The organism is Salinihabitans flavidus (assembly GCF_900110425.1).
In the GTDB taxonomy this organism is placed as follows: domain Bacteria; phylum Pseudomonadota; class Alphaproteobacteria; order Rhodobacterales; family Rhodobacteraceae; genus Salinihabitans; species Salinihabitans flavidus.
On record NZ_FODS01000006.1, the window covers coordinates 54,018 to 109,380 of the forward strand.

55 protein-coding genes and 1 pseudogene (2 of these 56 only partly in view) are annotated in these 55,363 nt (G+C 64.1%); 27 read left to right on the plus strand and 29 right to left on the minus strand.

What is annotated here, in order from left to right:
* From BMW66_RS07025 to BMW66_RS07055, 7 genes and pseudogenes are all read left to right on the plus strand, one after another.
* Positions 1-238 carry the 3' portion of a gene transfer agent family protein gene (locus BMW66_RS07025; RefSeq protein WP_093116876.1) on the plus strand. It extends 89 nt beyond the left edge of the window, so only the last 238 of its 327 coding nucleotides appear in the window; its start codon lies off the left edge, out of view; its stop codon occupies positions 236-238.
* The gene (locus BMW66_RS07030) at positions 235-444 is read left to right on the plus strand and encodes a rcc01693 family protein (RefSeq protein ID WP_093116878.1); all 210 of its coding nucleotides are present in this window, start codon (positions 235-237) and stop codon (positions 442-444) included. Before BMW66_RS07025 ends, BMW66_RS07030 begins: the two co-directional genes overlap by 4 nt.
* A complete protein-coding gene (locus BMW66_RS07035; protein ID WP_093116880.1) occupies positions 431-1,087 on the plus strand; it encodes a phage tail tape measure protein in 657 nt (218 codons plus the stop codon). Before BMW66_RS07030 ends, BMW66_RS07035 begins: the two co-directional genes overlap by 14 nt.
* A gap of 13 nt (positions 1,088-1,100) precedes the next feature.
* A complete protein-coding gene (locus BMW66_RS07040) occupies positions 1,101-1,733 on the plus strand; it encodes a DUF2460 domain-containing protein (protein WP_093116882.1) in 633 nt (210 codons plus the stop codon).
* Entirely contained in the window at positions 1,733-2,617 is an 885-nt protein-coding gene (locus BMW66_RS07045) for a DUF2163 domain-containing protein (RefSeq protein ID WP_093116884.1), read from the plus strand. The genes BMW66_RS07040 and BMW66_RS07045 overlap by 1 nt, the downstream gene beginning before the upstream one ends.
* Positions 2,614-3,063, plus strand: coding sequence for an NlpC/P60 family protein (locus BMW66_RS07050; RefSeq protein ID WP_093116886.1), 450 nt, complete (start codon positions 2,614-2,616; stop codon positions 3,061-3,063). The genes BMW66_RS07045 and BMW66_RS07050 overlap by 4 nt, the downstream gene beginning before the upstream one ends.
* A pseudogene (locus BMW66_RS07055) lies at positions 3,063-6,984 on the plus strand (baseplate multidomain protein megatron). Before BMW66_RS07050 ends, BMW66_RS07055 begins: the two are co-directional and overlap by 1 nt.
* Before the next feature lie 281 nt (positions 6,985-7,265).
* On the opposite strand, the gene BMW66_RS07060 reads toward BMW66_RS07055, so the two are convergent.
* Positions 7,266-7,604 carry a TraR/DksA family transcriptional regulator gene (locus tag BMW66_RS07060; RefSeq protein ID WP_093116888.1) on the minus strand — a complete coding sequence of 113 codons (339 nt, stop codon included), beginning with the start codon at positions 7,602-7,604 and terminating at the stop codon, positions 7,266-7,268.
* An 83-nt stretch (positions 7,605-7,687) separates the two neighbouring features.
* Here BMW66_RS07060 and cysE point away from each other — a divergent pair, with 83 nt between their 5' ends.
* A complete protein-coding gene (cysE, locus tag BMW66_RS07065) occupies positions 7,688-8,491 on the plus strand; it encodes a serine O-acetyltransferase (RefSeq protein ID WP_093116890.1) in 804 nt (267 codons plus the stop codon).
* 56 nt (positions 8,492-8,547) lie between these two features.
* On the opposite strand, the gene BMW66_RS07070 is transcribed toward cysE, so the two are convergent.
* The 6 genes from BMW66_RS07070 to BMW66_RS07095 all read right to left on the minus strand — a co-directional run bounded on the left by BMW66_RS07070 (position 8,548) and on the right by BMW66_RS07095 (position 13,314).
* Positions 8,548-9,873 carry a pyruvate dehydrogenase complex dihydrolipoamide acetyltransferase gene (locus BMW66_RS07070; RefSeq protein ID WP_093116892.1) on the minus strand — a complete coding sequence of 442 codons (1,326 nt, stop codon included), beginning with the start codon at positions 9,871-9,873 and terminating at the stop codon, positions 8,548-8,550.
* A 1-nt stretch (position 9,874) separates the two neighbouring features.
* Positions 9,875-10,135 (minus strand): hypothetical protein, encoded by a 261-nt coding sequence (locus BMW66_RS07075; RefSeq protein ID WP_093116894.1) that lies wholly within the window; start codon positions 10,133-10,135, stop codon positions 9,875-9,877.
* A gap of 4 nt (positions 10,136-10,139) precedes the next feature.
* A complete protein-coding gene (locus BMW66_RS07080) occupies positions 10,140-11,555 on the minus strand; it encodes a pyruvate dehydrogenase complex E1 component subunit beta (protein WP_093116896.1) in 1,416 nt (471 codons plus the stop codon).
* 1 nt (position 11,556) lies between these two features.
* On the minus strand, positions 11,557-11,871 hold the full coding sequence (locus BMW66_RS07085; protein ID WP_093116898.1) for a VOC family protein: 315 nt from the start codon (positions 11,869-11,871) through the stop codon (positions 11,557-11,559).
* Positions 11,868-12,887, minus strand: a complete 1,020-nt coding sequence (gene pdhA / locus BMW66_RS07090) for a pyruvate dehydrogenase (acetyl-transferring) E1 component subunit alpha (RefSeq protein ID WP_093116900.1) — start codon at positions 12,885-12,887, stop codon at positions 11,868-11,870. The genes BMW66_RS07085 and pdhA overlap by 4 nt, the downstream gene beginning before the upstream one ends.
* Positions 12,888-13,011: 124 nt before the next feature.
* Positions 13,012-13,314: an FtsB family cell division protein gene (locus BMW66_RS07095; protein ID WP_093116902.1), complete on the minus strand. Its 303-nt coding sequence runs from the start codon at positions 13,312-13,314 to the stop codon at positions 13,012-13,014.
* 165 nt (positions 13,315-13,479) lie between these two features.
* On the opposite strand from BMW66_RS07095, the gene BMW66_RS07100 reads away from it, so the two are divergent.
* Both BMW66_RS07100 and BMW66_RS07105 read left to right on the plus strand, forming a co-directional pair.
* Positions 13,480-15,096, plus strand: coding sequence for an acyl-CoA dehydrogenase family protein (locus BMW66_RS07100; RefSeq protein ID WP_093116904.1), 1,617 nt, complete (start codon positions 13,480-13,482; stop codon positions 15,094-15,096).
* 250 nt (positions 15,097-15,346) lie between these two features.
* Positions 15,347-15,829 (plus strand): bacterioferritin, encoded by a 483-nt coding sequence (locus tag BMW66_RS07105; RefSeq protein ID WP_093116906.1) that lies wholly within the window; start codon positions 15,347-15,349, stop codon positions 15,827-15,829.
* A gap of 85 nt (positions 15,830-15,914) precedes the next feature.
* On the opposite strand, the gene BMW66_RS07110 is transcribed toward BMW66_RS07105, so the two are convergent.
* Together BMW66_RS07110 and BMW66_RS07115 are read right to left on the minus strand one after the other, a co-directional pair.
* Entirely contained in the window at positions 15,915-16,808 is an 894-nt protein-coding gene (locus BMW66_RS07110; RefSeq protein ID WP_093116908.1) for a fructose bisphosphate aldolase, read from the minus strand.
* A 137-nt stretch (positions 16,809-16,945) separates the two neighbouring features.
* A complete protein-coding gene (locus BMW66_RS07115; RefSeq protein ID WP_093116910.1) occupies positions 16,946-18,142 on the minus strand; it encodes a phosphoglycerate kinase in 1,197 nt (398 codons plus the stop codon).
* A gap of 128 nt (positions 18,143-18,270) precedes the next feature.
* Between BMW66_RS07115 and BMW66_RS07120 the strand changes: the two genes are divergently transcribed.
* The 4 genes from BMW66_RS07120 (at position 18,271) to BMW66_RS07135 (ending at position 21,187) form a co-directional block, all read left to right on the plus strand.
* Entirely contained in the window at positions 18,271-18,783 is a 513-nt protein-coding gene (locus BMW66_RS07120) for a peptidylprolyl isomerase (RefSeq protein ID WP_093116912.1), read from the plus strand.
* On the plus strand, positions 18,776-19,324 hold the full coding sequence (locus tag BMW66_RS07125) for a peptidylprolyl isomerase (protein ID WP_093117131.1): 549 nt from the start codon (positions 18,776-18,778) through the stop codon (positions 19,322-19,324). The genes BMW66_RS07120 and BMW66_RS07125 overlap by 8 nt, the downstream gene beginning before the upstream one ends.
* Positions 19,325-19,329: 5 nt before the next feature.
* The gene (locus tag BMW66_RS07130; RefSeq protein WP_093116914.1) at positions 19,330-20,076 is read left to right on the plus strand and encodes a DUF4336 domain-containing protein; all 747 of its coding nucleotides are present in this window, start codon (positions 19,330-19,332) and stop codon (positions 20,074-20,076) included.
* A gap of 139 nt (positions 20,077-20,215) precedes the next feature.
* Positions 20,216-21,187, plus strand: a complete 972-nt coding sequence (locus tag BMW66_RS07135; protein ID WP_245729396.1) for a DUF3179 domain-containing protein — start codon at positions 20,216-20,218, stop codon at positions 21,185-21,187.
* A 143-nt stretch (positions 21,188-21,330) separates the two neighbouring features.
* Here the strand turns inward: BMW66_RS07135 and BMW66_RS07140 are convergent, their stop codons facing one another.
* The 5 genes from BMW66_RS07140 to BMW66_RS07160 form a co-directional block, all read right to left on the minus strand.
* Complete coding sequence (locus BMW66_RS07140; RefSeq protein ID WP_139196132.1) at positions 21,331-22,188, minus strand: GGDEF domain-containing protein; 858 nt, start codon at positions 22,186-22,188, stop codon at positions 21,331-21,333.
* 309 nt (positions 22,189-22,497) lie between these two features.
* Positions 22,498-23,070: a bactofilin family protein gene (locus tag BMW66_RS07145; protein WP_093116918.1), complete on the minus strand. Its 573-nt coding sequence runs from the start codon at positions 23,068-23,070 to the stop codon at positions 22,498-22,500.
* Positions 23,060-24,373, minus strand: a complete 1,314-nt coding sequence (locus tag BMW66_RS07150; protein WP_175483186.1) for a M23 family metallopeptidase — start codon at positions 24,371-24,373, stop codon at positions 23,060-23,062. Before BMW66_RS07150 ends, BMW66_RS07145 begins: the two co-directional genes overlap by 11 nt.
* Before the next feature lie 192 nt (positions 24,374-24,565).
* Positions 24,566-25,366, minus strand: a complete 801-nt coding sequence (locus tag BMW66_RS07155) for a ferritin-like domain-containing protein (RefSeq protein WP_093117137.1) — start codon at positions 25,364-25,366, stop codon at positions 24,566-24,568.
* 20 nt (positions 25,367-25,386) lie between these two features.
* Complete coding sequence (locus BMW66_RS07160) at positions 25,387-25,836, minus strand: peroxiredoxin (RefSeq protein ID WP_093116920.1); 450 nt, start codon at positions 25,834-25,836, stop codon at positions 25,387-25,389.
* A 95-nt stretch (positions 25,837-25,931) separates the two neighbouring features.
* On the opposite strand from BMW66_RS07160, the gene BMW66_RS07165 reads away from it, so the two are divergent.
* The 6 genes from BMW66_RS07165 (at position 25,932) to BMW66_RS07190 (ending at position 34,423) form a co-directional block, all read left to right on the plus strand.
* A complete protein-coding gene (locus tag BMW66_RS07165) occupies positions 25,932-29,243 on the plus strand; it encodes a YhdP family protein (protein WP_093116922.1) in 3,312 nt (1,103 codons plus the stop codon).
* Between the two features lie 4 nt (positions 29,244-29,247).
* The gene (gene queA / locus BMW66_RS07170; protein WP_093116924.1) at positions 29,248-30,285 is read left to right on the plus strand and encodes a tRNA preQ1(34) S-adenosylmethionine ribosyltransferase-isomerase QueA; all 1,038 of its coding nucleotides are present in this window, start codon (positions 29,248-29,250) and stop codon (positions 30,283-30,285) included.
* A 97-nt stretch (positions 30,286-30,382) separates the two neighbouring features.
* Positions 30,383-31,648, plus strand: coding sequence for an MFS transporter (locus BMW66_RS07175; protein ID WP_093116926.1), 1,266 nt, complete (start codon positions 30,383-30,385; stop codon positions 31,646-31,648).
* A gap of 103 nt (positions 31,649-31,751) precedes the next feature.
* Positions 31,752-32,339 (plus strand): DUF924 family protein, encoded by a 588-nt coding sequence (locus BMW66_RS07180; protein WP_093116928.1) that lies wholly within the window; start codon positions 31,752-31,754, stop codon positions 32,337-32,339.
* Positions 32,340-32,464: 125 nt separating this feature from the next.
* Complete coding sequence (gene lpdA / locus BMW66_RS07185) at positions 32,465-33,859, plus strand: dihydrolipoyl dehydrogenase (RefSeq protein ID WP_093116930.1); 1,395 nt, start codon at positions 32,465-32,467, stop codon at positions 33,857-33,859.
* Between the two features lie 3 nt (positions 33,860-33,862).
* Positions 33,863-34,423: a methyltransferase domain-containing protein gene (locus tag BMW66_RS07190; protein ID WP_093116932.1), complete on the plus strand. Its 561-nt coding sequence runs from the start codon at positions 33,863-33,865 to the stop codon at positions 34,421-34,423.
* A gap of 169 nt (positions 34,424-34,592) precedes the next feature.
* Here the strand turns inward: BMW66_RS07190 and BMW66_RS07195 are convergent, their stop codons facing one another.
* Complete coding sequence (locus BMW66_RS07195) at positions 34,593-34,952, minus strand: rhodanese-like domain-containing protein (protein ID WP_093116934.1); 360 nt, start codon at positions 34,950-34,952, stop codon at positions 34,593-34,595.
* A gap of 168 nt (positions 34,953-35,120) precedes the next feature.
* On the opposite strand from BMW66_RS07195, the gene uvrA reads away from it, so the two are divergent.
* Positions 35,121-37,985: an excinuclease ABC subunit UvrA gene (gene uvrA, locus BMW66_RS07200; RefSeq protein WP_093117139.1), complete on the plus strand. Its 2,865-nt coding sequence runs from the start codon at positions 35,121-35,123 to the stop codon at positions 37,983-37,985.
* Positions 37,982-38,845, plus strand: coding sequence for a patatin-like phospholipase family protein (locus BMW66_RS07205; RefSeq protein WP_093116936.1), 864 nt, complete (start codon positions 37,982-37,984; stop codon positions 38,843-38,845). Before uvrA ends, BMW66_RS07205 begins: the two co-directional genes overlap by 4 nt.
* A gap of 36 nt (positions 38,846-38,881) precedes the next feature.
* Here BMW66_RS07205 and mmsB read toward each other — a convergent pair whose 3' ends face one another.
* The 3 genes from mmsB to BMW66_RS07220 are packed head-to-tail and all read right to left on the minus strand — an operon-like array spanning position 38,882 to position 41,956.
* The gene (gene mmsB / locus BMW66_RS07210; RefSeq protein ID WP_093116938.1) at positions 38,882-39,754 is read right to left on the minus strand and encodes a 3-hydroxyisobutyrate dehydrogenase; all 873 of its coding nucleotides are present in this window, start codon (positions 39,752-39,754) and stop codon (positions 38,882-38,884) included.
* A gap of 2 nt (positions 39,755-39,756) precedes the next feature.
* A complete protein-coding gene (locus tag BMW66_RS07215) occupies positions 39,757-40,797 on the minus strand; it encodes an enoyl-CoA hydratase/isomerase family protein (protein WP_093116940.1) in 1,041 nt (346 codons plus the stop codon).
* A gap of 19 nt (positions 40,798-40,816) precedes the next feature.
* Positions 40,817-41,956, minus strand: coding sequence for an acyl-CoA dehydrogenase family protein (locus BMW66_RS07220; protein ID WP_093116942.1), 1,140 nt, complete (start codon positions 41,954-41,956; stop codon positions 40,817-40,819).
* Positions 41,957-42,203: 247 nt separating this feature from the next.
* Between BMW66_RS07220 and surE the strand changes: the two genes are divergently transcribed.
* The 3 genes from surE (at position 42,204) to BMW66_RS07235 (ending at position 44,961) form a co-directional block, all read left to right on the plus strand.
* A complete protein-coding gene (gene surE, locus BMW66_RS07225) occupies positions 42,204-42,986 on the plus strand; it encodes a 5'/3'-nucleotidase SurE (RefSeq protein ID WP_093117141.1) in 783 nt (260 codons plus the stop codon).
* Complete coding sequence (locus BMW66_RS07230; protein WP_093116944.1) at positions 42,983-43,627, plus strand: protein-L-isoaspartate(D-aspartate) O-methyltransferase; 645 nt, start codon at positions 42,983-42,985, stop codon at positions 43,625-43,627. The genes surE and BMW66_RS07230 overlap by 4 nt, the downstream gene beginning before the upstream one ends.
* A 125-nt stretch (positions 43,628-43,752) precedes the next feature.
* Positions 43,753-44,961, plus strand: a complete 1,209-nt coding sequence (locus BMW66_RS07235) for a peptidoglycan DD-metalloendopeptidase family protein (protein ID WP_093116946.1) — start codon at positions 43,753-43,755, stop codon at positions 44,959-44,961.
* 33 nt (positions 44,962-44,994) lie between these two features.
* Here the strand turns inward: BMW66_RS07235 and purF are convergent, their stop codons facing one another.
* The 11 genes from purF to BMW66_RS07290 form a co-directional block, all read right to left on the minus strand.
* Complete coding sequence (gene purF, locus BMW66_RS07240) at positions 44,995-46,485, minus strand: amidophosphoribosyltransferase (RefSeq protein WP_093116948.1); 1,491 nt, start codon at positions 46,483-46,485, stop codon at positions 44,995-44,997.
* Positions 46,486-46,598: 113 nt separating this feature from the next.
* The gene (locus BMW66_RS07245) at positions 46,599-47,153 is read right to left on the minus strand and encodes a CvpA family protein (protein WP_093116950.1); all 555 of its coding nucleotides are present in this window, start codon (positions 47,151-47,153) and stop codon (positions 46,599-46,601) included.
* Between the two features lie 40 nt (positions 47,154-47,193).
* Positions 47,194-48,561, minus strand: coding sequence for a DNA repair protein RadA (gene radA, locus BMW66_RS07250; RefSeq protein ID WP_093116952.1), 1,368 nt, complete (start codon positions 48,559-48,561; stop codon positions 47,194-47,196).
* Between the two features lie 2 nt (positions 48,562-48,563).
* Positions 48,564-49,004 (minus strand): paraquat-inducible protein A, encoded by a 441-nt coding sequence (locus BMW66_RS07255; protein ID WP_093116954.1) that lies wholly within the window; start codon positions 49,002-49,004, stop codon positions 48,564-48,566.
* Positions 49,005-49,061: 57 nt separating this feature from the next.
* Complete coding sequence (locus BMW66_RS07260) at positions 49,062-49,808, minus strand: ABC transporter ATP-binding protein (RefSeq protein ID WP_093116956.1); 747 nt, start codon at positions 49,806-49,808, stop codon at positions 49,062-49,064.
* On the minus strand, positions 49,805-50,587 hold the full coding sequence (locus BMW66_RS07265; protein WP_093116958.1) for an MlaE family ABC transporter permease: 783 nt from the start codon (positions 50,585-50,587) through the stop codon (positions 49,805-49,807). The genes BMW66_RS07260 and BMW66_RS07265 overlap by 4 nt, the downstream gene beginning before the upstream one ends.
* The gene (gene alr, locus BMW66_RS07270; RefSeq protein ID WP_093116960.1) at positions 50,584-51,618 is read right to left on the minus strand and encodes an alanine racemase; all 1,035 of its coding nucleotides are present in this window, start codon (positions 51,616-51,618) and stop codon (positions 50,584-50,586) included. The genes BMW66_RS07265 and alr overlap by 4 nt, the downstream gene beginning before the upstream one ends.
* A 76-nt stretch (positions 51,619-51,694) precedes the next feature.
* Positions 51,695-52,753 (minus strand): YeeE/YedE family protein, encoded by a 1,059-nt coding sequence (locus BMW66_RS07275; RefSeq protein WP_175483189.1) that lies wholly within the window; start codon positions 52,751-52,753, stop codon positions 51,695-51,697.
* A 59-nt stretch (positions 52,754-52,812) separates the two neighbouring features.
* A complete protein-coding gene (locus BMW66_RS07280) occupies positions 52,813-53,175 on the minus strand; it encodes an ArsR/SmtB family transcription factor (RefSeq protein WP_093116965.1) in 363 nt (120 codons plus the stop codon).
* 33 nt (positions 53,176-53,208) lie between these two features.
* Positions 53,209-53,712 (minus strand): GlcG/HbpS family heme-binding protein, encoded by a 504-nt coding sequence (locus BMW66_RS07285; protein ID WP_093116967.1) that lies wholly within the window; start codon positions 53,710-53,712, stop codon positions 53,209-53,211.
* Entirely contained in the window at positions 53,709-54,071 is a 363-nt protein-coding gene (locus tag BMW66_RS07290) for a thioredoxin domain-containing protein (RefSeq protein ID WP_093116969.1), read from the minus strand. The genes BMW66_RS07285 and BMW66_RS07290 overlap by 4 nt, the downstream gene beginning before the upstream one ends.
* 69 nt (positions 54,072-54,140) lie before the next feature.
* Between BMW66_RS07290 and BMW66_RS07295 the strand changes: the two genes are divergently transcribed.
* Both BMW66_RS07295 and BMW66_RS07300 read left to right on the plus strand, forming a co-directional pair.
* A complete protein-coding gene (locus tag BMW66_RS07295; protein ID WP_093116971.1) occupies positions 54,141-54,878 on the plus strand; it encodes a cytochrome c biogenesis CcdA family protein in 738 nt (245 codons plus the stop codon).
* Positions 54,879-55,066: 188 nt separating this feature from the next.
* On the plus strand, positions 55,067-55,363 hold the 5' portion of the coding sequence (locus BMW66_RS07300) for a thioredoxin family protein (protein WP_093116973.1). The gene runs 282 nt beyond the window's last position; the window shows 297 of its 579 coding nt (coding positions 1-297); its start codon is at positions 55,067-55,069; the stop codon falls past the right edge of the window.

The following is a 55,363-nucleotide window of genomic DNA, read 5'->3' on the forward strand; positions in this document are numbered from 1 at the left end:
TGAAGCCGGACTCGGGAGCGACACGCTTCTGGAACTGGTGGAGCGCTTTGAAAGCGGTGCGTTTTCCAGCCGCGACGTGCTGTCGCTCATCGTGACGGGGCTGCGTGGCGGAGGTTGGCAGGGGCGCGCCGAGGATCTGCTTTCGGCTGAGATCGAGGGCGGGCCGATGCAGGCCGCGAAGGTGGCGGCGCAGCTTCTGGCGCGGGCCTTTGCCGTGCCGGGTGAGGGCGCGCCATGAGCGGGTTCGACTGGCCCGCGCTACTGCGGGCCGGTCTTCACGGGCTGCGCCTGTCGCCGGAGGCGTTCTGGGCGCTGACCCCCGCGGAACTGCGCATGATGCTGGGCGAGAGAGAGAGCGGCCGACCGCTCAGCCGTGGGCGGCTTGAAGAGCTGCAGGCGGCCTATCCCGATGACACAGGAGGGACCGGAGATGACGGAGATTGAAGGGCTTGAGGCGCTGGATGCGCAGGTCGATGCGCTTGAGCAGAGCCTTGGGCAGACGACGAGCGTGGCGGCAGGCTTCGACAGCGAGTTGCGCCGGATGCGCGAGGCGCTGGCCGCGACGGGGCAGGACGCCAAAACGCTCGAACGCGGGTTGAGCCGGGGGCTGCGTCGGGCCTTCGATGGGGTGATGTTCGACGGCATGAAGTTGTCGGGGGCGCTCGAGACGGTGGCGCAGGCGATGATGAACGCGACCTACAGGGCGGCGTTGCGGCCCGTTGCACGCCATTTCGGGGGGGTGCTCTCAGATGGGGTCGGTGCGCTGGTGAACGGTGTGCTGCCGTTCGAGAAGGGCGCGCCGTTCTCGCAGGGCTGGGTGATGCCATTCGCCAATGGCGGCGTGGTGCAGGGGCCGGTGCGCTTTGCCATGCGCGGGGCGACCGGCCTGATGGGAGAGGCTGGCCCTGAGGCGATCATGCCGCTGGCGCGCGGGCCGGACGGCAAGCTCGGTGTGCGTGGGGCGGGGGGTGCGGTGAACGTGGTGATGAACATCTCCACCCCCGATGCCGAAAGTTTCCGCCGCAGTCAGGGCCAGATCGCGGCACAGATGAGCCGTGTGATCGGACGCGGGCAACGCAACCGCTGAGAAGGAGGGATAGATGGGATTTCACGAGGTGAGATTTCCCGCCAAGCTGAGCTTCGGCTCGATTGGCGGGCCGGAGCGGCGCACCGATGTGGTGACGCTGGCCAACGGGTTCGAGGAGCGCAACACCCCCTGGGCCCATTCGCGCCGCCGTTATGACGCGGGGGTGGGCATGCGCAGCCTTGACGATGTGGAAACGCTGATCGCGTTCTTCGAGGCGCGCCGTGGGCAGCTTTACGGGTTCCGCTGGAAGGACTGGTCGGATTACAAATCCTCGCTTCCGTCCAGGGAGGTGACGTTTCGCGATCAGGTGATCGGGGTCGGTGATGAGGTCAACGACACCTTCCAACTCGTGAAGACCTATAGCTCTGGCGGGAACGATTATGTGCGGCCCATCGTGAAGCCGGTGGCCGGATCGGTGCGGGCCGGGCTCGATACCGACGAATTGCAGGAGGGTGTTCACTACGAGGTGGATACCACCACCGGGCGGATCACCTTCGCCGAACCGCCGAGCGTCGGGCGGCAGATCACCGCCGGGTTCGAATTCGACGTGCCGGTGCGTTTCGATACCGACCGTATCCAGACCAGCGTGGCAAGTTTTCACGCCGGTGACGTGCCGAATGTACCGGTCGTGGAGGTGCGTATCTGATGGCGTTTCATGACGGATTGAAGGCGCATCTGGCGACTGGCACGACGCATGTGGCACGTTGCTGGAAAATCACGCGGACGGATGGAATCGCCTTCGGCTTTACCGATCACGACCGCAACCTGAGCTTCGGGGGGGTGACGTTCAAGGCCGATACGGGACTGTCGGCGGTCGCGCTGGAACAGAGCACGGGGCTTTCGGTCGACAATACCGAAGCTCTTGGCGCGCTGAGCGATGCCGCTGTGAGCGAGGCCGACATCGAGGCCGGGCGGTTCGACGGGGCAGAGGTTGAAGCATGGCTGGTCAACTGGGCCGAGATAGAGGAGCGTACGTTTCTGTTCAGGGGCACCATCGGAGAGATCCGGCGGGCCGGCGGGGCCTTTCAGGCAGAGTTGCGCGGGCTGACAGAGGCGCTCAACCGCCCGCTGGGACGGATCTTTCAGAAACCGTGCACCGCAGTTTTGGGCGATGCGGCCTGCGGCTTTGATCTCGACAGCCCGGGTTATGCTGCCATTCGCGCGGTGGAAGCTGTGGAGGATCAGCGGGTGTTCCGCTGGCTGTCGTTTTCGGGGTTCGAGCCGGGGTGGTTCACGCGCGGACGCCTGTCGGTGCAGTCGGGCGCGGCGTCGGGACTGACCGGCATCGTCAAGCGGGATTGGTTCGATGAGCGTGGGCGCGTTATCGAGCTATGGGCGCCGCTGCGTGCAACGGTTCAGCCGGGAGACATGATCCGGATCGATGCGGGGTGCGACAAGCGGTTCGAGACCTGCCGCCTCAAGTTCAACAATCTTGTGAACTATCAGGGCTTTCCCGATCTGCCCGGCGACGACTGGTTGATGGCCCACCCTGTGCGTGACGGCACGGCAACCGGCGGGAGCCGCCGATGAGCGGCGCGAACGGTGCAAGGGTCGTCGCCATCGCGCGGAGCTGGGTCGGCACGCCCTATCGCCATCAGACCGCTACGCGATCGGCCGGGACCGATTGTCTGGGCCTGCTGCGGGGGATCTGGCGAACCCTTTACGGGGCGGAGCCCGAGGCAGTTCCCGCCTACAGCATGGACTGGTCGGAGCCTCAGGGGCAGAAACTGCTCTGGGATGCGGCGCGGCGTCACCTGATCGAAAAGGATCTGACAAGCGAGGCGGCTGGCGATGTTCTTCTCTTCCGGATGCGCCGGTCATCGGTTGCGAAACATCTTGGCATCGCGGGGGAGATCGGCGGACGGGCCACATTCATTCATGCCTATTCGGGCCATGCGGTGCTGGAAAGCCCGCTGAGCAGCCCGTGGCGTCGCCGCATCGTGGCGCGTTTCGAATTTCCCAAGGAGGTCGGCTAATGGCCACAGTTCTCTTGTCTGCCGCGGGCGCGGCACTTGGCGGTTCAATCGGTGGCACAGTGGCAGGTTTGTCCAAGGTGGCCGTGGGGCGGCTGGTCGGTGCGACGCTGGGACGGGCGATCGACCAACGGATCATGGGTCAAGGCTCTGACGTGGTGGAAAGCGGCCGGGTCGACCGCTTTCGGATCACTGGCGCTGCCGAGGGCAATGCGATTGCCCGTGTGCATGGGCAGATGCGTGTTGGCGGGCAGGTGATCTGGGCGTCCCGGTTTTCCGAAAGCGTCTTGACGAGCGGTGGGGGCAAGGGGCTTTCACCGCAACCTTCGGTGCGCGAATACAGCTATTCGGTCTCGCTGGCCATCGCGCTCTGCGAGGGAGAGATCACGCGCGTGGGCCGGGTCTGGGCCGACGGAATGGAGATCAGCCCGGATGATCTCAACATGCGAGTCTATACTGGCACGCGCGATCAGCTTCCCGATCCAAAGATCGAGGCGGTCGAAGGGACGGGACGTGTCCCCGCCTATCGCGGAACGGCGTATCTTGTGCTGGAAGACCTGCAACTGGAACCGTTCGGTAACCGCGTTCCGCAATTCAGCTTCGAAGTGTTCCGGCCCGCGCCGGTTGATCAGCAAGACGCGCAGTTTGAACCGGCCCATGCTGTGCGGGGCGTGGCGCTGATCCCCGGGACGGGGGAATACAGCCTGTCCACAACCCCGGTCTATTACCGCAACGGCCCGGGCGAAAGCTGGGCCGCCAATCTCAACACGCCCTCCGGCAAGACCGATTTCGAAACGTCGTTGGAGGCGCTGGACGCGGAAATGCCGAATTACGCGGCGGTCTCTCTGATCGTGTCGTGGTTCGGTAGCGATCTGCGCTGCGCTGCCTGCGATGTGCAGCCCCGGCCCGAACAGACCGATTTCGAGGGCTCCATGCCTTGGCGCGTGGCGGGTCTCGGCGGCGCGGAGGCGTCGGCGGTCGCCACCTCGGAGGGGCGCCCGGTGTATGGCGGCACTCCATCGGACGGTAGCGTGATCGAGGCGATCAGACGGATGAACGACATGGGAAAGAACGTCACGTTCTATCCCTTCATCCTGATGGAACAGCTTGCGGACAATGGTTTGCCCGATCCGTGGAGCGATGCGTCCGATCAGCCGGTGCTTCCGTGGCGCGGGCGCATCACATTGTCGAAAGCACCGGGACAGCCCGGTAGCCCGGACCGATCAGCGCAGGCGGATAGCGAGGTTGCGGATTTCTTCGGCGCAGCGAGCGCGGCTGATTTCGAGATTGCGAATGGGCAGGTGAGCTATTCCGGCCCGGCGGAGTGGCGGTATCGCAGGTTCATCCTGCACTATGCCGCGCTGTGCAAGGCGGCGGGCGGGGTCGGGGCCTTCTGTATCGGATCGGAAATGCGCGCTCTGACCCAGATTCGCGGAGCGGGCGATGTCTTTGCCGTTGTAGAGCAGATGCGGGGCCTCGCGGCAGATGTGCGAGCCATTCTCGGGCCGGATGTGAAGATCGGATATGCTGCCGACTGGTCGGAATACTTCGGCTACCATCCGCAGGATGGAAGTGGCGATGTTTATTTCCACCTTGATCCGCTTTGGGCCGACGATGCGATCGACTTCGTCGGCATCGACAACTACATGCCCTTGTCCGACTGGCGCGACGGGGATGCACATGCGGACGCCGTCTGGGGCACGATCTACAACCCCGCCTACCTGAAGGCCAATGTGGCCGGAGGCGAGGGGTACGATTGGTTCTACCACTCGCCCGAAGCCGAAGCGGCGCAGATCTGCACGCCAATCACCGATGGCGCCTATGATGAGCCCTGGGTCTTTCGCCACAAGGATATCCGCAACTGGTGGATGAACGAACATCATGAGCGGATCGGCGGCGTGCGGCAAGAGACGCCGACCGCCTGGAAGCCGCAATCCAAGCCGATCTGGTTCACCGAACTGGGCTGTGCGGCGATCGACAAGGGCACGAACCAGCCCAACAAGTTCCTCGATCCCAAATCGTCAGAGTCGCGCCTGCCGAGTTATTCCAATGGACGCCGGGACGATTTCATTCAGAGGCAATATCTGCGCGCCATATACGACCATTGGGGCGATCCGGCGCAAAATCCGGTTTCCCCGGAATACGGCGGACCAATGGTCGACATGGCCCGCGCGCATGTCTGGGCCTGGGATGCGCGTCCGTTTCCGCATTTTCCCAATAATCGGGAGCTTTGGAGCGACGGGGACAACTATCGTCGCGGTCATTGGCTGAATGGACGGGTTTCCAACCGGTCACTGGCGTCCGTGGTGAGGGAAATTTGCGAACGCGCCGGGGTTCTTGCGTTCGATGTGGACGATCTTCGGGGAGTCGTGCGCGGTTTCGCCATCGGTGAGGTTGCGGATGCGCGCACGGCACTTCAGCCGCTCATGCTTCAGCACGGATTCGACGCGGTGGATCGTGAAGGCGTTCTCACCTTCATGATGCGCGACGGGCGCGATGCTATAGCAATTGCGCGGGACGATCTGGCGATGAGCGGTGACCTCGACGGGGTGGTGAGCCGGACGCGGGGATCGGAGGCCGACATGTCAGGGCGGGTTCAGGTCGGTTTTGTCCAAGCCGGCGGGGATTATGACATGATCTCGGAAGAGGCTGTGCTCCCCAGAGACGACGCATGCTCTCACCCGCACCGAATTGCCGCTATCGATGACAAGGGCAGAGGGGCGCCAAGCGGCCGAACGCTGGTTGACGGAGGCGCGTGTCGCGCGTGATGGCCTGCGCATTGCCCTGCCGCCGTCGCGGATGCATGTCGGGGCGGGTGACGTGATCGAACTTGCCGTTGACGATGCAGGGAACCCGGAGCGATATCGCATCGACCGGGTGGAGCAGGGCGCGATGCAGCTTCTGGAAGCGGTTCGAATTGAGTCCGAGGTCTATGTTCTCTCCGATATCGGCGAGGATACGCCGGGGGTCTCGCCGTTTGTGCCACCGGTTCCCGTTCTTCCCGTGTTTCTTGACCTGCCATTGATGACAGGCGACGAAGTTCCGCACGCGCCGCATATCGCGGTGACGGCAAAGCCATGGCCGGGGACGGTTGCGCTCTACAATTCGGACAGCGACTCGAACTATAGGCTTGATCAGATCATCGGCCACCGGGCCGTCGTTGGGGTGTCCGAAACACCGCTTTTCGCGGCAAGCTCGAGTCTTCTGGACAAGGGACCGGATCTGCAAATCCGGCTGACGGCCGGACAACTCGAAGGCGTTGACGAGGCGGCATTGCTCAGTGGCCGGAATCTGGCGGCTATCGGGGATGGAAGCGCTGGCAATTGGGAACTTTTCCAATTTCAGAGAGCGGAGCTTCTTGAGCCGAATACCTACCTTCTCCGCAACAGGTTGCGCGGTCAGCTGGGCAGTGACGGCATCATGCCGGCGCAATGGCCCTCCGGTTCGACCTTTGTGCTGATCGACCCGGCGCTGACACAGATCGCGTTGAAAACGGCTGCACGGAATTTAGCGCGTCACTACCGGATTGGTCCGGCCAGACGCGGCTATGACGACCCGAGCTATGAGCATCGCATAGAGGCGTTTTCCGGCATCGGGTTGCGCCCCTATGCACCCTGTCATCTGCGCGTGACAGCAGATGGTGCGGGAGGCAGCATGTGGTCCTGGATTCGTCGTACCCGTATTGACGGGGATGAGTGGGATCTGCCCGAAGTGCCGCTTGGCGAGGAGAGCGAAGTCTATGTCGTGCGAGTCATGCAGGGCAGCATGATCCTACGTGAAGCCGTCACGACAACGCCGAACTGGATCTATACCGCGGCCGAGAAGGCTGATGATGGTGTGTCGGTCCCCTATGAGGTTCATGTGGCGCAGATTTCCGCGCGGTTTGGCGCGGGTCTGTTTGCAAGGGCGACAGTTTCAGACTGAATTGGGGCATGGAAGAGACGACTCTTTTTTGGTGACCGGACGGCGATGGCGCAGGCCCCGCTGATCTTATCGGAGGCGGGGCGCTTGGCGCTCCGCTGCCGAATGATTCGGGAAGCTGATTTGGTATCTTTATGTGAAAGTTTTCGGCTGTCTTCGCATGCTTCTGGGGGCGGGTCGCTCGTGTCAGTGGCCCTGCACCGCCCGGTGCCGCACTGAGTATTGCGGCTGCAGGGAACTGGTCCTGCATGAGCTGAACGAGTGGTGTTTGTCACGCAGGCAGATCAACCAGACGCGCAGCTGATGCAGCGTGTGGCGGCCGGGTCGAATTCCAAACGTTTCCGGGCAATCTCTTCACCGCATTCGATACAATAGCCAAACTCCCCTTCCTCGATCCGCAGAAAGGCGGTGCGGAGCCCTTTGGCCTCTGTATCCCGCCGGACCTGTTGCGCCTTTGCCATCGCCTGATTCTGAAGCGCGTCCATGCGGCTGAGACGGCCGACGGATTGTTGGTCGAGCGTAACCACCGACTGCCCTGTTTCGCCGCGGGCGTTTTCCTGCTCCAGCTCTCGCAACCTGCTTTCGATCAGCGCGCGAAACCGCGCAAGCTCTTCGTCATTCATTTGTGTGATCCGATGTCAACGGGTTTGAATTTGCCGCATATCATCTATCTGATATAGTCAAAACTTGGAAAGGACGGTTGGTCATGCCTGAAACGCGCGCAAAAATCGCTGAACTGGACCCGGTTTGGCAACGGATTACTCGTGAGGCCGAACAGGCCGTTCAGGAAGAGCCTCTGATGGGGGGGCTTATTCACGCCTGTGTCCTGCACCACAAAAGCGTGGAGCGCGCGCTGTCTTATAGATTCGCGGCCAAACTCTCCTCCAACGAGATGTCGCAGGTGATCTTGCGTGAGATCGCCGACGAGGCGTTCGAGGCTGACCCGTCGCTCGTGGAGGCCGCGCGCGCCGACCTCATGGCCGTGTTCGAGCGCGATCCGGCCTGCCACCGACTTGTGCAGCCCATTCTCTATTTCAAAGGCTATCAGGCAGTGCAAGCCTACAGGATCGGCCATTGGATGTGGCAGCAAGGACGCAGGGATCTTGCCTATTTCATCCAGATGCGTGTGAGTGAGATTTTCGGGATTGATATTCACCCCGCGGCGCGTATCGGCAAGGGAATCATGATCGACCATGCCCATTCCATCGTAATCGGGGAAACCGCTGTGGTCGGGGATAACGTGTCGATGCTGCATTCCGTGACATTGGGCGGGACCGGCAAGGAAGAAGAAGACCGCCATCCCAAGATTGCCGATGGTGTTCTGATCGGGGCAGGGGCCAAGGTTCTGGGCAATATCCGGATCGGAAAATGCTCTCGCATCGCGGCAGGGTCCGTTGTGTTGTCCGACGTGCCGCCCTGCAAGACAGTGGCCGGTGTGCCCGCCCGCATTGTCGGTGAGGCAGGCTGCGATCAACCGTCAGTGAACATGGATCAGCTTCTCAAATCCTGATGCGGTTGTGGAAAGAGTGGGGCACGCGAAAAATCGCATGCCTCTCTCTCTTGAGATCAGGCCAGCATGGTGAGCGGGTTTTCGAGGTTGTCGACAATGGCTTCCAGTAATTGGGCGCCCAAAGCCCCGTCGATTACGCGGTGATCGACCGATAGCGTCACCGACATGACCGTTGCGACCGTCAGTTCGCCATCTTCCCCCACCACAGGTTTCTTGACCCCGGCGCCGATCGCGAGGATCGCACCATGCGGTGGGTTGATGACGGCATCGAAATTGTCGATCCCGAACATCCCGAGGTTGGAGATGGCGAAACTGCCGCCCTGATACTCATGCGGCGCGAGTTTGCGGTCGCGGGCGCGGTTGGCAAGATCCTTCATTTCCGACGAAAGGGCGGAGAGTGATTTCATGTCGGCGTCGCGCAGGACAGGGGTGAAGAGCCCGCCTTCGATGGCGACGGCAACGGCCACATCGGATGGCTTCAGTTTCAAAAGCCGGTCTCCGGCCCAGACGGCGTTGGCGTCCGGTACCGATTGCAACGCCATGGCACACGCCTTGATGATGAAATCATTGACAGAAAGCTTCACGCCGCGCGCCTCGAGCTTGGAATTGAGCTCGGAGCGGAACTTCAGCAGCGCGTCAAGCCGGATGTCGCGGCGCAGGTAGAAGTGCGGAATCGACTGTTTCGCTTCCGTCAGACGGGCCGCGATTGTCTTGCGCATCCCGTCGAGCTTAACTTCCTCGTAGTCCCGGTCTGCATAGATTTTTGCCACGGTCTCCGCGTCCGGACCTGATGCCAAGGCGGTCGGGGCAGGCGCTTCCTTGGCCGCCGATTCGGGTCTTTCGGCCGGAGCGGTATCCGCTTTGGCTGCCTCGACATCCGCTTTGACGATACGACCGCGGGGACCGGATCCCTTCACTTGCGTGAGATCCAATCCCTTTTCGGCGGCGATCCGGCGGGCCAGAGGAGAGGCGAAAACACGCTCTCCGGAATCGTCGATGGGAGCCGGAGGGGCAACCTGGCCAGTGGCGGCTTTCTCAGGGCCCCCGCTGGGGGCCGCCGCGGCAGCCGAGTCGGCCTTCTCGGCCTCCGGTTTCGCCTCTCCTTCATCGGATGCCTGACCGATGTCGTCGACGCTTTCCCCCTCTTCGAGAATGACGGCAATGGGCGTATTGACCTTCACACCCTCGGTGCCTTCGCCCACGAGAATCTTGCCGATCACGCCTTCATCGACGGCCTCGAACTCCATCGTCGCCTTGTCGGTTTCGATTTCGGCAAGAAGATCGCCAGAGGCGACGGTGTCACCTTCCTTCACAAGCCACTTGGCCAGCGTGCCTTCCTCCATCGTGGGGGAGAGGGCGGGCATCAGGATTTCGGTGGGCATGTCAATCCTCCTCCAAGAGGGTCATCTGGTCAAAAGGGGCGCGGCGGGGTTGGCTGCCCCGGGCAAGAGCGGCGATCGCCGCCTCGATCCGGGGACGGTGTTGCGCGATCCATTCATAGGCTTGCTGGTGCGAAGGGCGCGTGCCGGGGCGCCAGTCATCTGCCGCCAGCCGCTCAGGCAGTAGCGCCACGATCCACCTGCCGTCCACCTCAGAGGCGATGCGGTAGGATTCCGTTGCGATATCGCGCCCCTTGATCTGCATCGGTCTACCTGTAGGTGACCTGGCGCACGGCTTCGACCACCTCGTCGGTGGTGACCAGCGCGTGTTTTTCCAGGTTGGCGGCATAGGGCATCGGCACGTCCTTGCCCATGCAGTTGATCACCGGAGCATCGAGGTAGTCGAAGGCCCTCTCCATCAGCGTGGCCGAGAGATGATTGCCGATTGAGCTTACGGGCCATCCCTCTTCCACAGTCACACAGCGGTTTGTTTTCTTCACACTGGCAATCACCGTGTCATAGTCAAGCGGGCGCAGGGTGCGCAGGTCGATCACCTCGGCCTCTATCCCGTCCTCGGCGAGCCTGCCCGCCGCTTCGAGCGCATAGGTCATCCCGATCCCGAAGCTGACGATGGTGACATCGCCGCCTTCACGCCAGATCCGCGCCTTGCCGAAGGGCACGGTGTAGTCATCGAGCACAGGCACATCGAAACTCTTGCCATAGAGAATCTCGTTTTCGAGAAAGATAACCGGGTTGGGATCGCGAATGGCGCTCTTGAGAAGCCCTTTCGCATCCGACGCAGAGTAGGGCATCGCCACCTTCAGTCCGGGGATCTGCGCGTACCACGCCGCGTAATCCTGGCTGTGCTGCGCACCAACGCGCGCGGCAGCGCCGTTCGGGCCGCGGAACACGATTGGACAGCCCATTTGGCCGCCCGACATGTAGAGAGTCTTCGCTGCGGAGTTGATGATCTGGTCGATCGCCTGCATGGCAAAGTTGAAGGTCATGAATTCCACGATCGGATTCAACCCTCCAAAGGCGGCGCCCACGGCGATGCCGGCGAATCCATGTTCGGTGATGGGGGTGTCAATCACACGCTTGGCCCCGAATTCGTCAAGCAGACCCTGGCTGATCTTGTAGGCGCCCTGATATTCGGCGACTTCCTCGCCCATCAGGAACACGCCTTCGCTACGGCGCATTTCCTCGGCCATTGCATCGCGCAGGCACTCGCGGACTGTCTGGCTTTTCAGTTCGGTGCCTTCCGGCCAGTCAGGTTCGGGGATCGCGCCGGCGTCAGGTTCCGACTTTGCTTTTTCAGATTTGGCCTTGGCGGGCGCCTTGGCCTCGGGTTTCGAGGCGCTTTCCGTTGCCGCCTTGGTGCCGTCTTCATCCTCCTGTGTCTCGGCAGGTTTGGACGCCGCCTCGGCGGCGCTTGCGTCCTCACCTTCTTCAAGAAGCACGGCGATCGGCGTGTTCACCTTCACGCCTTCGGTGCCCTCGGCGACAAGAATCTTACCGACCACACCTTCGTCCACGGCCTCGAATTCCATCGTGGCCTTGTCGGTTTCGATCTCGGCAAGGATGTCACCGGAAGCCACCTCGTCTCCCTCCTTCACAAGCCATTTCGCCAGCGTGCCTTCCTCCATGGTCGGCGACAGGGCGGGCATCAGGATTTCCGTTGCCATGTTACGCGTTCCCCTCCGGTGTGATTGTTCCCAAGACATTGCCGTCGCCAATTTCGACATAGGCGCAGCGAGCGATGCCGGGTTCGTCCTGCTGCGGGAGCGCCTCGACTTCGTCATTCCTGAGCGTCGAGTCGTTGCGCGCGTCGCAATCGTCGACCACGACGGTCATAGGGCCGCCGATATGGCGACCGTCGATCAGGTGACAGCCAATCTCTTCGCCACCCACCATGGGCGAAAACGACCATCCGAAGAGGTCCGCGTGGAACGCCCTGGTGCGCACCCCGTTGCCTGCGTGGCTCTCGAAATGCGGCATCATACAGCCTCGCCCTGGGGAACTTCTTTTGCGTAGATGTCTGTCCAGAGTTCGTCGAGCGCGGGCTCGGGGCTGTCCTTGGCGAACTCGGCAGAGGCGTTGACGATCTCCTTGATCTCCTTGTCGATGGCCTTCAGATCCTCTTCGCTGGCGTGCTTGCCGGTCAGAAGCATATCGCGCGCCTGTTCAATTGGATCGCGTTCCTCGCGCATTTTCTGTACCTCTTCGCGGGTGCGATATTTCGCAGGATCGGACATGGAATGCCCGCGATAACGGTAGGTTTTGATCTCGAGGATATAGGGACCCTTTCCGGCGCGGCAGTGCGCCACGGCCTTCTCCCCCGCCTCCTTTACCGAAAGCACATTCATCCCGTCCACCATCTCTCCGGGAATGCCAAAGGCCTCGCCCCGCTTGTAGATGTCCTGAGTGGACGTGGAGCGTTCCTGCGAGGTGCCCATTGCATACTGGTTGTTCTCGATCACGAAGACCACCGGAAGCTGCCAGAGTGCGGCCATGTTGAACGTTTCGTAGACCTGCCCCTGATTCGCGGCGCCGTCCCCGAAATAGGTATAGGTCACATTGTCGTTGCCGCGATATTTATCGGCGAAGGCCAGACCTGCGCCCAAGGGGACGTTGGCGCCGACGATACCGTGGCCGCCATAGAAATGTTTCTCTTTCGAGAACATATGCATGGAGCCGCCCTTGCCCTTGGAATAGCCGTCCTGTCGGCCCGTCAACTCGGCCATGACGCCCTTGGGATCCATGCCGCATGCGAGCATGTGGCCGTGGTCACGGTAGGTCGTGATGCGCTTGTCGTTCTCTTTGGCAGTTGCCTCGAGCCCGACAACGACGGCCTCTTGGCCGATGTAGAGGTGACAGAATCCGCCGATCAGCCCCATGCCGTAAAGCTGTCCGGCCTTTTCCTCGAACCGGCGGATCAGGAGCATGTCGCGGTAGTACTGTTTCAGTTCATCGCCGGACACGTTCGGCTTCTTTGCGGTGGTCTTCCTCGCAGCCATCGGTTGCAGTTCCTCCCAGACGCTGGCGGCGCCCGAAGCCCGGGCGCAATGGTTTAGTCTTAAACAAAATGCTAACCGAAGCGCGGGTGGGCTGCGAGCAAAAAATTTTCGAAATCATTTCGGTTCAGCGGATGACCATTTCGTCGGCGCGGATCATCCCCAGAACATCGCGCGCCTGCTGATCCAGAAGGTCCAGATCAAGGTAGTCATCGGAGAGCCGATGCGTCAGGTTTTCCATCCGTGCGACCTGCGCATCAAGCGTCTCAAGCTCTGCCTTGAGTGTTTCCGAACCAGCCTGAACCTCAACCCGCCGGAAAAGGCCGTAGTCCCCCTGCACGGCGGCAAAGGTGAAATAGGCGGCCAGGCTGAACGCGATGGCGAAAAACGCGATCGCTGTCAGGGTGGGGCGGGGTGTCTGAATGCTCATGTCTGCCTCTGGCACCCTCTGAGTGGGATACTTCGGGCGAATCATGCCACAGCGAGCCCGGCAGGGGAATCCCCTAATCCATCCGCAGGGCGGCTTTCTGCGCGGGGATGGATTGGTCTTGGCGCATCAGTGGCGTATCCTCGGGTCAAGACGGAGGAGAACGAGATGTCACAGACCGATCCCCGGGCAGACCTCGGCACGCATGTCGTGGAGAATCAGCCCACACCGCGCGGCGGACGTGACTTCTGGGCCGAAGACGCACCCTTGCAGGCGGCCATCGCGGCGCGTGGCGGGCGGGGGGCAGAACTGGCTCGTGCGGGTGCGGTCTATGGCGCGCAGGACATGCTGGAGGCGGCCGAGGAGGCGCGGCGGGATGCGCCGCGGCTGATGCTGTTCGCGCGGTCGGGACACCGGCTTGACGAGGTGCGCTTCAATCCCGGCTATCACAAGGTGCTGGGCGCGGGTGTCGCGCAGGGTTATGCCCTTGCCGCATGGTCGGGCGAGGCGGGCGGGCATGTCACCCATGCCGCCCATGTCTACATGATGGCTCAGCTTGAACCGGGGGTCGGTTGCCCGCTGACAATGACCTATGCGGCTGTTCCGGCGCTGTCGGCCGATCCCGCGCTGGAGGGTGCGTGGCGTCCGAAACTTCTTTCGGATCAATATGATGCCTCAATCCGACCCGCCGCTGAAAAGGCCGGTGTGACCCTTGGCATGGCGATGACCGAAAAGCAGGGTGGATCGGACGTTCGGGCCAATACGACGCGGGCGGTGCGCGAGGGGGCGCATTACCGGCTTGTCGGGCACAAGTGGTTCTGTTCGGCGCCGATGTCGGATGCCTTTCTGACGCTGGCCTACACCGAGGGGGGGCTGACGTGCTTTCTGGTGCCGCGCTGGCTGGAGGGGGAGCGCAACGGCATCCGGATTCAGAGGCTCAAGGACAAGCTGGGCAATCGCGCCAATGCGAGCGCCGAGATCGAATATGTCGATGCGCTGGCGTATCGTCTGGGCGAAGAGGGCGCGGGGGTGCGCACGATCATCGAGATGGTGCATCACACGCGCCTCGATACCGCGCTGGCGCCGGCGGGGCTGATGCGGGCGGCGGTGTCGGAGGCGAAATGGTGGGTGGAGGGGCGCAGCGCCTTTCAGCGGCGCCTGATCGACCAGCCGCTGATGCGGTCGGTTCTGGCCGATCTGGCGCTCGATACCGAGGGGGCACTGGCCGTCGGAATGATGATGGCCGAAGCCTTTGACCGCAGCGACGCCGAGAACCGGGCCTTTGCACGCATTGGCGTTGCGCTGGCCAAGTATCTGACAAACAAGCGTTCCATCGCGGTCATCGCGGAGGCGATGGAGGTGCTGGGCGGCATGGGCTATGTCGAGGAGACGCCCATGCCGATGCTCTATCGCGAGGCGCCGCTCAACGGAATTTGGGAAGGCTCGGGCAACGTGATCTGCCTTGATGTGCTGCGCACCTTGGCCAGGGAACCGCTGGCGGGCGAGGTTCTGGCCGCGCGGCTGGAGGGGGTGAGGGGGCGCGACGCGCGCTATGACGCGGCGCTGGAGGCGCACAGGACGCGCTGGACAGGACTACCGGCGGAGGGGGAGGCGCGGTGGTTTGCCGAGAGCCTTGGTACCCTGCTGACCGCTGCGGCGCTTCTGGAGACGGCGCCGGAGGCGGTGGCGGAGGGCTTTGTCACCAGCCGCCTGACCGGCGCGCGCGGCAGCCTTCCGGGGGCGGTTGCGGGGCTGGATGAGGCGGCGATTCTGGACCGGATCTGAGGGGTTTGGGCGAATCAGGGGTAACGCGCTGATTTCACTCAAAAACCGCTTTCGGTATCACGTCGGTATTACGTCGGTATCGTTTTCCGGCAGGCGCCATCGAACCCGTGCGTTAATAGTACGAGCGTTGCGCGCGGCATCCTGACCCGGGCACTTGTCCACTGCGCGGCGCCTATTATCTAGAAACCAGACCAACGCCGGGCATATCCGGCGCGACGACGTTCGAGACCGAAAATTGGAAAGGAAGATTATGACCGACACCACCCAGAGCGTGACGAATTTGCAAAAAGCCCTTGCGATGGAGCTTAGCGCGGCGACGCAATACCTGCTGCACGCGCATGTGCTTGAAGATTGGGGTCTCGACAAGCTGGCGAGCAAGATGCACGAGGAAATGCAGGAAGAGCTTGGCCATGCAGGCCGGTTCATCGACCGTATCCTGTTCCTTGGCGGCGATCCGAAGCTGGAATCGGCCAAGACGCCCAAGCGGGCCAAGAGCCTGAAAGAGATGTTCGAGGCCGACAAGGCCGACGAGAAGGAAGCCATCACGTTCTACACTCAGGCGGCGCGCGAATCCTATGAGGGCAATGATATCGGCTCCCGCGCGCTTTTCGAGGAGATCGCGCTTGACGAGGAAGGGCACTGGAGCTGGCTCGATCTGCAACTCGACCTGCTGAAGCGGATGGGGGAGCCGGCCTTCATCTCCAAATACATGAGCAGCGACAACGAAGACTGATGCGCCCCGCGTGATGGCGCAGGTGACATGAGGCCGGGCGGGTTTGCCCCGCCCGGCAACCATCCGAGGTACCGCCTGACCGCGATCAGCCGGCGACGGAGGCCGCGTAGATGCTCTCAATCGCCTCGGAGATGGTGGCGTTGAATTCCGCCTCGCTCTGCTGGGCGGAGAGGCCTTCGGTCAGGCCGCGCGAAAAGCTGGCGATCACGCCGGTGTTCTGCGCCAGCTTCTCGTTCGCCTCGTCGCGCGTATAGCCGCCCGAGAGTGCCACGACCCGCAACACGCGCGGATGATCCACCAGCGGTTTGTAGAGATTGGGTTTGCTGGGCAGGGTGAGTTTGAGCATCACCTGCCGGTCGTCCGGCAGCGCATCCAGATGCGCCAGAAGCTCAGCCAGAAGGATGTCTTCGGCCTCTGACTTGTCGGGGATGGAAATCGTCACCTCCGGTTCAAGGATGGGCATGAGCCCCTGGGCGAGGATTTGCTCGCCGATCTCGAACTGCTGATCGACGATCGCCTTGATGCCCGCCGGGTTGGCCGCGTCGATGACCGAACGCATCTTGGTGCCGAAGATCCCGGCCTGCACCGCGCGCGACAAGAGCGCGTCGAGATCGGGCATGGGCTTCATCATCCGGACGCCGTTTTCAGGCTCCGCCAGCCCCTTGTCGACCTTCAGGAACGGCACGATGCCGCGTTCGGACCAGAGGTAATTGGCCGAGGGCTTGCCCGCGATTTCGCGATCCATCGTGTCCTCGAAGAGGATCGCACCGACGATCTTGTCGCCGGTGAACGAAGGCGCGCGGGCGATGCGGGCGCGCATCTCGTGGATCAGGTCGAACATCTCCTCGTCGGAGCTGTAGGCATCCTCTTCGATCCCGTAGAGGTGCAGCGCCTTGGGCGTGGAGCCGCCCGATTGATCGAGGGCGGCGATAAAGCCCTTCCCGGCGCCGATCTTTTCCGCTTGCAACTGTTTCGACATGTCTCGCTCCGGCAAAGTTCTCTTCACATACTGATCTTCGTGTCCCGCCTTCGCTTCTACGCAAGGCGCGCGGGGGGTGCAATCTTGGTGGCGCTAACTCCGACGTCGCGCCGCAGGTTCATTCGTGTCGTGCCAGTTTATGCCGCATCGTTGAGCGCGGCGACGCCGGGCAGGGTCTTGCCTTCCATCCATTCAAGAAAGGCACCGCCCGCAGTGGAGATATAGCTGAAGTCGTTGCCCGCCCCGGAGGCGTTGAGCGCGGAGACCGTATCGCCGCCGCCGGCCACGGAGGTGAGCTGTCCCGCGCGGGTGAGCGCCGCGGCCTTGAGCGCGGCGGCATTGGTGGCAGTGTCGAAAGGCTCCACCTCGAACGCGCCGAGGGGGCCGTTCCAGATCAGGGTGCGACTGTCCTCGAAGACCTTGGTGATGCGGTCGATGCTGTCGGGGCCGGCATCGAGGATCATCGCATCGTCCGGGCATTGATCGGCGGGCAGGGTTTCATACGGGGCGTCGGAATCCAGCTTGTGCGCCACAACGATATCGGAGGGCAACACGATGGTGCAGCCCAGTTCCGTGGCCCGTTGCATGATTTCGTTTGCGGTGTCCATCATCAGCCGTTCGGCCAGAGAGATGCCGATGGGAAACCCCTTTGCGGCGAGGAAGGTATTGGCCATGCCGCCGCCGATGATCAGGTTGTCAACGCGGGTGATCAGGTTGCTCAGAAGCTCCAGCTTCGAGGAGACCTTGGCGCCGCCGACGACGGCGGTGACAGGGCGTCTGGGATCGCCGAGCGCGGCCTCCAGCGCCTCAAGTTCCACCTGCATGAGGCGCCCCACGCAGGCGGGCAGGAGGCGGGCGAGCGCCTCTGTCGAGCTGTGGGCGCGGTGGGCGGCGGAGAAGGCGTCGTTGCAGTAGACCTCTCCGAGCCGGGCCATCGCCTTTGCCAGATCGGGGTCGTTCTTTGTCTCTTCGCCGTGAAAGCGGGTGTTTTCCAGAAGCAGCACCTGACCGGGGGCAAGGGCGTTCGCGGCCGCCTCCGCGGCAGGGCCGATGCAGTCGGCGGCGAAGACCACGGGCGCCTCGAAGGCGCGCTCCAGTGTCGGGATGAGCTGTTGCAGCGAAAGGTTGGCGCGCCGCTCTCCGGCCGGACGGCCGAAATGCGACAGCAGCATCGGCTTGCCGCCTGCCGCGAAGATGTCGCGCACCGTCGGCTTGAGGCGGCGGATACGGGTGGAATCGGTCACCATGCCATCGACGACGGGCACGTTGATATCCACGCGCACCAGCACGCGCTTGCCTTCAAGGTCCATGTCATCGAGCGTTTTCCAGGCCATCCCGTCCCCTTCCGCGATCCATGTTGTTGTCAAGGTTCCTAAAGGAAACTCCGGTCAGGTCAATGGCGCGGCTTGGCATTCGCCGGGGGTGTGATTAGGTTGCCCCGGACACACACAAGGAGGGCCCGATGGCCGAGATCAAAGACCCCGAAAACACCATCCTGATGGAGCTGAAGGACGGCACCGTGGTGATCGAGCTGTTGCCCGATATCGCGCCGGGCCATTGCGAGCGGATGAAGGAACTGACGCGCGCGGGCGCCTATGACAATGTCTGTTTCCATCGCGTGATCGAGGGATTCATGGCGCAGACGGGCGATGTGGCCCACGGCAACATGGAGAAGGATTACAACCCCGGACGGGCGGGCACGGGCGGGTCGGACCTGCCGAACCTGAAGGCCGAGTTCAGCCGCATTCCGCATGATCGCGGCACCATCGGCGCGGCGCGCAGCCAGATGCCCGACAGCGCCAACAGCCAGTTCTTCATCAACTTCGGCGACAATCATTTTCTCAACGGGCAATACACCGTCTATGGCCGGGTGATCGACGGGATGGCGCATGTGGATGCCCTCGCGCGCGGTGAGCCGCCCGCGAACCCTGACCGGATGCTCAGCATGAAGGTGGCGGCCGATGTGGATGCGTAACCTGACAGCCGTGCTCGCGATGGTCGCGGCCGGCCCCGCGCTGGCCGACGGGCTTGTGATCGAGGTGGAGGGCGAAGCCAATGGCACCGTCGTGATCGACCTTTTCGAGGACAAGGCCCCGCAGCACGCCGAGCGGCTCAAAACGCTGGCGGCACGCGGCGATTATGACGGCGTGGTGTTCCACCGGGTGATCGACGGTTTCATGGCACAAACCGGCGACGTGCAGCATGGCCGGATCGGCGGCGACATGCGCATGGCCGGGCGCGGCGGGTCGGACCTGCCGGACCTGCCGGCGGAGTTCTCGGACCTGCGGTTCGAGCGGGGCGTGGTGGGCATGGCCCGTTCGCAAAGCCCCGACAGCGCCAATTCGCAATTCTTCATCATGTTCGCGGACGGTGATTTCCTCAACGGGCAATATACCGTCGTCGGCGAAGTGACCGAGGGTATGGACGTGGTCGATGCGATCAAGCGCGGCACCGGACAGAACGGCGCGGTGACGGGACGGCCCGACGTGATGGCCACGGTCAGCGTGTCCGAGTAGCCCCCATGCCCCGGGCCACGGGATACGAGCCGCTCAACACGCTCAAACCCGTGGCCCGTGGGCTGTGGCTGATTGATGGGCCGGCGATCCGCTTCATGGGGTTGCCGTTTTCCACCCGCGCGACCGTGGTGCGTCTGGACAATGGCGATCTGTGGGTGCATTCGCCCACGGCGCTGACGGATGGGTTGCGCGGCGAGCTGGACGCGCTTGGTCCCGTGCGTCACCTGATCGCGCCCAACTGGATTCACTACGCCCATCTCCCCCGGTGGCAGGCCGCCTTCCCCGAGGCCATCGCATGGGGTGCGCCGGGTGTGGCCGAACGGGCCGCGAAAAAGGGGGTGACGCTGCGGCTGGACCATGAGTTGCAATGGGACGGGGCCGAGGCGCCCTGGTCCGGGCAGATCGACCAGATGATCGTCCGCGGCAGCGAGGTGCATCGCGAGGCGGTGTTTTTCCACCGGGCCAGCGCCACGCTGATCCTGACCGACCTGATCGAAGCCTTCGAGACCGCAAATCTGCCCGTGTGGATGCGCCCCATCGTCAGGATCGCGGGCATCGACGACAGCGACGGAAAGATGCCCCCCGACATGCGATGGACCTTCCGCGACAAGGCGGCGCTGGTCGAGGACGTGACGCGCATGATCGACTGGGCCCCCGAACGGGTGATCCTAGCGCATGGCCGGTGGTTCGACAGGGGCGGCGCGGCCGAGTTGGAGCGCGCCTTTCGCCACGTGCTGAAATCGCGGTCCTGAGACAGGGCGCCGGGCGGCAGGACACCCCGCAAGGGGCTTGAAGAGAGTGAACAGGACAACACACATCGCGTCACGTTCGCGTGCCGTGGGGTTCTTTTGTCCGGTTGCCGGGCTCAGGCTGGCGTCAGGAGGAGAGCCCATGCGATTTGCAATGACATTTGCCATCTGCGTCGCCCTTGCCAGCGGCGGCGCTCTGGCCGAGCCACGCCTGTGGAAAGGCGAATGGCCCGACACCGATTTCACCCGCACCAGCGTGAGTGACTGGTCGCAGATCATATCGGGCGGTCCGCCCAAGGACGGCATTCCGGCTCTGAGCGATCCGCAATTCCTGCCCGCTGCAAAGGAAAGCCGGATCGCCGGGCGCGAGCCGGTGATCACGCTGGGTCTTGAAGGGGCGACCCCGCGCGCCTACCCGCTGCGCTATCTGACATGGCATGAGATCGTGAACGACACGGTGGGCGGCGTGCCGGTGGCGGTGACATTCTGCCCGCTGTGCAACTCGGCGATTACCTTCGACCGGCGGGTGAAGGGAAAGGTGCTGAGCTTCGGGGTGTCGGGCAAGCTGCGCCATTCGGACATGATCATGTATGACCGCGAGACCGAAAGCTGGTGGCAGCAGGCCATCGGAGAGGCGATCGTGGGCGAGATGACGGGAACGGAGCTGACCACCCTGCCGACATGGATGGAAAGCTGGGACCAGTTCAGGGCGCGCCATCCCGACGGGTGGGTGATGGACGCGCCGGCGGCCCATACGCGCAATTACGGCGCCAACCCGTATCAGGGGTATGACAGTCTGAGCCGCCCGTTCCTCTACAACGGGGAAAACCCGCCGCACGGGATCGAGCCGCTGGCGCGCGTGGTGCGCGTGGGGGATGCGGCCTGGCCGTTGACACGGCTGCGCGACGCGAAAGAGCTACGCGAACGCGGCGTGGTGATCACATGGCGGGAGGGGCAGGCTTCCGCGCTCGATACCGGCAGGATCGGGGAGGGGCGCGATGTCGGCTCTATCCGGGTGCGGGGCGGGCAGGGGCAGGACGTGCCGCATGACGTGATCTTCGCCTTTGCCTTTCACGCCTTCTGGCCGAAGGGGCAGTGGATGTTGGATCGCTAGTGGTCTGCACCTGACAAAAGGTTCCCACTTTGCCTCTGGTGCGGCATCGATGGCTCGTAGGGTCGGAGGGGCAGCCATGCGGACCTTCCGGACTTTCCTTGCGGGCGCGCGATAGCGATAGCCACAATTTTTCGGCCAAGCTCTCAGTGGCCCGCGGCGGTCCGTGGCAGGGACCGGATGGATGTGCTGTGCCCTGCGGCCGTCTCTGGCATTTCGGACAGATCGGAGAACATGACGACCTGGTTCCTGCCCAGATGCTTGGCGCAATAAAGCGCGGCGTCGGCCTGACGGATCGCTGTCTCGATCTCAGCTGCGGCCTGTCGCAGGGACCCGCCGATCGACACGGTCACAGTGACACTTCTGCCCTCGCTATCGACCTTGGACGACTCCACCCGCACGCGGATTCGTTCGGACGTTTCCAAGGCAATTGTTGCGGTTGCGTTGTCGAGAAAGATGACGAATTCCTCGCCCCCGAAGCGACAGACAATGTCCCGCGCGCAGACCTCCTGCGCAAGGATGCGGGCTACGTTCGCGATCACCTTGTCGCCGGCCGGGTGTCCGTAGGTGTCGTTCACAACCTTGAATTTGTCGATGTCCACCATCAGCGACACGCCAAAGCTGCCCGGCCTTTCGGCGAGGCGTGCAAAGAAGAAGTCCCGCGTGGCCACGTCAGTCAGCCGGTCGCGGCTGACAAGGCGCTGAAGTTCGGTGTTCAAGGCATGGACACGGAGCATCTGCTGGGTGACCAAGTAGGTTGCGCTGAAGGTGAGTATGAGCGTGGTCGGCAAGGCAACCATGAGCGTCTGCGGCCAGGCATCGGGCGGAAAATACAGCAAATAGATCACTGTAACGATCGTGAGCATCACAAGCGTCAGCCCAACTGAAAGCCGCGTCGCCTCGCTTTTGCTGGTGACCTGCAATATCTGCACGTCCAACTCCTCCATGAGGCTACCCTGCTCGTCGGAATCTTGATTGATATGTGTGCAGGGATCGTGGATCATACCGGACGCCGCCGCGTTGCAGTAGCTGTCCGAATGACCCAACCTTATGGCCAGTCAAGGCTTGTCGCCTGAGGTAGTTTGGGCTCAAAGCCGTCATCTGACCGTTTTGCTCAAGGATGCTGTGCAAGTGTCCGACACCCTGCTTTCATCGGGTATGTTGTGTTAGATGGCGAACACGAGTTCCGCAGCGGCGGGCATCGACACAAGAACAGCGCCCGCTCCCGACATGAAAACAGGCGCTCCGGGCGCCTGTCGTGAGTGTCTGTCGCTGGCTGCCGGAAGGGCGCGGCCCCACACGGGCCGACGCGATCAGGTTCCTTGCTTGGGCTGTTGTGACTGCTTTTGCGCGGCCTGCTGCTGTTGGGGCTGCTGCTGGGCGGCCTGTTGCTGTGCGGCCTGTTGCTGTGCGGGCTGCTGCTTCGGGGCGGACCCTTTCGGTGAAAGAGGATCGTCCTGACGCTGAACCGAGCCTTCGAAATGGGCGCCGGATTCGATGGCGATGGTCTTGTGGATAATGTCACCTTCGACCCGCGCGCTGGACGTCAGGCGGACCTTGAGACCGCGTACGCGACCCACGATGCGCCCGTTGACGACCACATCGTCGGCCACGACCTCGCCCTTGATGGTGGCGGTTTCACCGATGGTCAGCAGGTGGGCGCGGATGTCCCCCTCTACGGTGCCTTCGACCTGAATGTCGCCGGTGGTCTTGAGGTTGCCGGAGATATGCAGATCGGACGACAGCACCGATGCCGGCGGCTTTGCCTTCGGGGCAGGGGACTTGTGGTCGCCCGATGCCGGCGCCGCGGGGATGTTCTTTTCCTCCGGTTTGGGGGTGTCTGCGGCCTTCGGGCCGGGCTCATTGATTTTGCTCTTAGAAAACATCTCTTGCCGCCTTGATAAAGATCATCGGGTTCACTGCTTTGCCGTTCACGCGCACCTCGTAGTGCAGATGCGTGCCGGTGGAGCGTCCGGAATTGCCCATATCACCGATAAGCTCTCCGCGCGAGACCCTTTGGCCTTCCTTTACGCGGATTTTTGCCAGATGGGCGTAGCGGGTCTCAATCCCGTGGTCGTGCCTGATCTTCACCAGACGGCCATACCCCGAGAGCCATCCGGCGTGAATCACCACCCCTTCGGCGGTGGAATAGATCGGCGTTCCGTGGCGCGCGGCGAAATCGGTGCCCTTGTGCATCCGGCCCCAGCGCATCCCGTATCCCGAAGTGTAGCGAAAGGCATTCTTGATCGGCAGGGCGAAGGGCGCGGTTTCGGCGGCAATGCGATACATGTTGAGCCTGTCCATCTGATTGAGCAGACGGTTGGCGCGCATGGCTTCTTCGCTCGGCTCTTCGCCACGGGTGGAAAAGGCGATGGGGGTCAGCGGACCGCCCTGTCCCGAGTAGCCCTTGCGGACCTCTGCGAGCATGCTGTCGGTCGACAGCCCGGCCTTTTCGAACATCTTCTCCAGCGGTTCGACCGAAACGGACATCGCGTCTTCGAGTTGCCGGAAGATCTGATCGTTCTTTTCCTCCATCAGGCGCAGCTCGAGACGCATGTCCTCCGCCTCTGCCAGTGCCATCTGCGCGTCGGCGAAGATGCGATCGCGTTCGCTGGCGATCTCCGTCAGCGCGCCGGTCAGCAGTTTGAGCGTTTCCTCGCTCACCCCTTCATCGGCGGCAAGGCGGGCGGTGCCGTCCTCCAGCGCCTCATGCGTCGCGGCAACCTCGGCGCGGGCGGTGTCGCGTTCATTCATGGTGCGGCGCAGCGTGGACTGGATCACCTCGATCCCGGTTTCCAACTCCTTGCGGCGGGTTTCGGAGGCGAGAAGCTCCGACTGCATCACCGAGATCTGTTCAAGGGCCGCGGCAAAGCGCGATTGCGCGGCCTGGGCTTCCTGGGTGCGCTGATCGCGTTCGCGGCTCATTTCGTTGAGGCGCACCTCGTAGGTTTGCCGGTCGCGGCGGGCCTGCTCACGAAAGTTGCCCGAGCCGATGGAATCCATCAGCAGAATCGCGGTGGCCACGATGGCCCAGCCGACGATCAGCGCGCTTCCCGTAGCGGCAAAGAGCTGCGTCTCCGGGCGCAGTCGGATAAAGCGCGTATCACTGTCCGAGCGCAGGAAAAGGCGCCGTTCCGGGAAATATCGTTCCAGAAGTGCGTGCAAGCGGATTGCAATGCGAGTTCTCAACCGGCCCGTCCCCTCAATCTTTCTGTGTCATCCCCATCACGTCGGCATAAGGTCTTTTTGCTGTTGCTGTGCCGATGGTGAATTTCTTAACGAGTGCCCGGTTTTGGGGCAAGACCTTTCCCGGCAACGCGGCGTTCCTGCGTCGTGATCGGCAAGTAATTGCAATAATGGGCAAAAAACCGCCGATATGGGTCAGCGTTCTGCCGGGCGATCCGCGAGTGGCCAGTAGAAATCCGGCGGGAGCCCGGCCTCGGCGCGTTTCTCCTCGTTGAAAGGGGGTTTCAGCGGGCCGTGGAAATAGCGCCGCACGAGGGTGTGAAACGTCTCTTTGGGGTCGAGATCGAAGCGCCCGCAGAGAAAGTGGAACCACTTGGAGCCATAGGCGACATGGCCCACCTCTTCGGCGTAGATCACTTCAAGCGCATCGACAGCATGGCCGATGCCGGCCTTGCGGAAGATGTCTATCATACCGGGGGTCACGTCGAGGCCACGCGCCTCCAGCACCATGGGAACGACGGCGAGACGGCCCATGAAATCCTGCGCCGTATCCTCGGCCGCGCGCCACATGCCGGCATGGGCGGGCAGCGCGCCGTAATGGCTGCCTTCCGCTTCAAGACAGTCCGATACAAGGTTGAAATGCTTGGATTCCTCATCGGCGGCCTTCACCCAGTCGTCATGGAAGCCAAGCGGCATTTTCACATCCGAAAAGCGCGCGATGATGTCCCAGTGCAGATCCACGGCGTTGAGTTCGATATGCGCCACGGCATGCAGAAGCGCGATGCGGCCCTGCGGAGTTCCGGGGCGGCGGCGCGGCACGTCGCGGGGGTGCAGCAGCTCGGGTTTTTCTGGCCGTGCGGGGGTATCGGGGGGCGCGGCGCGCCCGATCTCCAGCGGGGTTCCCGCGTCTCGGGCGGCGAACCAGCGGGCGGCGCAATCGCGCGAGAGCGCGGCCTTCTCGCGCCCGTCGGCGGTCGTCAGAACCGCCACCGCCATATCGCTCAGCGTGGCGGCGCTCACAGCGCGCGCACCGCGTTCAGCACCTCCTCGACGTGGCCGGGCACTTTCACCTTGCGCCATTCGCGCACGATGCGGCCCGCGCCGTCGATCAGGAAGGTGGACCGCTCGATGCCGAAAAACGTCTTTCCATACATGTTTTTTTCTTTCCAGACCCCATATCGCTCGCAGGCATCACTGTCGGCGTCGGAGAGCAGGGTTACGCCGAGGCCCTGCTTGTCACGAAATTTTTCGTGGGAGGCGAGGCTGTCCTTGGATATGCCGAAGACACGGGCGCCGGCGGCGTCGAAATCGGCCAGCGAGTCGGAAAAGCCCACCGCCTCCTTTGTGCAGCCGGGCGTGTTGTCGCGGGGGTAGAAGAAAAGGACCACGGGCGCGGGGCGCTGATCGGATAGGGTCACGGTCTCTCCGCCGGGTTGGGGCAGGGTAAAATCCGGGGCGTCGGTCATGCGGTGCTCCTTGGGTCTGGATTGCGGAGCCTATATGCTAGAACGAAACGGGCAACAAGAAAGCGCCGGTCAGAGGCAGGACCGCGCGGAGTAAGATGAGCGACCGGACTTCGCAGGACATTCCCAAACGCCGGCGCGGACGGCGGGCCGGTATCTGGGCACTGCTCAGCCTGGCGCTTCTGGCGATGCTGGCGGGCGGCGCGCTTTGGTTCGCGACGGGGCGGCAGATGGAAGTGCCGCAGGCGATACGCGACCGGATCGAGGCGCAGATCGACGCACTTGTACCGGAAATCGACCTGCGGTTTTCGCGCATGTTCGTCACGTTGGAGAGCTCCGGACGCCCGCGTGTGGTGCTTCGCGACATCAGGTTGCGCGAGCCGACCGGCGGCGCCGAGCTGACGCTGCGCGAACTGGATGGCACGCTGTCACTGACCGCGCTGCTGGAAGGACGATTCGCACCCAAGCGGGTTCACATGACCGGGGCCTTTCTGACCGCGCGCCGCGATGCTCAGGGCAAGGTGGATGTGTCTCTTGGTGAGTATGGCGCGAGCGGGATTGATCTGGGCGCGATGATGGCCGGGCTTGACGGGGCGTTGCAGCGGCCCGAATTCAGGCATCTGGTCGCGGTGCAGCTTGACGCGGTGACGCTGCGCTACGAGGATCTGCGCGCCGGGCGGGGCTGGACCGTGGATGGCGGGCGGCTGCGGCTGGAGCGCGCGGAAGGCGGGCTTCGGCTGTCGGCCGATCTGGCGGTGCTCTCGGGTGGCGCGGAGGCCGCCACGGTGCAGATGAGCTATGAAAGCGCGATCGGCTCGACGGCGGCGGAATTCGGCGTCAACTTCGAGGATATGGCGGCGGGCGACATGGCCTCGCAATCGGCGGCGCTGGCGTGGCTTGGTATCCTGAACGCGCCGATTTCCGGGGCCTTGCGGGCGAGCATGGATGACAGCGGCGCGATGGGACCGATGCATGCGTCGCTTCAGATCGGCGCGGGAGTGTTGCAGCCCAACGATGAGATCCGGCCGATTCCCTTCCGCTCTGCACAAAGCTATTTCACCTATGCGCCGGGATCGCAGACCTTGCGATTCGATGAGCTTTCGGTGGTGAGCGACTGGGTGACGGCCCGGGCCGAGGGGCAGGCGCATCTGCGTGATCTGGTCGCCGGATGGCCGAGCGAGTTATTGGGTCAGTTCCGCTTGACGAGTTTCACCGCCAATCCCGCGGGTGTCTATGACCGGCCGGTGGCGCTCGATCTGGCGGAGGTCGATTTCCGACTGCGGCTTGACCCGTTCGATCTCACGCTGGGGCAGATGATGGTCCAGAAAGACGGCCAGAGTCTGCGTCTGAACGGGCAGCTGTCGGCGACGGCGGATGACTGGAACCTTGCGCTCGACGGGCGGATGGACGCGTTGTCCCGGACCGGGCTGGTGGAATTCTGGCCGCCCGCCATCAAGCCCAAGACACGCGACTGGATCGAGACCAACATTTTCGACGGGGCGTTGGAGGACATTAATCTCGCGGTGCGTTCGCGTCCGGGAGAGCGGCCCGGCGTCTACATGGATTTCAAGTTCCGCGACACCGACCTGCGGTTCATGAAGACGATGCCGCCGGTGCGGGGTGCGTCGGGTCATGTTACGTGGATGGACAACCGGATGACCGTCGTGGCGGAAGGCGGGCAGGTCATGGCCGACGCGGGTGGCGCGGTGGCCGTCGCGGGCACGTCGCTTGTCATCCATGACACGCGGATCAAGCAGGCCCCGGCGCGGGTGCGTCTGCGCACCGACAGCACGGTGACGGCGGCGCTGTCGCTGCTCAACCGCGCGCCGCTTCGGGTCATGGACAAGGCGGGTCTGCCCGTGGCGCTGGCCGAGGGACGGGCGAGCGCCTCCGGACAGCTTGATCTACGGCTCAAGAAGGATCTTCAGCCGGAAGACGTGATCTATGAGATCGAGGGCACCTTGAGCGGGCTGCACAGCGAGGCCCTTGTGAAGGACAGGGTTCTGCGGGCGGAGGCCCTGACCGTGCGCGCCAACAACGATGGCGTTTGGATCGGCGGCGACGGACAGATTGGCGCGGTCCCGTTCTCGGGGCAGTGGCACTCCAAGTCCGGTCCGAAACATCGCGGCAAGAGCCGGATCGAGGCGACGCTCGAGCTTGATGAACGATTCGTGGAGGAGTTCCGGATCGGCCTGCCGGAGGGCAGCTTTTGGGGACGTACGCAGGGCGCGATCGAGGTCGATCTGCAAGACGGGCGCCCTCCGGCGTTCACCATGTCCTCTGCGCTGGACGGGCTGGGCCTTGCGATCCCGGCACTGGGCTGGACCAAGCCCGAGGCGGCCGCCGGGCAGCTTGTGGTCGCGGGACGCTTGGGCCAGCCGCCCGCCATCGACCGCCTGTCACTTGATGTCGCGGGGCTGTCGGCGGAGGGCGATATTTCCATCCACGCGGACGGCGGCCTTGACAGGGCGCGCTTCGGGACGCTGACGATCGGGAGCTGGCTCGATGTGGTCGCGGAGCTTCGGGGACGGGGGCCGGGTGTGGCACCGGCCGTCGAGGTGACCGGCGGGCGGGTGGATATGCGGGATGCGCCGCAAAGCGGTCGCGCCGGGAGCGGCACGGGGCAGGGCGGGGGGCCGATTTCTGCCCGGCTGGACCGGGTGCAGATCTCCGAGGGGATCGCGCTGACAGACTTCAACGGCGATTTCACCACCCGCGCGGGGGTGGACGGGCGGTTTTCGGGGCGTGTGAACGGCGATACCGGCGTGACCGGCGCGGTCACGCCGCGCGGCAGCCGCAGCGCCTTTCGCATCCAGTCGGAGGATGCGGGCGGTGTGTTTCGCTCGGCCGGTGTGCTCAAGCAGGCCACGGGCGGCGCGATGGACCTGACCCTGATCCCTGTCGGCGATGCGGGCAACTACGACGGCAATCTGAGGGTGCGCAACATCCGTCTGCGCAACGCGCCGGCGATGGCGGCGCTTCTCAATGCGATCAGTGTGATTGGTCTACTGGAACAACTGGGTGGGCAGGGCATCCATTTCAGCGATGTCGAGGCGCAGTTTCGCCTAAGCCCCGACCGCATCCACATCACGCAGGGCAGCGCGGTGGGGCCCTCTTTGGGGTTGTCGATCGACGGGCTCTACGGGCTCAAGACCGGGCGGTTCGACCTTCAGGGCGTGATCTCTCCGATCTATCTGCTGAACGCGGTGGGGCGGGTGATTTCCCGTCGGGGCGAGGGGCTTTTCGGTTTCAACTACTATCTGCGGGGCACGGGGGACGATCCGCGGGTGCAGGTCAATCCGCTGTCGGTCTTGACGCCCGGCATCTTCCGCGACATTTTCCGCCGCCGAACGGGAGGGGAGCGGTCCGAGTCCCCGGTGCCGGAACTCAACCCACAGGCGGAACGCTGATCCCATGAAACTGAGCGATTTCGAGTTTGATCTGCCCGAGCGGCTGATCGCGACGCGGCCCGCGTCACCGCGCACGGCGGCGCGGCTTCTGGTGGCGCAGGGCGATGCGATCACCGATGCGCGGGTGCGCAATCTGCCCGGCTGGCTCCGGGCCGGCGACCGGCTCATCCTGAACGACACGAAGGTGATTCCCGCGCGGCTGACCGGGAGGCGCCAGCGTGCCGGGGCGCAGGCGCGGATCGAGGTCACGCTTCTGGAGCCTCAGGCCGTCGCGGGGCGCTGGCGCGCGCTTCTCAAGCCGCTTCGGAAGGTGCGCGAGGGTGAGGTGATCACGTTTTCGGACAACCTGAGCGCGACCCTCGTGGCCCGCGAAGACGGACAGGGCCTACTCGAATTTTCGCTCTCCGGCGCGGATTTCGACGCGGCGCTGGCCGAGGCGGGGGCGATGCCGCTGCCGCCCTATATCGCCGCGAGGCGACCCGCCGATGAGCGCGACAAGACCGATTACCAGACCGTCTTCGCCCGCCATTCCGGCGCCGTGGCGGCCCCCACCGCGTCGCTTCATTTCGACGAGGCGCTGTTGCAGCAGATCGCGGCGATGGGAGTGGGGCTGACCCATGTGACCTTGCATGTCGGCGCGGGCACCTTTCTGCCGGTGAAGGTGGAGGATGTGCGCGCGCACAGGATGCATGCCGAATGGGGGCGCGTGAGCGCGGAGGCCGCCGCGCAGATCGCCGCGACGCGGCGCGCGGGCGGGCGGATCATTCCGGTGGGCACCACCGCGCTGCGCCTGATCGAAAGCGCCGCCGCCGGAGGAGAGATCGCGCCGTGGGACGGGGAGACGGACATCTTCATCTATCCCGGCTACGAGTTCCGTGTGACCGATGCGCTGATGACGAATTTCCATCTGCCCGGCTCCACTTTGATGATGCTGGTTTCGGCGCTGATGGGCACGCAGCGGATACACCGGATCTATGACCATGCGATTGCCGAAGAGTATCGCTTCTTCAGCTATGGAGACGCCTCGCTTCTGATCCGCTGAACGGGGCGCGAAAATCCGCGTCCGTGTCGCGGACGGGGGTGACGTGTCGCGGCAGTCTATGTATGGGTCGGGCCAATCACGCGTGAAGGAGCCACCCATGTTTCAATTCCTGTCCAGCGCCTGGGCGCTTCTTCTGGGCATGGGACTGCTCATGGTGGGCAATGGTCTGCAATCGACGCTGCTCGCCGTGCGCGGCGAGATCGAGGGGTTTTCGACCTTCGAGATGTCGCTGGTGATGTCGGCGTATTTCGTGGGCTTTCTCGGCGGATCGCGGCTTGCACCGGATATGATCCGGCGCGTCGGACATGTGCGCGTCTTCGCCGCGCTGGCGAGTTTCATCTCGGCTGTGCTGATTCTTTACCCCACATTCACAAACCCGTGGATCTGGGTCGCCGGGCGGGTGATCATCGGGTTCTGTTTCTCGGGCGTTTATGTCACCGCCGAAAGCTGGCTCAACAATGCCGCGACGAACGAGAACCGGGGCAAGGCGCTGTCGCTCTACCTGATCGTGCAGATGGTGGGAATCGTGGCCGCGCAGGGGCTTCTGGTGGTGGCGGACCCCTCTGGCTACGTGCTCTTCGTGATCCCCTCGGTGCTGGTGTCGATCTCTTTCGCACCGATTCTGCTGTCGATCTCGCCAACGCCCGCGTTCGAGGCCACAAAGCGGATGACGCTGCGCAGGCTGGTGGAAATCTCGCCGCTTGGCGCGGTGGGGATGTTGATCCTGGGCGGGGCGTTTTCGGCGCAGTTCGGCATGTCGGCGGTCTATGGCGCGACGGTGGGTCTGTCGCTCGAAAAGCTGTCGCTGTTTATCGCGACCTTCTATATCGGCGCGTCCGTTCTTCAGTATCCGATCGGGTGGCTGTCAGACAGGATGGACCGGCGGCTTCTGATCATGATCGCGGCGCTGATCGCGGGCATTGGCGCGGTGATCGGGATGGCCTTTGGAACCAGCTACTACATGCTGTTGCTGGCCGCCTTTACCGTGGGCGGGATGACCAACCCGCTTTATTCCCTGCTGCTGGCCTACACCAACGACTATCTGGAGGCCGACGATATGGCGGCGGCCTCCAGCGGGCTTGTCTTCATCAACGGAATGGGGGCGATTGCCGGGCCGGTCATCACCGGCTGGATGATGGGGCTGATCGGGCCGCCGGGGTTTTTCCTCTTCATCGCGATTCTTCTGGTGATGGTCGCGGGCTATGCCGCCTACAGGATGACGAAACGCGCCGCGCCGGATGTTTCGGAAACCGGGGTCTGGGCCCCGGTGTCGCCGGGATCGTCTGTCGTAGCGGTTGAAGCGGCGCAGGAATATGCAATCGACGCGGCAGCCGAGGAAGATGTTAGCGAAAACGCCGCCTGAAATGTTGCGACTGTTGTAAAAAGTGACTGTTATCAAGAAGCTCCTTGTGTGTAACATTTTCATGTCACCTTGGTGGGGACATTAACACAAGGAGTAACGGACTATGGCAGGTCCGGAAGAGATTCTGAACTTTTGGCTCGACGAGGTCGGGCCGGACGGCTGGTACAAGGTCGATGAGGCGCTTGACCAGGAGATACGCGACAGATTCGGGAGTATATGGCAGCGGGCGATGGACGGTGGCTATGCGCAATGGCTGACCTATGCGAGTGGATCGCTGGCCTACATCATCCTGCTTGACCAGTTTCCCCGCAACATGTTCCGGGGCGGGTCCATGGCCTTTGCGTCGGACAAGATCGCACTGGCGGCGGCGAAATCGTCGGTTCACCACAAATACGACCTGAAGATCGATGAGCCTGCGCGACAGTTCTTCTATCTTCCGCTCATGCATTCGGAGAACCTGTGCGATCAGGATCGCTGCGTGCGGCTTATGAAAGAGCGGATGCCGGAGACGGGGGCGCACAACATGCTCCATGCCAAGGCACACCGTGAAGTGATCCGCGAATTCGGGCGGTTTCCCTATCGCAACGAGGCGCTGAAGCGCAGTTCGACCGGCCCGGAGCGCGCGTTCATGGAGCGCGGCGGCTATGCCGAGACCTTGCGCGCGCTGGAGCGGAAGGCCGAGGCGGCCTGATCCCGTCTTGAGATCTTGGCCGTGGCCGGGCGGGACCCGGCGGCGGATGGTGGGCACCATCGCGTATTGAAGCGCCATGGGCCATCGGGTAGCGTTGCCGTCAACAGACAGCAGGAGAGCGCGCGATGGCGGAAAAATCCTTTGACATGATCGTGATCGGGTCCGGGCCCGGGGGGTATGTGGCCGCGATCCGCGGCGCGCAGTTGGGCCTGAAGGTAGCGATCGTCGAGCGCGAGAACATGGGGGGCATCTGCCTCAACTGGGGCTGCATCCCGACCAAGGCGCTCTTGCGGTCCTCCGAGGTGTTTCACCTGATGCACCGGGCCAAGGAGTTCGGCCTGAGCGCGGAGAAGGTCGATTTCGATCTGGACGCGGTGGTGAAACGCTCGCGCAAGGTGGCGGGGCAGCTCAACTCCGGCGTCTCGCACCTGATGAAAAAGAACAAGATCACGGTGGTGATGGGCGAGGCCACCGTGCCGGCCAAGGGCAAGGTCGAGGTCAAGACCGACAACGGCAGCGAGTCCCTCAGCGCGAAACATATCGTGCTGGCCACCGGGGCGCGGGCGCGTGAACTGCCGGGGCTGGAGGCCGACGGCGATCTGGTCTGGACCTACCGGCACGCACTGCAACCGCCGCGGATGCCGAAAAAGCTTCTGGTCATCGGGTCGGGTGCGATCGGGATCGAATTTGCCAGCTTCTACAACACGCTGGGCGCCGAAACCACGGTGGTCGAAGTGATGGACCGCATCCTGCCGGTGGAGGATGAGGAGATTTCCGCCTTTGCGAAAAAATCCTTTGAAAAGCAGAAGATGACCATCATGGAAAAGGCCATGGTCAAGCAGCTTGACCGGGGCAAGGGGAAGGTCACGGCGCATATCGAGCGCGGTGGAAAGGTCGAGAAACACGACTTCGACACGGTGATCTCCGCTGTGGGGATTGTCGGCAACACCGAGGGTCTCGGCCTTGACGAGCTTGGGGTGAAAACCGAGAAAACGCATGTGATTACGGATGAATATTGCCGCACCGGGGTGGACGGCATCTATGCCATCGGGGATCTGGCCGGGGCGCCGTGGCTGGCGCACAAGGCCAGCCATGAGGGCGTCATGGTGGCCGAGCTGATCGCGGGCGGGAAACCGCATCCGGTGCGGCCCGACTCCATCGCCGGCTGCACCTATTGCCAGCCGCAGATCGCCAGCGTGGGCATGACCGAGGCGCAGGCGAAAGAGAACGGGCACAAGGTGAAAGTGGGCCGCTTCCCCTTTGTCGGCAACGGCAAGGCGATTGCTTTGGGAGAGGCCGAAGGCATGGTCAAGACCGTGTTCGACGCCAAGACCGGCGAGCTTCTGGGCGCGCATATGGTGGGCGCGGAGGTGACCGAGCTGATCCAAGGCTATGTCGTGGGCCGGGTGCTGGAGACCACCGAGGCGGAGCTGATGGAGGCCGTGTTCCCGCATCCGACGCTGAGCGAGATGATGCATGAATCGGTGCTCGACGCCTATGGCCGCGTGATCCACTACTGAACCATGCCGGGGCTGAATCGCATTGTCATGAACCGCACGAGCCGCCGCTGGCTGCGCGCGCTCGACCTTGAAAACATGGACATTGGCGAGATTTCCGGCCAGTGGGGCAAGGGGCTTGGCGGGCGCAGCTATGTCTCGCTTCGCTATCCCGATTACGACATCTGCAAGGGGGCGTTTGCCGATGAGCAGGGGCGCCCCCTGTCGTTCGACCTGATCCTGGCCAATCAGGTGTGGGAACATCTCGATCGGCCCTATGCGGCGACGCGAAACGTGCGGGGGATGCTGCGCGAGGGGGGGTATTTCTGGCTCGCCGTGCCGTTTTTCATCCCCTATCACCCGGCGCCGCAGGATTGTTCACGCTGGTCGGCGCGGGGGTTGAAGAACCTGTTGATCGAGGGAGGATTCGACGCCGGGCAGATCCGGTCGGGGCAGTGGGGCAACCGCCAGGTGGCGGCGCGCAACCTCGAAGAGGACTGGCCGCCGGTCTATGATCCCGAGCGCGACGATCTGGAGAACGATCACAGTTTTCCGATCTGTTCCTGGGCGTTGGCGCGCAAAATCTGAGCGGCGGGGCCTTGCGAGGGGCGAATCGGGTTAAGCCGTTGATTTTTATGAAAATGCCATGTCGGTATAACGTCGGTATTTTGTCGGTATCGCATCGGTGCGGTTTGCGCTGAAGGGGCCGGTGAACGCAGCGTTCGGAAACGCCGCGTTCACCTGTCGACGCGGGGCGTCAGGCGTTCAGCACCGTGCCGCCCGCGCGCTGCCAATGGGCGAGGCCTCCGATATTGTGGACATCCTCAAAGCCCATCTGCCGTAGCAGGCGCGCGCCCTGCGCCGAGCGCGCGCCCGAGGCGCAGTAGAGCGCCAGCGCCATCTCCGGTTTGAGTTCGGGGTGATGGTCGGGATGGCGCGAATCGGCCATGTCGCGCAGCCGCGACAGCGGGATATGCAGCGCGCCGGCGGCCTTGCCGGTGCTGGCCACTTCGCCATGCTCGCGCAGGTCGATCACGGTCACGCGGCCATCGCGCTGCGCGGTCACGGCCTCTTGGGCGGTCATGCCCTTTGTCGGGGCCTGTCTGAAGAAGAACATGCGGTTTCCTTTCGCTCGATTGGGTCCTGTTGCCGTTCAATTTAACATTCAAGAAACGGAATACAATATCTTTGCGGCATGCCGCCGCCGGTTCCGGTTTTGTTCGCATTTTTTTGTTGGAGACTCAGCGCGGCTCACCTATTTAGGGCAGAGGAACCGGGGGCGATGATGGCCGATCTGAAATATATCGAGGTGCGCGGCGCGCGCGAGCACAATCTCAAATCCATCGACGTGGACATTCCGCGCGATCAGCTTGTGGTGATCACGGGGCTGAGCGGGTCGGGCAAATCCTCGCTCGCCTTCGACACCGTCTATGCCGAGGGGCAGCGGCGCTATGTCGAGAGCCTGAGCGCCTATGCGCGGCAGTTCCTCGACATGATGGAAAAGCCCGACGTGGATCACATAAGCGGCCTGTCGCCCGCCATCTCCATCGAGCAGAAGACCACGAGCAAGAACCCCCGCTCCACCGTCGGCACGGTGACGGAGATCTACGATTACCTGCGGCTTCTGTTCGCCCGCGTCGGCACCCCCTACAGCCCCGCGACCGGCCAGCCCATCGAGGCGCAGCAGGTGCAGGACATGGTGGACCGGATCATGGCGATGGAAGAGGGCCTGCGCGGCTATCTTCTGGCGCCGATCGTGCGCGACCGGAAGGGCGAATACCGCAAGGAGTTTCTGGAGCTGCGCAAGCAGGGGTTCCAGCGGGTGAAGGTGGACGGCACATTCTACGAGCTGGACGAGCCGCCGACGCTCGACAAGAAGTTCCGCCATGACATCGACGTGGTGGTGGATCGGCTGGTGGTGCGCGACGGGATGCAGACCCGGCTGGCCGACAGCCTGCGCACCGCGCTCGATCTGGCCGACGGGATCGCGGTGCTGGAGACCGCCCCGCGCGAGGGTGAGGGCGAGCCGGAGCGGAACGTGTTTTCCGAGAAGTTCGCCTGCCCGGTGAGCGGCTTCACCATTCCCGAGATCGAGCCGCGATTGTTTTCGTTCAACGCGCCCTTCGGGGCCTGCCCGGAGTGCGACGGGCTTGGCATGGAGCTGTTCTTCGACGAGCGGCTGGTGGTGCCCGACGAGACGCTGAAGATATCAGACGGGGCGCTGGCACCGTGGCGCAAGGGCAAGTCGCCCTATTTTACGCAGACGATCCAGGCGATCGCGCGGCACTACGAATTCGACTGGAACGCGCGGTGGAAGGATCTGCCCGCGCATGTGCAGCAGGTGTTCCTTTATGGGTCGGGCGAGGAGGAGATCCCCTTCCGCTATGACGAGGGCGGGCGCGTCTATCAGGTCACACGCAGCTTCGAGGGGGTCATCCCCAACATGGAGCGCCGTTATCGCGAGACCGACAGCAACTGGATCCGCGAGGAGTTCGAACGCTATCAGAACAACCGGCCCTGCGGGGCCTGCGGGGGCTACCGGCTTCGGGAAGAGGCGCTGGCGGTGAAGATCGCGGGGCATCATATCGGGCATGTGGTGGCCTTCTCGATCCGCGAGGCGCTGGCCTGGATCGAGGCGGTGCCGGAGCATCTGGGCAAGCAGAAGAACGAGATCGCGCGCGCCATTCTCAAGGAGATCCGCGAGCGACTCGGATTCCTGAATAACGTGGGATTAGAATACCTTACAATGTCGCGTGCAAGTGGCACGTTAAGTGGCGGCGAGAGCCAGCGTATCCGACTGGCCAGCCAGATCGGATCGGGGCTGACCGGGGTGCTTTACGTGCTGGACGAGCCGTCCATCGGGTTGCATCAGCGCGATAACGGGCGGCTTTTGCAGACGCTCAAGAACCTGCGCGATCAGGGCAATACGGTGATCGTGGTCGAACATGACGAGGAGGCGATCCGCGAGGCCGATTACGTGTTCGACTTCGGCCCCGGCGCCGGGGTGCATGGCGGGCAGGTGGTCAGTCACGGCACGCCCGCGCAGGTGGCCGCCGATGCGGCCTCTCTCACCGGGCAGTATCTGTCGGGCGCGCGCGAGATCGCCGTACCCGCCGAGCGCCGCAAGGGAAACGGGAAATCCGTTGTCGTTTCAAAGGCATCCGGCAATAATCTCAAGGAGGTGACGGCGGAGTTTCCGCTTGGGAAGTTCGTCTGCGTGACCGGCGTGTCGGGGGGCGGAAAATCCACGCTGACCATCGAAACGCTTTTCAAGACGGCCTCCATGCGGCTTAACGGGGCGCGGCAGACGCCGGCGCCCTGCGAGACGATCCGGGGGCTGGAGCATCTCGACAAGGTGATCGACATCGACCAGCGGCCCATCGGGCGCACCCCGCGCAGCAACCCGGCCACCTATACCGGGGCCTTCACGCCGATCCGCGACTGGTTCGCCGGGCTGCCGGAGTCGAAGGCGCGCGGCTACAAGCCGGGGCGGTTTTCCTTCAACGTCAAGGGCGGGCGCTGCGAGGCGTGTCAGGGCGACGGGCTGATCAAGATCGAGATGCATTTCCTGCCCGATGTCTATGTCACCTGCGAGACCTGCGGCGGCGCGCGGTACAACCGCGAGACGCTTGAAATCAAGTGGAAAGGCAAGAGCATCGCCGACGTTCTTGATATGACGGTGGAAGACGCGCAGCAGGTGTTCAAGGCGGTGCCGTCGATCCGCGACAAGATGGATGCGTTGGCACGGGTGGGGCTTGGCTATATCAAGGTCGGCCAGCAGGCGACCACGCTGTCGGGCGGCGAGGCGCAGCGCGTGAAGCTCAGCAAGGAGCTTGCGAAACGCTCCACCGGGCGGACGCTCTATATCCTCGACGAGCCGACGACGGGGCTTCATTTCGAGGATGTGAAGGCGCTTCTGGCGGTGCTGCACGAGCTGGTGGAGGCGGGCAATACCGTGGTGGTGATCGAACACAACCTCGACGTGATCAAGACCGCCGACTGGATCATTGACATCGGCCCGGAGGGCGGCGACGGCGGCGGCGAGATCGTGGCGACCGGCACGCCCGAAGTGGTGGCGCAGGTGGAGCGCAGCCACACCGGGCGGTATCTCAAGCAGATGCTGGAAGGGCGCAAGGTGGCGGCGGAATGAACCGGCTCGGCCTGGCCCTGGGATCGGGCGGCGCGCGCGGATGGTGCCATGTCGGCGTGATCAACGCCTTGCGCGAGATGGATGTAACGCCGGACGTGGTGGCGGGGTGCTCCATGGGGGCGCTGGTCGGCGCGGCCTGGGCCGGGGAGCGGCTTGGCGCGCTGGAGGACTGGGCGCGCGGGTTGACGCAGACCGGGGTTCTGCGTCTTGTCGATCTGCGGTTTCGGAACGGCGGGCTGATGCGCGGCAGCGCGGTGGGCGAGATGCTGCGCGCGCTGGATCTGCCCGAACGGATCGAGGAATTGAAGCACCCTTTTATCGCGGTGGCCACGGATATGGTGAGCGGGCGCGAGGTGTGGATTCGCGAGGGATCGCTCTTCGATGCGGTGCGGGCGTCGATCTCCATTCCCGGTATCTACAGCCCGCATTTGGTGGCGGGTAAATGGCTTCTGGATGGGGGGCTGGTCAACCCGGTGCCGACCTCTGCGTGCCGGGCGCTGGGGGCCGACAAGACGATCGCGGTCAATCCTAATGGCAGGAACGGCGATCTGTGGACCCCGCGCGAGAGTGCGCTCGATGCGCTTAGCCAGTCGTGGATGCAAAGGCTGCCCGAGCCTATGCGGGAGCTTTTCCACAGCGATGGCGTCAGAGGGCCGAATTACATCGATGTGGTGTCCACCTCGGTCGACATCATGACGGAGTTCGTGCGCAAGACGCGCGACGCGACCGATCCGCCGCATGTGAGCCTTCAGGCCGATCTGAGTCATATGACGGTGCTGGAGCTTTACCGCGCGGCGGAGGCCATCGCGGAGGGCGAACGGCTTGTGGCGGAGCAGAAAGAGGCGATTGCCGCGCTGTGAAGGCGGACCGCGCCCCGGAGAGGGGCGCGCCGCGGATCAGCTATGGCCGCGTTTTTCGAAGCGCGGCAGCATGGCGGAGAAATCGCGGCCCTTGCCGTCCTCCTGCTCGACGAACTGGGCGTAGAGCTTCATCGCGGCCTGCCCGAGCGGGGTGTCAGCGTCGGCCGTCTCTGCCGCCTGCTGGGCAAGTCGCAGATCCTTGAGCATCAGGTCGGCGGCAAAGCCCGGCTGATAATCGTTGTCCGAGGGGCTTTTCGGGCCGATGCCCGGCGCGGGGCAATAGGTGGTCATCGACCACGACTGCCCCGAAGAGGTGGAGACCACGTCGAACATCGCCTGCCGGTCGAGACCGAGCTTGTCGGCCAGCGCGAACGCCTCGCAGGTGACGATCATCGTGGCGCCGAGGATCATGTTGTTGCAGATCTTGGCCGCCTGACCGTTGCCCGAGGGGCCGCAATGCACGGCCTTCTGGCCCATGATGTCGAACAGCGGTTTGGCGATGTCAAAGCCCGTCTCGTCGCCGCCGACCATGAAGGTGAGCGTGCCGCCCTGCGCGCCGCCGACGCCGCCGGACACCGGCGCGTCGAGCGCGGAGAGCCCAGCGGCCAGCGCCTCTTCGGCCACGGCGCGGGCGCTGTCCACGTCCACGGTGGAGCAATCGAGGAACACCGCGCCCTTGTCCATCGCGGGGATGATCTCATCGGCGACGGAGCGCAGGATCTGGCCGTTGGGCAGCATGGTGATCACGACCTCCGCGCCCTTGGCCGCGGCGGCGCCGCTCTCGGCCATTGTCACGCCGTCCACGGCGACATCGGCCATGTCGAAGCCGATCACCTCGTGCCCGGCCTTGGCGAGGTTGGCGGCCATCGGCCCGCCCATGTTGCCAAGCCCGATAAATCCGATACGCATGGTCACTCTCCCTTTTCGAATGTGAGGGCCGCGCCCTCCAGCGGTTTCAGCATGTCCGAGACAGCCGTGTCCGGCAAGCTTTCGAGCCCGTGCTGCCAGTCTGGATTGCGGTCCTTGTCGATGATCGCGGCGCGTATGCCCTCGAGCAGATCGCCCTTTTCCATCGCGCGGTAGGTGAAGCGATATTCCATGTCGAGCGCGGCGCGGATATCATCGGCCTTGCGGGAATGGCGAATGATCTCCAGCGCGCAGCCGAGTGACAGCGGTGAGTTGCGCGACAGGGACTTGAGCGCGGCGGCGCCGAAATCAGAGTCGTCGGCGCGCAGCGCGGCGACAATATCGGCCAGCCCCGCGCCGGAAAAGGCCGCGTCGATCGCATCGCGCTGCGCGGTGAGCGCGCTTGGCGGGGCGGGGTGGGCGGCCTGTTCGATCAGGGCGGGGTCGGCGGTGTCCTCCAGCCGCGCGATCAGGGCGGGCCAGTCGTCCTCGGGAATGTAGTGATCGGCGAAACCGGCGAGGATGGCGTCGCCCGGCTCCATCCTCGCGGCGGTCAGGCCGAGGTATTCGCCAAGCCGCCCCGGCGCGCGCGCCAGTATCAGGGAGCCGCCCACGTCGGGCACAAGGCCGATGCCGCATTCCGGCATGGCGATGCGGCTGGTCGCGCCCACCACCCGGTGCGCGCCGTGGCAGCCCACGCCGACGCCGCCGCCCATGGTGAAGCCCTGCATGAAGCTGGCGACGGGTTTGGGAAACTCGAACAGCTTGGCGTTCATGCGGTATTCATCGGCCCAGAAGCGCCGCCCGAAGGCGAAATCGCCCTTGGTGCCGGTCTCGTAAAGCTCGGCGATGTCGCCGCCGGCACAGAACGCCTTGTCGCCCGCCGCGTCGATGACGATCATCGCAACGTCGTCGTCGCCGGACCATGCGTCAAGCGCGTCTTCGAGCGCGAGGCACATCTTGTAGCTCAGCGCGTTGAGCGCCTTGGGGCGGTTGAAAGTGATGCGGCCGGTGCGGCCGGTCTTGCGGATCTCGATATCGGTCATGTGGGTTCCCGGTGGGGTGTCAGGCGGTGATCATGTCGCGCGACACGATCATGCGCATGATTTCATTGGTGCCTTCGAGGATCTGGTGCACGCGCAGGTCGCGCACGATCTTCTCGATCCCGTAGTCGGCCAGATAGCCGTAGCCGCCGTGCAGTTGCAGGCAGTCGTTGGCGACGTCGAAGGCGACATCGGTGACGTAGAGTTTGGCCATCGCGCAGAACTTGGTCGCGTCGGGGATGCCGTTGTCAAGCTTCCACGCCGCCTGCCGCAGGAAGATGCGGGCCGATTGCAGCTTCACCTCCATATCCGCGAGGCGGAATTGCAGGGCTTGAAACTGGTTGAGCGATTTGCCGAACGCCTTGCGGTCGTTCATGTAGGCCAGCGTCAGATCGAGTGCGTTCTGCGCGCCACCAAGGGCGGAGGCGGCGATATTGAGCCGCCCGCCGTCGAGACCGGCCATCGCATAGGCGAAGCCGCGCCCTTCCTCTCCGATCAGGTGGTCGGCGGGGATCTGGCAATCATCGAACTGCACCTGCGCGGTGGGCTGCGCGCGCCAGCCCATCTTGTCCTCCAGCGCGCCATAGGAGAGGCCGTCGGTGCCGGCCTCAACCACCACGGTGGAAATCCCTTTGGGGCCCGCGTCGCCGGTGCGGCACATCACGATATAGGCATCCGAATAGCCGCCCCCGGAGATGAATGCCTTGGTCCCGTTGAGGGTGTAGCCCTCGTTGGTCTTTTCGGCCCGCGTCTTGAGGGCAGAGGCGTCCGAGCCGGAGCCGGGTTCGGTCAGGCAGTAGGAAAACACCTTGGACATGGAGCACAGGTCGGGCAGCCATTTCGCCTTGGTCTCTTCGCTGCCGAACTTGTCGATCATGCCGCCGCACATGTTATGGATCGACAGAAAGGAGCCAACCGAGGGGCAGGACATCGCCAGCGCCTCGAACACCAGCGTGGCATCGAGGCGGGTCAGGCCGGTGCCGCCGTGGTCCTCGGAAACGTAAAGCCCGCCGAAGCCCAGATCGGCCAGTTGCGGCCAAAGCTCTTTTGGAATGGTGCCGTCCTGTTCCCACTGGCGGGCATTGGGGGCGATATGCTCTTCCCCAAAGCCCCGGGCCATGTCGAAAATCAGGGTCTGCTCTTCTGTCAGCGCGAAATCCATTCGGCTCCTCCCCGGTGCGAAATTGAACGGCTGTTAAATTATACAGGTTCCCGAAGGTAATGTCAGTGTGCAAAAATGCAAAGCGGGTTGGAGATTTTACAAACGATCACGGAGCGTTTGCCCGAGCACCCTGACGCGCGGTGGCCCCCGAGGACATGAGGGCGCGCGCGGCGCCGCGCCGCAGCGGGTGCTTGCCCCGCGCGGGCCGCTCCACTACACAGAGGCGAACCGCGAAGGGCAGGCTGGCATGCGTATTCTCATCACAAATGACGACGGCATCAACGCGCCGGGCCTTGAGATTCTGACGCGAATCGCGGGGCAGATCGCAGGCCCCGATGGCGAGGTCTGGACCGTGGCGCCCGCGTTCGAGCAATCGGGGGTGGCGCACAGCATCAGCTATACCCATCCCACGATGATCGCGCAGATGGGCGAGCGCCGCTATGCCGCCGAGGGAAGCCCGGCCGATTGCGTGATGGCGGGGCTTCACGACGTGATGAAGGACGCGCCCCCCGATCTGGTGTTGTCAGGGGTGAACCGGGGCAACAATTCGGCCGAGAACGCGCTTTATTCCGGAACGCTGGGCGGCGCGATGGAGGCGGCGCTGAAGGGTATTCCGGCGATGGCGCTGTCGCAGTATTTCGGCCCGGACGTGCGTGATCTGGACAATCCGTTCGAGGCGGCGGCGGAGCACGGCGCGCGGGTGGTGCGCCGCGTGCTTGAGGCCGCGCCGGGCAATACGCAGGACTATCATCTGTTCTACAACATCAACTTCCCGCCGGTGCCGGCCGATCAGGTCAGGGGACTGCGCGTGACGACCCAGGGGCTTCGGCCCAACACGACCTTTTCGGTGGAGCCGCATCTGTCGCCCGCGGGGCGGCGGTTCCTGTGGGTGCGGGGCGGGGATCAGAGCATTGCCAGCGCGCCGGGCACGGATGCCGCGGCCAATCTCGACGGATATATTTCCGTCACGCCGATGCGCGCGGATCTGACCGCGCATGATGTGCTCGATCATCTGAAGGCGATTGAATGACCGATGCCGCCGAGCGCAAGATGCAGTTCCTGTTCGCCCTGCGCAGCAAGGGCGTGACAGACAAGAGCGTGCTCACCGCGATGGAGCGGATCGACCGCGGCGCCTTTGTCCGGGGGTTGTTCGCGGGGCGGGCCTATGAGGACATGCCGCTCCCCATCGCCTGCGGGCAGACGATTTCGCAGCCTTCGGTGGTGGGGCTGATGACCCAGGCGCTCAAGGTCAGCCTGCGCGACAAGGTGCTGGAGGTGGGCACGGGGTCGGGCTATCAGGCGGCGGTGCTGAGCGAGCTTGCACGGCGGGTCTATACCGTGGACCGGCACAAGCGGCTGGTGGCCGAGGCGCGGCGGGTTTTCGAGGCGCTCGATCTGAGCAATATCACCGCCTTTACCGCCGACGGCAGCTTTGGCCTGCCCGATCAGGCGCCGTTCGACCGGATTGTCGTGACCGCAGCGGCGGAAGACCCGCCCGGGCCCCTCTTGGCGCAACTCAAGATCGGCGGTATCATGGTGGTGCCCGTGGGCCAGTCGGATGCGGTGCAACGGTTGATCCGCGTGACGCGGCATGAGACCGGGTTCGAGTATGAGGAGTTGCGCCCGGTGCGGTTCGTGCCGCTGATAGAAGGACTGGCGCGTGACGGTTGAGGCTGGCCGCCGAACGCCTTTCGCGCGACGGATATGAGGCGGACCGCGTGCCCGGACCGGGCGCATGTGGTGAGTGACAACGCAGCCCCGCGCAAGAACAGGGGCGCAGGCGAGGATGGATCGGGATGACAGTGAATTTCAATGAGCGGCAACCAGCACGTCGGGTGATGCGCGTGATGGCCGCCGTGAGCGTCGTGGCCGTCGTGGCGGCCTGCGAGGGGCCGCTTGATTTCGACATGCGGGGGCGGCTTGGCTCCGATCTGGACACATCGGGGCCGGCGGTGCGCGCGACGGCGGACCGCCCCGAGGCCGACCGGCGCGGGGTCATTTCCTATCCCAACTACCAGGTGGCGGTCGCACGGCGCGGGGATCGACTTCGCGACGTGGCGGCGCGCATTGGCGTCGATGCGCAGGAACTGGCGTCCTACAACGGAATGCAAACTGACGACGAACTGCGCCGCGGCGAGGTTCTGGCACTGCCGCGCCGGGTGGAAGAGCCATCGGCGGCCACGGGCGGCGCGGGCGTCGTGCGGGCCCCTTCGGATGTCGATATCTCCTCGGTTGCCGGGGGCGCGATCGAGCGCGCGGATGGGGTAAGGACCGCGGAACTCGACCCGATTCCGGCGGCGGAGGATGCCCCCAGCGGCGAGACCGGGGTCGAGCCGATCCGGCACAAGGTCAGCCGGGGCGAGACCGCCTTTACCATCGCGCGGCTTTATGGCGTGTCGGTGCGCGCGCTGGCGGAGTGGAACGGACTGGGCAAGGATTTCGTGATCCGCGAGGGTCAGATCCTTCTGATCCCGCCGGTCGTGGACGCGCCTGAGACGGCGAACAACGCCGCGCCGACGAGCAGGCCGGGCGACGGATCGCCCACGCCGACCCCGCCAAGCGCGTCGAAGCCCTTGCCCGAAGAGGACATCGCGGCGGCGCCGCCGGAGCCACCGGAGTCGCCGGACCTTGGCGGCACACAGACCGAAAGCGTATCGGACTCGCGGATGGATCGCCCGGTGGAGGGCAAGATCATCCGCGCCTATGCCAAGGACAAGAACAACGGTGTGGATTTCTCCGCCCCTGCCGGGGCGCCGGTTCGGGCCGCTGACGATGGAACTGTGGCCGCCATCACCACCGATGCGGACAATGTGCAGATCCTCGTGGTGCGCCATCCCGACAACCTGATGACAGTGTACTACAATGTCGCGGATGTGGCCGTCGAGAAGGGCAGCACCGTCGCGCGCGGCTCAAAGATCGCCACCGTGCCGGATGGTGATAATTATGTGCATTTCGAGGTGCGCAAGGGGTTCGACAGCGTCGATCCGATGCCGTATCTGGAATAGCTCCGCGCCTGCACCGAGTGCGGCGCGCGGGCGCTATTCCGCCGCCTTGAGCTGAAAGCCCTTGTCGATCATGTCGGTGGGTTCCACCGGATACTCGCCGGAGAAACAGGCGTCGCAGTATTGCGGGTGCTCCGTATCGCGGCCCTGCGCCTCTCCGACGGCGCGGTAAAGACCGTTGAGCGACACGAACCTCAGGCTGTCCACCTCAAGGTAGCGGGTCATTTCCTCTTCGGTCATGTTGGCGGCAAGGAGCTTGTCGCGCTCGGGCGTGTCCACGCCATAAAAGCAGGGCCATGAGGTGGGCGGGGAGGCGATGCGAAAATGCACCTCTTTCGCGCCTGCGTCGAGGACCATTTCCTTGATCTTGCGGCTGGTTGTGCCGCGCACCACGGAATCGTCTACGAGGATCACCCGTTTGCCCCGGATCAGCGCGCGGTTGACGTTCAGCTTCAGCCGCACCCCCATGTTGCGGATCTGCTCTGTCGGTTCGATGAAGGTACGGCCCATATACTGATTGCGGATGATGCCCATGCCGTAGGGGATGCCGCTTTCATGGGCATAGCCGATGGCGGCCGGCGTGCCGCTGTCGGGCACCGGGCAGACCAGATCGGCCTCGACCGGCGCCTCGCGTGCCAGTTCCACGCCGATCTGGCGGCGGGTTTCATAGACGGAGCGCCCGCCGAGGATGGAATCGGGGCGCGAGAAATAGACATGTTCGAAAATGCAAAAGCGGGGTTTGCGCGGGCGGAACGGGAAACGGCTGTCGATGCCTTCGGCCTCGGTGATGACGACCATTTCGCCGGGCGCGACTTCGCGTATGAATTCGGCGCCGATGATGTCGAGCCCGCAGGTTTCCGACGACAGCACCCAGCCATCGCCCAGCCGTCCGAGCACAAGCGGGCGCACGCCCAGAGGATCGCGCACGCCGATCAGCTCCGTTCCGGTCATCGCGACAATGGAGAACGCGCCCTCGACCCGGCGCAGGGCGTCCTCCATCCGTTCGGGGATGTCGCGTTGCAGGGAGCGGGCCATCAGGTGAATGATACACTCGCTGTCCGACGAACTCTGGAAGATGGAGCCGCGCTCGATCAATTCGCGGCGCAGGGCAATGGCGTTGGTGATGTTACCGTTGTGGGCGATTGCCGCGCCGCCCATCGAGAACTCCCCGAAGAAGGGCTGCACGTCGCGGATCTGCGTCGGACCCTTGGAGCCGGAGGTGGAATAGCGCACGTGCCCGATCGCCAAGGGCCCGGGCAGCGTCTTCATCAGGCTTTCCTTGGTGAAGTTGTCGCGCACATAGCCGAAGCGGCGGGCGGAGTGAAAGCCCTGGCCGGGTTGGTGGCAAACGATGCCGCCGGCCTCTTGTCCGCGGTGCTGAAGGGCGTGCAGGCCGAGGGCGACGAAATTGGAGGCATCGGTCAGGCCGATCACGCCGAAAACGCCACATTCCTCGTGCAGTTTGTCATCGTCGAAGGGGTGGGCGGGGGGGAATTTGATGGACAAAGGGGGCAGCTCCGAATCCATTGACCGTTGCATGCCCCTCCTTAAGGGGTTCCGCACGGTATGTCACGAAAGGATCACAAAGGCGGGCAGCTTGTCCTGCGAATGTGCAATGGATCGGTCTGCGCGACTTGAAATCACTCGCTACAGGCGCCGACCAGTTCCTCGTATTGCCGGGTGATCCAGCCGAGTGCGGCCTCGGGGTTGCGCTCTTCGATCTGCTGGGTGATGCGGCCGAAGACCTGCGCGGAGCGGCTGTCATCGACCATTGCAAAGTTTTGCGAGGTGACAACGGTTTCATAGACGAAGAAGGCGATGGCCACCAGAAGGATGCCGCGCAGCACGCCGAAGAGAAAACCCGTCCCCTGATCGAGCCCGCCGAGGGCGGAGCGCTTGACCAGAGACGAGAACAGCGGCGTGAAGAACGAGACCACGACCAGCGCCACGGCAAAGACCGCGGCGAAGGCGCTGATGATGCTCAACTCGCAACTGTCGGCGATGAATTCGCCCAGAACGGGGATTTCCCGGATCAGCGGCTCCACGTGCGGGGCGAAGAGAAAAGCGAGGACTGCGGCGGCGACCCAGCCGGCGATGGCCATCGCCTCGCGCACGAACCCCCGCGAATAGGCCAGAAGGGCCGAAATGAGGATCACGGCAGCCACGACGCCGTCGATGAGGGTAAATCCGTCCATGCCGTGTCCTGTCCCTTTTTTGTTTTGGCGGGTCCGCCGGTTATCCCGCGCCGAACATGTCCCCGACGAACGCGGTCAGATCGCCCGGGCGGTTCAGGCTCATGCCCGCCACCGAGGGAGATTTGCCGCCCCGCGGGGCCACTGCGGATGAGAAACCAAGTTTCTGGGCTTCTTTCAACCTGTTTTCTGTCTGTGACACCGGCCGAAGGGCGCCGGAGAGGCTGATTTCCCCGAAAATGACTGTTTCCTTCGGCAGCGCGGTGTCCTCACGCGCCGAAAGCAGCGCGGCGGCCACCGCCAGGTCGGCCGCCGGTTCGGTGATCTTCATCCCGCCCGCGACGTTGAGATAGACATCGAGCCCGGTGAACGGGATGCCGCAACGCGCCTCCAGCACGGCGAGGATCATCGCAAGGCGCCCGCTGTCCCAGCCGACCACGGTGCGGCGCGGCTGCGCGTGGGGGGAGGGGGCGACAAGCGCCTGAAATTCGGTCAGCAGCGGGCGCGTGCCTTCGATCCCGGCGAATACGGCGCTTCCGGGGCTGGGGTCGCCGCGTTCGGACAGGAACAGTGCCGAAGGGTTGGGCACCTCGGCAAGTCCGCGGCCCGTCATTTCGAACACGCCGATCTCGTCGGCGGGGCCGAAGCGGTTCTTGACCGCGCGCAGGATGCGGAACTGGTGACCGCGCTCTCCCTCGAAATAGAGGACGGTATCGACCATATGCTCCACCACGCGGGGACCGGCGATCTGGCCATCCTTGGTGACATGTCCGACGAGAAACACCGACATGCCCCGGCGCTTGGCGAAGGAGGTCAGCTCATGCGCGGCGGCGCGGACCTGACTGACGGAGCCGGGCGCGGAGCCGATGGTGTCCGACCACATGGTCTGAATGGAATCGATGACGGCGAGATGCGGGCGCTCCGTCTCCAGCGTGGTGAGGATGTCGCGCAGGTTGGTTTCGGCGGCCAGCATGACGGGCGCATCCGACAACTTCAGTCGCTGCGCGCGCATTCGGATCTGTGCCGGCGCCTCCTCTCCCGAGACATAGAGGGTTTTCATTCCCCCGCGGGCAAAGGCGGCGGCGGCCTGTAGCAGCAGCGTGGATTTGCCGATCCCCGGATCGCCCCCCACCAGCGTGGCGGAGGCGGGCACCAGACCACCGCCCAGCACGCGGTCAAGCTCGGCAAGCGTGCTCATGGTGCGGGGGGGCAGAGCCTCTTCCGTGCCCAGGTCGGACAGCGCGACCGCCCGTCCCTTGGCCGGTCCGAGCGTGGCGGCGGCGGGCCCGGCGGCGAGGGGCGCCTCTTCGACGATGGAGTTCCATTCCCCGCAGGTATCGCAACGCCCCGACCATTTGGTGAAACGGGCGCCACAGGCGGTGCAGGTGAATTCGGATTTCGACTTGGCCATGATCAGCTTTTGACGCCTCGGCGCTTCGCCGTCAAATGGGCAATCGCGACGGAGGCGAGAATGCAGCCGGTGAAGAGGTAGAGCCCCCATCCGGTTTCAATGGTGACCCGCCCGACGCCTCTTGCGATCACGATGTAAAGGGCGATCAGGAACACATCGGCCATCGCCAGCCGCCCGAGGATGTCGAGCATGGGCAGAACCCGGCGGCGCAACAGGTGAAAGTGAATGAGCGCGAGGCCGATGGTCTTCAGATAGGGCGCGAAAAGGGCCAGAAAGCTGACCAGCAGCGCCAGCGCCGGATCGGTGCCCCAGAGGCTTTGCAGCCCCGAGACGATGGTGATTTCCGACAGTCCGAAGAGCGGCAGATAGCCCGCGCGCAGCAGCGGGGCGAACCACGCGACGGGATAGAGGATCAAAAGGGCGAGGTTGGCGTAGCGCATGATCCGGGCAATAAAGCACTTTCAAACGGAAAGCGATTGCTCCGATGGCGAGATTGATGCCTAGCGCACCGCCGCGATCGGCCCGTCCGCGCGGCCGTGGATGAACTGATCGAGATAGGGATCGCCGGAATTGTCCATCTCGGCCACCGGGCCGGTCCATTTGATCACCCCGTCATAGAGCATCGCCACGTTGTCGGCGATGGCGCGCACCGATGTCATGTCGTGGGTGATGGTCATGGCGGTGGCGCCCATCTCCGTGACGATCTCGCGGATCAGGTCGTTGATCACCCCGGCCATGATCGGATCGAGCCCGGTCGTCGGCTCATCGAAGAAGATGATCTCCGGCTCCGCCGCGATGGCGCGGGCAAGGCCCACGCGCTTCTGCATGCCGCCCGAAAGCTCGGACGGGAAGAGATCGGCCACATCCGGGGACAGCCCGACGCGGCGCAGCTTTTCCACCGCGATCTCGCGTGCCTCATCCCTCGGACGCTTGAGAGAGCCGCGCAGCAAGCGAAAGGCCACGTTCTGCCAGACGGGCAGGGAATCGAACAGCGCGCCACCCTGAAACAGCATCCCGAAGCGGGCGAGAAAGGCATCGCGGTCGCCCCTGGTCGCGTCCTTGCCATCGACGAGGATCTGCCCGGCGTCCGGCGGAACCAGCCCGAGAACGCATTTCAGCGCCACGGACTTGCCAGAGCCGGAGCCGCCGATGATGACCATGGAACTGCCGCGCGGCACCTCCAGATCGACGCCGCGCAGCACCTTGTTGGCACCGAAAGCCTTATGAACATCCCGAAGCGTGATCATGTGCCGAAAAACAATGATGTGAGCAGGAAGTTGGCCGCGAGGATGAGCACCGCCGCCGCCTGAACCGAGCCCTTGGTGGCCTGACCCACGCCCTGCGCGCCGCGACCGGAATTCATCCCGAAATAGCATCCCATCGTGGCGGCGATCCCGCCGAAGGCGCAGCCCTTGGCCAGTGATGACAGGACGTCGCGCACTTCGAGGAAATCCACGGTGTTGTGGATGTAGGTGGACGGGTTGAAGCCGAGTTGCTGCGTGCTGACGATGAAGCCGCCGAACACGCCGATAACGTCGCCGACGCCGACCAGCGCGGGCACCACCAGAAGCGCGGCGAGAACGCGCGGCGCGGTGAGGTATTTCATCGGATGGGTGGAGAGCGTCACCAGCGCGTCGATCTGCTCTGTCACTTTCATGGTGGCGATCTCGGCGGCGATGGAGGAGGTCACGCGCGCCGCGATCATCAGACCGCCCAGCACCGGCCCCAACTCGCGCACCATGCCGATGGCGACAATCTGCGGGACCACGGCCTCGGCCGAGAAACGGGTGCTGCCGTCATAGATCTGAAGCGCCAGCGCCCCGCCGGTGAAGAACGCGGTCAGCCCCACGACCGGCAGCGACAGCCAGCCGATTTGCAGCAGCGCCACCAGAAATTCGCGCCCGTAGAAGGGGGGGCGAAAGATATGGCTCAGCCCCTGCGCCGTAAAGAGCGACACCTGTCCGGTCAGCGCCAGAAGCGCCAGCGTCTGCCGGCCCAGATAGGCGAGAGGCGCAGCCGCGATCACGGGCGGTAGCGGCGGGTGTAGCGCCCGCCCAACGAGGTGAGAATCTCGTAGCCGATGGTGCCGGCCCAGCCGGCCAGATCATCGACGCCCTGATGCGTGCCCAGAAGTTCCACCTCGGCGGGGTCGGCATCGAGGTGGGTGACATCGACGGCGATGAGATCCATCGAGATCCGGCCCAGCACCGGGCAGGGCGTGTCGCCCACATGGACCTGCGCATGGGGCGCCATGATCCGGGGGATGCCGTCGCCGTAGCCGCCCGCGACGGTGGCGACGCGGGTGGGGGCGCTGGCCGTCCATGTGTTGCCGTAGCCCACGGTCTCTCCCGGCTGCACATCGCGGATCTGGATCACGGGGATGGTGACATGGGCGACGGGGTCGGCGTCCGCGAAGGGGTGCCCCCCGTAAAGGCCGACACCCGGGCGGGTGATGTCGAAATGATACTCGGGGCCGAGAAGAATGCCGCCCGTCGCGGCGAGGGAGCGCGGCACGTCGCAACCCTCGGTCATGTCACGGAATGCCTGAAGCTGCTGTGCGTTCATCGGGTGGTCCGGCTCATCGGCGCAGGCCAGATGCGACATGATCAGAACCGGGTTCTGCTCCAGCGCGATGTCGCGCAGGGCGGCCCATTCGGCGGGCTCCATTCCCAGCCGGTTCATGCCGCTGTCGAGCTGAATTCCGAAGGGATGGCCGGGCAGCGCCTCCACATGGCGCAGCATCTGATCGACGGTGTTGATCATCGGCACCAGCGACAGATCGCTGATCATGTCCGTATCGCCCGGCATGTGCCCGGCAAAGACGCAGATTTCCGGCCCCGGACCCAACGCCTGCCGCAGGTCGGCGCCTTCCTCGGCCAGCGCGACGAAGAAGCGCCTCGCCCCCGCCTGAGCCAATGCGCGGCCCACGCGGCCGACGCCCAGACCGTAGCCGTTGGCCTTTACCACCGCAGCCGTTTCGCAGTGGGTCATCGCATCCAGTGCGGTCCAGTTGGCGGCCAGTGCGGCGAGGTCGATGGTGAGCTTGGGTGTAGACATGGGGCGTTAGTTGACGCTCTGCGGCGTGGAGGTCAAGTGGAAAGCTGGCTGCCCGCGCGGGCGAGGCGGGCGGGGCCTATTCGGCGGGCTGAAACCCCTCGATCAACTGGCGCAGGCCGATCGCGGCGCCGATCAGGATCGACAGGACGGTGACGGGCGCCGACAGCGACAGGAGCGAGAAGGCGGTGATGCCTTGCCCCACCGTGCAGCCGAGCGCGAGCACCGCGCCTGCGCCCATGATCACGGCGCCGAGAATCTGGCGGCGCAGCTCTCGCGGATCTTCGCAGGCTTCCCAGCGGAAATGCCCCTTGATCAGCGAGCCGATGAACGCGCCGACCCAGACCCCTGCGACAGAGCCCACGGCAAAGGACAGCGGGCGGACAGATCCGGACATGGCATAGACGATCGATTCGCCCACCGGGGCCGAAAAGCTGTGCGAGACCACGGGCAGCGCGTCGAACCCGTTGGAAAAGACCCACTGGCTTCCGGCCCAGCCGGTGATGACTGCCAGCGCCACCACGAGCGACCAGAAGATCGACTGCGGTTTGGCCCAGAGATCGCGCGACGCCAGCGCGCCGATACAGATCAGCGCCCCGATGGCCAGACCGATCGGCACCGGCGAGAGGTTGAGCCAGTCGCCCGCGATATGGGCGATTCCCGGCGGTGTGTGGGTGGTCACGTCGACCTGCGGAAAGGCCCAGTTGCGCAAGGGGGCCAGTGGCCCGGCCAGAACGGCATAGGCGGACACCCCCATCACCAGAACGATGACAAAGGCGCGCAGGTCACCACCGCCGAGCCGCGCAATGCTACCGTAGCCGCAGTTGCCCGCCAGGGCCATGCCATAGCCGAACATGAGTCCGCCCAGGATCGAGGCCATCGGCATCCAGCGGATCGAGAGGTAATAGGACAGCTCCGGCTTCAGAAACCCGGTGCCCAGAAGCGTGAATGAGCCAAGGACGGCCGCCCCGATGGCCAGTGCCCACATGCGAATCCGCGTACTTGAACCGCCATAGAGCATGTCCTCAATCGCGCCCATCGTGCAGAAACGGCCAAGACGGGCGGCCAGGCCGAGCATAAGCCCGCCCGCCGCGCCGAACAGCGCGACAAGGTTGCTTTCGCCGACAAACTCCAGCAGTTCCAGCATCGCCGGACCCTCCTCCCTCTGTGTTGCCGGGATTCCGGCTGCGCGCGGCGTCAGGCGGTGGACGCGTCCGTCTGATCGTCCTCCTCGGCGCAGAACAGCGCGTACACCAGTTCCAGCATACGCCGGGGGCGATGATCCGCCAAACGATAATAGATTGTCTTACCCTCCCGGCGGGACACGACAAGCCCCTCAAGGCGCAGGCGGGAAAGCTGCTGTGACACGGCGGCCTGACGCGCGGCTAGGAGATCTTCCAGTTCCGTGACCGATTTTTCGCCCGACACGAGATGACACAGGATCATCAACCGGCCCTCATGGCTGATCGCCTTGAGGAAGTTCGAGGCGGTGGTGGCATTGTCCACCATGCGATCCATTTCCTGTTCGGAAATGTCCTTGTTGAAAACCGGAAGTCCCATACCACGCTTTCCTCGTCTGTCTCCTGCCCGGCTTCAGAAGGCGATCTGCATTTCGATCGCGGCGATGCCGTCTTCGGCGCATTCATCGTCAAGTTCGGGTGACGGTGCGCCGGATACACCAATTCCCGCGACGATGCTACCGTCACCGGCATTCACCAGAAGCCCGCCCCCCAGCGGCAGCGCCTCGGTCAGATCGCGGATGCCCGAAGAAATGGTGCCCGCCTTCGTGGCCTCGGCCAGTTCGGTGGTGGAGGTGCGGAAGCTCACCGCCGTCCATGCCTTGCGGCGTGATGTTTCATAGGAGTGAACGCCGGCGTAGCGATCGGAGAGGAACACCTGCGGCTGGCCGAAGCGGTTCACCACGGTCACGCCGACCTGATAGCCCGCCTCGCGGCACGATTGCAGCGCGGCCTGCGCCATTTCGAGCGCGACCTCGGGCTTGAGGGTCTGGAAGTCGACGAAGGGGCCTTCGTCGTCCTGTGCGAAGGCAGGGGCGGCAAGGCAAAGCGTGGCGGCGGCGGCAATGAGATGTCTCATGAGTCTCCCTTTTCAAATCCGGTATGTTTTTCGAGAAGTTGTTCGATCAGTGGCCAGAAGAAATCCCCTCCCGGGTAGCCTTCGAGCCGAGCCAGTTCCCGCCCGTCCTCGACGATCAAGAAGGTTGGTGTGAAGACCACCTTGCGCGCATAGTCCACATCCTGTGGCGGCGCGCGCAGGCGTTCGCGGCGCAGGGGGGCATATTGCCCGGCCTCGGAGTTCGGCCAGATCGGTGCGATCTCTGCGTCCCAGCGTTCGCAATAGACGCAGCCGGGCTGTTCCACCATGACAAGCTCCACCGCCGCTGCGGGCAGGGCGGTGAGCAGTGTGAAGAACATAGCGAAAATGGCGCGGGGCATTGGAACTCCGATTGACGAAGCGTCGACAGGAAACATAATATGAATATATGAATTGATCAAGGATACCCCATGTTCGACATTTCCTACGCGGGGGCCGCGCTTGCCGGCCTTCTGTCGTTTTTTACGCCCTGTATTCTGCCGATGGTCCCGTTCTACCTGTGTTACATGGCGGGTATCTCCATGAACCAGCTTCAGGGGGACGGTACGATCGCGCCGGGGGCGCAGCGGCGGCTTGTCTTGTCGTCGGTTCTTTTCGCACTTGGCGTCAGCACGATCTTCGTGCTTCTGGGGCTTGGCGCGACGGCGCTGGGACAGGCCTTCGCGCAGTGGCGGCAGCCGCTGTCCTATGTCGCGGCGGCGATTCTGGCGGTATTCGGCCTTCATTTTCTGGGGGTTATCCGGATCGGCCTGCTGTACCGCGAGGCCAAGGTCGAGAGCACGGCAGAGCCGACGACGATGATCGGCGCCTATGTCATGGGGCTGGCCTTCGGCTTTGGCTGGACGCCCTGCGTGGGGCCAGCGCTGGCGTCGATCCTGATGATCGCGAGCGGGATGGGCGACCTGTTTCGCGGGGGGCTTCTGCTGCTGGTCTACGGGCTGGCGATGACCGCGCCCTTCGTGGTGGCGGCGATCTTCGCGCGGCCCTTCCTGCGCTGGATGCAGCGCAACCGGCGGTATCTGCCCTATGTCGAGAAGGCGATGGGGGTTATGCTGATTGTGTTCGCGATCCTGATCGCCACGGACGCGGTGAACGTGATCGCCTTCTGGATGCTGGAGGTGTTTCCAACCTTCGGCAAGGTGGGATGACGAATCGAGGTTAACGTGCTGATATTGCGGAAAAACCGCTTTCGGTATCACGTCGGTATAACGTCGGTATTGCGTCGGTGCCGGACACCGGCCCCAACCGACGGCGGAACGGATTACCGCAGCGAGCGTTGCATCGCTGAGGGTGCGACGCGCGATTTTGGGAAACACGGTCTGGGAGGATTGAGACCATGAAACGGATGATACTGGCCGCGCTGGCGGTGATCTGGGCGCTGCCGCTCTGGGCGGTGGAGATGGGAGACGACGGGCTGCACAAGCCCGGCTGGTACAAGGAGACCTTCAAGGATCTGCGGGAGGATTTCGCGGATGCGGAAAGCGAGGGAAAGCGGCTTCTGCTCATCGTGGAGCAGCGCGGTTGCATCTATTGCCGCGACATGCATGAGAACACCTTTACAGACCCGCGCGTGAAGGAGCATCTCGAAGAGACCTATTTCCCGGTACAGATCAACCTGCACGGCGATACGGAA

Bases quoted from the DNA above. Each gene is read 5' to 3' on its own strand.
- BMW66_RS07045 (WP_093116884.1), top strand. From the start codon at position 1,733: ATGGCGTTTCATGACGGATTGAAGGCGCATCTGGCGACTGGCACGACG.
- BMW66_RS07290 (WP_093116969.1), bottom strand. From the start codon at position 54,071: ATGCCCCGCGCCATTTTCGCTATGTTCTTCACACTGCTCACCGCCCTG.
- BMW66_RS07135 (WP_245729396.1), top strand. From the start codon at position 20,216: ATGCGATTTGCAATGACATTTGCCATCTGCGTCGCCCTTGCCAGCGGC.
- BMW66_RS07280 (WP_093116965.1), bottom strand. From the start codon at position 53,175: ATGGGACTTCCGGTTTTCAACAAGGACATTTCCGAACAGGAAATGGAT.
- BMW66_RS07205 (WP_093116936.1), top strand. From the start codon at position 37,982: ATGAACCGGCTCGGCCTGGCCCTGGGATCGGGCGGCGCGCGCGGATGG.
- BMW66_RS07260 (WP_093116956.1), bottom strand. From the start codon at position 49,808: ATGATCACGCTTCGGGATGTTCATAAGGCTTTCGGTGCCAACAAGGTG.
- BMW66_RS07195 (WP_093116934.1), bottom strand. From the start codon at position 34,952: ATGTTCTTCTTCAGACAGGCCCCGACAAAGGGCATGACCGCCCAAGAG.
- BMW66_RS07110 (WP_093116908.1), bottom strand. From the start codon at position 16,808: ATGTCGAAACAGTTGCAAGCGGAAAAGATCGGCGCCGGGAAGGGCTTT.
- BMW66_RS07080 (WP_093116896.1), bottom strand. From the start codon at position 11,555: ATGGCAACGGAAATCCTGATGCCCGCCCTGTCGCCGACCATGGAGGAA.
- BMW66_RS07180 (WP_093116928.1), top strand. From the start codon at position 31,752: ATGGCAGGTCCGGAAGAGATTCTGAACTTTTGGCTCGACGAGGTCGGG.
- BMW66_RS07125 (WP_093117131.1), top strand. From the start codon at position 18,776: ATGCGTAACCTGACAGCCGTGCTCGCGATGGTCGCGGCCGGCCCCGCG.
- BMW66_RS07155 (WP_093117137.1), bottom strand. From the start codon at position 25,366: ATGGCGGTGGCGGTTCTGACGACCGCCGACGGGCGCGAGAAGGCCGCG.
- BMW66_RS07095 (WP_093116902.1), bottom strand. From the start codon at position 13,314: ATGAGCATTCAGACACCCCGCCCCACCCTGACAGCGATCGCGTTTTTC.
- BMW66_RS07085 (WP_093116898.1), bottom strand. From the start codon at position 11,871: ATGATGCCGCATTTCGAGAGCCACGCAGGCAACGGGGTGCGCACCAGG.
- BMW66_RS07040 (WP_093116882.1), top strand. From the start codon at position 1,101: ATGGGATTTCACGAGGTGAGATTTCCCGCCAAGCTGAGCTTCGGCTCG.
- BMW66_RS07165 (WP_093116922.1), top strand. From the start codon at position 25,932: ATGAGCGACCGGACTTCGCAGGACATTCCCAAACGCCGGCGCGGACGG.
- BMW66_RS07220 (WP_093116942.1), bottom strand. From the start codon at position 41,956: ATGGATTTCGCGCTGACAGAAGAGCAGACCCTGATTTTCGACATGGCC.
- surE (WP_093117141.1), top strand. From the start codon at position 42,204: ATGCGTATTCTCATCACAAATGACGACGGCATCAACGCGCCGGGCCTT.
- BMW66_RS07075 (WP_093116894.1), bottom strand. From the start codon at position 10,135: ATGCAGATCAAGGGGCGCGATATCGCAACGGAATCCTACCGCATCGCC.
- BMW66_RS07120 (WP_093116912.1), top strand. From the start codon at position 18,271: ATGGCCGAGATCAAAGACCCCGAAAACACCATCCTGATGGAGCTGAAG.
- BMW66_RS07115 (WP_093116910.1), bottom strand. From the start codon at position 18,142: ATGGCCTGGAAAACGCTCGATGACATGGACCTTGAAGGCAAGCGCGTG.
- BMW66_RS07175 (WP_093116926.1), top strand. From the start codon at position 30,383: ATGTTTCAATTCCTGTCCAGCGCCTGGGCGCTTCTTCTGGGCATGGGA.
- queA (WP_093116924.1), top strand. From the start codon at position 29,248: ATGAAACTGAGCGATTTCGAGTTTGATCTGCCCGAGCGGCTGATCGCG.
- radA (WP_093116952.1), bottom strand. From the start codon at position 48,561: ATGGCCAAGTCGAAATCCGAATTCACCTGCACCGCCTGTGGCGCCCGT.
- BMW66_RS07245 (WP_093116950.1), bottom strand. From the start codon at position 47,153: ATGGACGGATTTACCCTCATCGACGGCGTCGTGGCTGCCGTGATCCTC.
- BMW66_RS07100 (WP_093116904.1), top strand. From the start codon at position 13,480: ATGTCACAGACCGATCCCCGGGCAGACCTCGGCACGCATGTCGTGGAG.
- BMW66_RS07060 (WP_093116888.1), bottom strand. From the start codon at position 7,604: ATGAATGACGAAGAGCTTGCGCGGTTTCGCGCGCTGATCGAAAGCAGG.
- BMW66_RS07285 (WP_093116967.1), bottom strand. From the start codon at position 53,712: ATGAGACATCTCATTGCCGCCGCCGCCACGCTTTGCCTTGCCGCCCCT.
- BMW66_RS07160 (WP_093116920.1), bottom strand. From the start codon at position 25,836: ATGACCGACGCCCCGGATTTTACCCTGCCCCAACCCGGCGGAGAGACC.
- cysE (WP_093116890.1), top strand. From the start codon at position 7,688: ATGCCTGAAACGCGCGCAAAAATCGCTGAACTGGACCCGGTTTGGCAA.
- BMW66_RS07145 (WP_093116918.1), bottom strand. From the start codon at position 23,070: ATGTTTTCTAAGAGCAAAATCAATGAGCCCGGCCCGAAGGCCGCAGAC.
- BMW66_RS07235 (WP_093116946.1), top strand. From the start codon at position 43,753: ATGACAGTGAATTTCAATGAGCGGCAACCAGCACGTCGGGTGATGCGC.
- pdhA (WP_093116900.1), bottom strand. From the start codon at position 12,887: ATGGCTGCGAGGAAGACCACCGCAAAGAAGCCGAACGTGTCCGGCGAT.
- mmsB (WP_093116938.1), bottom strand. From the start codon at position 39,754: ATGCGTATCGGATTTATCGGGCTTGGCAACATGGGCGGGCCGATGGCC.
- BMW66_RS07035 (WP_093116880.1), top strand. From the start codon at position 431: ATGACGGAGATTGAAGGGCTTGAGGCGCTGGATGCGCAGGTCGATGCG.
- BMW66_RS07130 (WP_093116914.1), top strand. From the start codon at position 19,330: ATGCCCCGGGCCACGGGATACGAGCCGCTCAACACGCTCAAACCCGTG.
- uvrA (WP_093117139.1), top strand. From the start codon at position 35,121: ATGGCCGATCTGAAATATATCGAGGTGCGCGGCGCGCGCGAGCACAAT.
- lpdA (WP_093116930.1), top strand. From the start codon at position 32,465: ATGGCGGAAAAATCCTTTGACATGATCGTGATCGGGTCCGGGCCCGGG.
- alr (WP_093116960.1), bottom strand. From the start codon at position 51,618: ATGTCTACACCCAAGCTCACCATCGACCTCGCCGCACTGGCCGCCAAC.
- BMW66_RS07140 (WP_139196132.1), bottom strand. From the start codon at position 22,188: ATGATCCACGATCCCTGCACACATATCAATCAAGATTCCGACGAGCAG.
- purF (WP_093116948.1), bottom strand. From the start codon at position 46,485: ATGGATTCGGAGCTGCCCCCTTTGTCCATCAAATTCCCCCCCGCCCAC.
- BMW66_RS07030 (WP_093116878.1), top strand. From the start codon at position 235: ATGAGCGGGTTCGACTGGCCCGCGCTACTGCGGGCCGGTCTTCACGGG.
- BMW66_RS07295 (WP_093116971.1), top strand. From the start codon at position 54,141: ATGTTCGACATTTCCTACGCGGGGGCCGCGCTTGCCGGCCTTCTGTCG.
- BMW66_RS07230 (WP_093116944.1), top strand. From the start codon at position 42,983: ATGACCGATGCCGCCGAGCGCAAGATGCAGTTCCTGTTCGCCCTGCGC.
- BMW66_RS07190 (WP_093116932.1), top strand. From the start codon at position 33,863: ATGCCGGGGCTGAATCGCATTGTCATGAACCGCACGAGCCGCCGCTGG.
- BMW66_RS07215 (WP_093116940.1), bottom strand. From the start codon at position 40,797: ATGACCGATATCGAGATCCGCAAGACCGGCCGCACCGGCCGCATCACT.
- BMW66_RS07105 (WP_093116906.1), top strand. From the start codon at position 15,347: ATGACCGACACCACCCAGAGCGTGACGAATTTGCAAAAAGCCCTTGCG.
- BMW66_RS07050 (WP_093116886.1), top strand. From the start codon at position 2,614: ATGAGCGGCGCGAACGGTGCAAGGGTCGTCGCCATCGCGCGGAGCTGG.
- BMW66_RS07070 (WP_093116892.1), bottom strand. From the start codon at position 9,873: ATGCCCACCGAAATCCTGATGCCCGCCCTCTCCCCCACGATGGAGGAA.